This window comes from Pseudomonas sp. GW821-FHT02A08 (assembly GCF_059422045.1).
Map to the genome: position 1 here is coordinate 57672 of NZ_JBWKWD010000018.1, position 57671 is coordinate 115342.

The following is a 57671-nucleotide window of genomic DNA, read 5'->3' on the forward strand; positions in this document are numbered from 1 at the left end:
CGATGATCGCTTCACGCTGGCCGACCTGATCGTTCAACGCCTGCCAGCGCAGAGCCGACAGCTGGGCCTTGAGCTGGCGCTCCTCGCCCTTGAATTCCTGATACTTCTTGGCGGCCTCGGCCTGGCGGTGCAGGCGTTCCAGCTGACGCTCGAGCTCTTCGCGCAGGTCGGTCAGGCGCTCAAGGTTTTCGTGGGTGCGGCGGATGCGATTTTCCGTCTCGCGCCGGCGCTCCTTGTACTTGGAGATGCCCGCGGCTTCTTCGATGAAGTTACGCAGGTCTTCTGGCTTGGACTCGATCAGCTTGGAGATCATCCCCTGCTCGATGATCGAGTAGCTGCGCGGGCCAAGGCCGGTGCCAAGGAAGATGTCGGTGATGTCGCGGCGCCGGCACTTGGTGCCGTTGAGATAGTAGGTGGTCTGGCTGTCGCGGGTCACTTTGCGGCGAATGGAAATTTCCGCGTAGGCGGCGTACTCGCCGAGCAGTGTGCCGTCGGAGTTATCGAACACCAGTTCGATGCTGGCCTGGCTCACCGGCTTGCGGCTGGTCGAGCCATTGAAGATGACGTCGGTCATCGACTCGCCGCGCAGGTTCTTCGCCGAGCTCTCGCCCATCACCCAGCGCACGGCGTCGATGATGTTCGACTTGCCGCAGCCATTGGGCCCGACCACCGCCGCCATGTTACTGGGGAAGTTCACCGTGGTCGGATCGACGAAGGACTTGAACCCCGCCAGTTTGATGCACTTGAGCCGCAAGATCAGGCGTCCGTCAAGGCGGAGATCACCAGATCGCAACTGCGCTGGGCGTAAGCCGTCAGCACCACGCGAATCTGCGCAAAGTCACGGGCCAGCACGGCAGCGAGCAAGCGTTCGAACAGCTCGAGGAATTCACTCATCGACGCTTTGCGCTGGTCCAGCGCAAGGAAATACGCACGGCTCATGGCCGGCTGCAAATTCTCGACTGTCTCCTGCAAGTACGGGTTGTCGGCGAACGGGTACGCAGCACGCATCACATTGAAGCTGTCGTCGACGAAAGTGCGGATGTCCTGACGTTCGTAGCTGGCAGTCAGACGTTGCTGGATCTGCACGAACGGCGCCATGTCGGCCTGGGTTTTCCAGCCGCTGGCCACCGAGTTACCGAGCAGAATATAGAGTTCGCTCATCAGCGTGCACAGGCTCTGCACCTTGTGCGGCGTGAGCTCGGTGACGTGGGCGCCCCGTCGCGGCAGGATCGCGATCAGGTGCCGACGCTCGAGGATCAGCAAGGCCTCGCGGACCGAACCGCGGCTGACATTGAGGGCCAGCGTGACCTTCTGTTCCTGGATGCGCTCCCCGGGCTTCATTTCGCCGCGAATGATGCGTTCGGCGAGGTGGTGAGCGATTTGCTCGGCGAGGCTGTCCGGCGCCTTGAACGTCATGGTTGTCCTTCAAACTCTTTGATCTGTACAAGCGGCGCAGTGTAGCGCAATTGCTGCGTCAGGGCGGAGTGCCCGCCCGGAGGTTTTTGGCACGATTCAAGCTAATTGAAGCAAAAAGGCAGGCTATCGAACCAACGACAATAATTAAGGAACAGGTGGTTAATCGACAAAACGCATTTTCCTGACCTTTAAGTCAGAAAATCATTGACCGAAAAGTCAGACCTGCTAAATTCGGTTCCTATCGGTTAACAACAATAATGAGTCTGCGAGGCCTTCCGTGATCCAGTTTTTACTAAACCAGGAACTCCGTAGCGAGCACGCCCTGGACCCGAACCTGACCGTGCTCAATTATCTGCGCGACCATGTAGGCAAACCCGGCACCAAAGAAGGCTGCGCCAGCGGTGACTGCGGCGCCTGCACCGTGGTGGTCGGCGAATTGCAGACCGATGATGACGGCCGCGAACACATTCGTTATCGCAGCCTCAACTCGTGCCTGACCTTCGTGTCGTCCCTGCACGGCAAACAACTGATCAGCGTCGAAGACCTCAAGCACAAGGGTGAACTGCACAGCGTGCAGAAAGCCATGGTCGAGTGCCACGGCTCGCAATGCGGCTTCTGCACCCCAGGCTTCGTGATGTCGCTGTTTGCCCTGCAAAAGAACAGCGAAGCACCGGATCACGCCAAGGCCCACGAAGCACTAGCCGGCAACCTCTGCCGTTGCACCGGCTACCGGCCGATCCTGGAAGCCGCCGAGCAGTCCTGCTGCGCCAGGCAACCGGATCAGTTCGACGCCCGCGAAGCCGACACCATCGCCCGCCTCAAAGCCATCGCCCCAACCGATATCGGCGAACTCAACAGCGGCGACAAACGCTGCCTGGTGCCGTTGACCGTGGCCGACCTGGCCGACCTCTACGACGCTTATCCACAGGCCCGCCTGTTGGCCGGCGGTACTGACCTGGCACTGGAAGTCACGCAGTTCCACCGCACCCTGCCGGTGATGATCTACGTTGGCAACGTCGCCGAGATGAAGCGCATCGAACGTTTTGACGATCGCCTGGAAATCGGTGCCGCCACCTCCCTTTCCGATTGCTACGAGGCCTTGAACGCCGAGTACCCGGACTTCGGTGAATTGCTGCACCGCTTTGCCTCCTTGCAGATCCGCAACCAGGGCACCCTGGGCGGCAACATCGGCAACGCCTCGCCGATTGGTGACTCGCCGCCCCTGCTGATCGCCCTCGGCGCGCAGATCGTGCTGTGCAAAGGCGAAACCCGTCGCACCATGGCCCTGGAAGATTACTTCATCGATTACCGCGTGACTGCGCGCCAGGAAAGCGAGTTCATCGAGAAGATCATCGTGCCCCGCGCCAGCGTCGAAAAACTGTTCCGCGCCTACAAGGTTTCCAAGCGCCTGGACGACGACATCTCGGCAGTCTGCGCCGCCTTCAACATTCGCCTGGAAAACGGTGTTGTGGCTGAAGCCCGCGTCGCCTTCGGCGGCATGGCCGCCATCCCGAAACGCGCCGCTGCATGCGAGGCCGCACTGCTCGGCTCCCGTTTTGACTCTTCATCCCAAGGGCATGCCACCGTTGAACGCGCCTGCGCTGCCCTGGCCGAAGACTTCACGCCGCTCTCCGACTTCCGCGCCAGCAAGGAATATCGCCTGCTCAGCGCGCAGAACCTGCTGCGCAAATACTTCATCGAACTGCAAACACCGCACATCGAGACCCGGGTGACCGCTTATGTCTAATCATCACGCCGTAGAGAAGACCCAAGCCGAATTGGCTGAACTGTTCGCCAAGGACCTGACCACCGGTGTCGGCCGCAGCGTCAAGCACGACAGCGCCGCCAAGCATGTGGCCGGTGAAGCGCAATACATCGACGACCGCCTGGAGTTTCCGAACCAGTTGCACGTTTATGCACGCATGTCGGACCGTGCCCACGCGCGGATCATCAGCATCGACACCTCGCCCTGCTATGCCTTCGAAGGCGTGCGCATCGCCATCACCCACGAAGACGTGCCGGGCCTCAAAGACATCGGTCCGTTGCTGCCGGGCGATCCGCTGCTGGCCATCGATACCGTGCAATTCGTCGGTCAACCGGTGGTCGCCGTGGCGGCGAAAGACCTGGAAACCGCGCGCAAGGCGGCGATGGCCGCGATCATCGAATACGAAGATCTGGAACCCGTGCTGGACGTGGTCGAAGCCCTGCGCAAGCGCCACTTCGTACTCGACAGCCACACTCACAAACGCGGCGATTCGGCCACGGCGCTGGCCACTGCCGAGCACCGCATCCAGGGCACCCTGCACATCGGCGGCCAGGAACACTTCTACCTGGAAACCCAGATCTCTTCGGTGATGCCGACCGAAGACGGCGGCATGATCGTCTACTGCTCCACGCAGAACCCCACCGAAGTGCAGAAGCTGGTGGCCGAAGTGCTGGACGTGTCGATGAACAAGATCGTCGTCGACATGCGTCGCATGGGCGGCGGTTTTGGCGGCAAGGAAACCCAGGCAGCCAGCCCGGCGTGCCTGTGCGCGGTGATCGCGCACCTCACCGGCCAGCCGACCAAGATGCGCCTGCCACGGGTCGAAGACATGCTGATGACCGGCAAGCGTCACCCGTTCTATGTCGAGTACGACGTGGGCTTCGACAGCACCGGCCGCCTGCACGGCATCAACCTGGAACTGGCCGGCAACTGCGGTTGCTCCCCTGACCTGTCGGCGTCGATCGTCGACCGCGCGATGTTCCACTCGGACAACTCGTACTACCTGGGCGATGCGACCATCAACGGTCACCGTTGCAAGACCAACACCGCATCGAACACCGCCTACCGTGGTTTCGGCGGCCCGCAAGGCATGGTCGCCATCGAAGAAGTGATGGACGCCATCTCTCGCCATCTGGCCCTGGATCCATTGGCCGTGCGCAAGGCCAACTACTACGGCAAGACCGAACGCAACGTCACCCACTACTACCAGACCGTCGAGCACAACATGCTCGAAGAGATGACCGCCGAACTGGAAGAAAGCAGCCAGTACGCCGAGCGTCGCGAAGCGATCCGTCGCTACAACGCCAACAGCCCGATCCTGAAAAAAGGTCTGGCGCTGACCCCGGTGAAATTCGGTATTTCCTTCACCGCCAGCTTCCTCAACCAGGCAGGCGCCCTGGTGCACGTCTACACCGACGGCAGCATCCACCTCAACCACGGCGGCACCGAAATGGGCCAGGGCCTGAACACCAAGGTCGCGCAGGTCGTGGCCGAAGTGTTCCAGGTGGAAATGGACCGCGTACAGATCACCGCGACCAACACCGACAAAGTACCGAACACCTCGCCGACCGCTGCGTCCAGCGGTGCCGACCTGAACGGCAAGGCTGCGCAGAACGCCGCAGAAACCATCAAGAAGCGCCTGGTGGAATTCGCCGCGCGCCAGTACAAGGTCAGCGAAGAAGACGTGGAGTTCCACAACGGCCACGTGCGGGTCCGCGATCACATCCTGACTTTCGAAGCGTTGATCCAGCAGGCGTATTTCGCCCAGGTCTCGCTGTCGAGCACCGGCTTCTACAAGACCCCGAAAATCTACTACGACCGCAGCCAGGCGCGCGGCCGTCCGTTCTACTACTTCGCCTTTGGCGCGGCGTGCTGCGAAGTGCTGGTCGACACCCTGACCGGCGAATACAAGATGCTGCGCACCGACATCCTCCACGACGTCGGCGCCTCGTTGAACCCGGCCATCGACATCGGTCAGGTCGAGGGCGGTTTCATCCAGGGCATGGGTTGGCTGACCATGGAAGAGCTGGTGTGGAACAACAAGGGCAAGCTGATGACCAACGGCCCGGCCAGCTACAAGATCCCGGCCGTGGCGGACATGCCGCTGGACCTGCGGGTCAAGCTGGTGGAGAACCGCAAGAACCCGGAAGACACGGTGTTCCATTCCAAGGCCGTGGGCGAGCCGCCGTTCATGCTCGGCATTGCCTCGTGGTGTGCGATCAAGGACGCCGTGGCGAGCCTTGGTGACTACAAGCATCAACCGAAAATCGACGCACCGGCGACCCCGGAGCGAGTGTTGTGGGGCTGTGAGCAGATGCGTCAGCTGAAGGCGGCGAAAGCTGTCGGGGCTGAGACCGAGTTGGCTTCGCTCTAAGACCGAGGTGCGGCCTTCGCGAGCAAGCCCGCTCCCACAATGGATCTCCAGTGGGCACAAATTTTGTGAATGACAGAGATCAAAATGTGGGAGCGGGCTTGCTCGCGAAGAGGCCGGTACAGACAACAGAGATGTTGAGGTGAAACATGTACAACTGGATCGACGCCCTCGCCGACCTGCAAAACCGCGGTGAGCCCTGCGTGCTGATCACCATCATCGAAGAGCTCGGCTCGACGCCGCGCAACGCTGGCTCGAAGATGGTCATCAGCGCAAACCAGAGCTTCGACACCATCGGTGGCGGGCACCTGGAATACAAGGCCATGAAGATCGCCCGCGAGATGCTAGCCAGCGGCAAGCAGGACACCCATCTGGAGCGCTTCAGCCTCGGCGCCAGCCTCGGCCAGTGCTGCGGTGGCGCCACGGTGTTGCTGTTCGAACCGATGGGCCAGGTTCAAGCGCAGATCGCCGTGTTCGGTGCCGGCCACGTCGGCCGTGCCCTGGTGCCGCTGCTGGCCAGCCTGCCCTGCCGGGTGCGCTGGATCGACTCGCGCGAAGATGAATTCCCCGAGCAGATCCCCCATGGCGTGCGCAAGATCGTCAGCGAAGAACCGGTGGATGAAATCGATGATCTGCCGGCCGGCAGCTATTGCATCGTGATGACCCACAACCATCAACTCGACCTCGAACTGACCGCTGCGATCCTCAAGCGCAACGACTTTGCCTACTTCGGCCTGATCGGTTCGAAGACCAAACGGGTGAAGTTCGAACATCGCCTGCGCGACCGTGGTTTCGACAACAGCGTCGTGCAACGCATGCGCTGCCCGATGGGCATCGGCGAAGTCAAAGGCAAGCTGCCTGTGGAAATCGCCATCTCCATCGCTGGCGAAATCATCGCCACCTATAACGCGAACTTCGGCCAGCACACCGCCAGCGCCGGATCGATTGCCAAACTGCTGCCCGCGTCACGCCGCAGCCAAACCGCAAACTTGAAAGCCTCGAATTGAGAATCTCATGCCTTTGACTCGCAAAGCTTACCGCGCCGCCATCCTGCACAGCATCGCCGACCCTGCCGTCGTGGGCATCGAAGCCTCCTACGAGTATTTCGAAGACGGCTTGCTGGTTGTGGATAACGGCCAGATCAGCGCCCTGGGCCACGCCAGCGAACTGCTGCCGACCCTGCCGGCTGACGTCGAAATCACTCACTACCAGGATGCATTGATCACCCCCGGCTTCATCGACACCCACATCCACCTGCCGCAAACCGGCATGGTCGGCGCCTATGGCGAGCAACTGCTGGACTGGCTCAACACCTACACCTTCCCATGCGAAAGCCAGTTCGCCGACAAGGCCCACGCCGACCAGGTCGCGGACATTTTCATCAAGGAACTGTTGCGCAACGGCACCACCACTGCGCTGGTATTCGGCAGCGTGCATCCGCAATCGGTGAACTCGTTCTTCGAAGCCGCCGAGCAGCTCGACCTGCGGATGATCGCCGGCAAGGTGATGATGGACCGCAACGCCCCGGACTACCTGACCGACACCGCCGAATCCAGCTACGTCGAAAGCAAGGCACTGATCGAGCGCTGGCACGGCAAGGGTCGCCTGCACTACGCGGTCACCCCACGCTTCGCACCGACCAGCACCCCGGAACAGCTGACCCTGGCCGGCCAGTTGCTGACCGAATACCCGGATCTGTACATGCAGACCCACATCAGCGAAAACCTCAAGGAAATCGAGTGGGTCAAGGAGCTGTTCCCCGAGCGCAAAGGCTACCTGGACGTCTACGATCACTACCAGTTGCTCGGCGAGCGCTCGGTGTTCGCCCATGGTGTGCACCTGTGCGATGACGAGTGCGCGCGCCTGGCAGAAACCGGTTCGGCCATCTCGTTCTGCCCGACCTCGAACTTCTTCCTCGGCAGCGGCCTGTTCAACCTGCCGATGGCCGAGAAGCACAAGCTCAATGTCGGCATCGGCACCGATGTGGGCGGCGGCACCAGTTTCTCGCTACTGCAAACCCTCAACGAAGCCTACAAGGTCATGCAGCTGCAAGGTGCACGCCTGAGCCCGTTCAAGTCGCTGTACCTGGCCACCCTCGGCGGCGCCCGCGCATTACGCCTGGAGGACAAGATCGGCAACCTGCAACCGGGCACCGACGCCGACTTCCTGGTGCTGGACTACAACGCCACGCCGCTGCTGGGCTATCGCTTGAAGCAGGCCAACAACATCGCCGAGACGTTGTTTGTGTTGATGACCCTGGGGGATGACCGGACGGTGCTGCAGACCTATGCGGCGGGGAACCTGGTGCATCAGCGCTAAGGTTTTCCGGGCATAAAAAATCCCCCGCCGCTTTTCAGCCCGGGGGATTTTTTGTGTCTTCAAGGCCGCCTTCGCGAGCAAGCCCGCTCCCACAGGGGATTTGTGAACGGCACAGATCAAATGTGGGAGCGGGCTTGCTCGCGAATCAGGCGACGCGGTATTTCAGAGTTTCGCAGTCGATCGACCCGGCTTCTTGGTTTGCAACAAATGCGAGAACACCGCATGCAGATCGTCCGAAGCACTTTCCTCGTCGAGGTTGAGCTTGCTGTCGATGTGATCCATGTGATGCATCATCAGGTTCACCGCCAGTTCAGCGTCGCGCTTTTCGATGGCGTCAATCAACTGGGTGTGCTCGTCGTAGGAGCAATGGGAACGGTTGCCGCTTTCATACTGGGCGATGATCAGCGACGTCTGGGACACCAGGCTGCGCTGGAAACTGATCAGCGGCGCGTTTTTTGCGGCTTCGGCCAGTTTCAGGTGGAATTCACCCGACAGGCGGATGCCGGCACCACGATCGCCACGGGAGAAACTGTCGCGTTCGTCGTTGACCATCTGGCGCAATTCGGCAATCTGCTCGGCGGTCGCGTGCTGAACGGCCAGCTCGGTGATCGCTCGCTCCACCAGACGGCGGGCCATGAACACCTGGCGGGCTTCTTCGACGCTCGGGCTGGCGACCACGGCGCCACGATTCGGACGCAGCAATACCACGCCTTCATGGGCCAGGCGCGACAAGGCGCGGCGAATGATGGTGCGGCTGACCCCGAAAATTTCCCCCAGCGCTTCTTCGCTCAACTTGGTGCCGGGCGCCAGACGCTGTTCGAGGATGGCCTCGAAGATATGCGCGTAGACAATATCGTCCTGGGTACCGCTGCGGCCGGCTTTGCCTGCTCGCGGTTGTTTCTTTAGGGGTTGCAACTGTTCGTTCATGGGCACTCGAGTCGGAAGAACTGCGGCGAATTGACCGCGACTGTAATACGGCACAGTGGGTCGCTGGCAAGTATCGCGTAAAAAACACTGCGATTGTACACAATGGTAGGTGGCAACACGACTGTACGGCTGAATGTTGCCTCGGCTGTATCGCAACACCTGATTACTTTTGAGTTTAGGCTTGTTCGCAGAATCCGCCTTTTTTGGCACGCTCCCTGTGGGAGCGGGCTTGCTCGCGAATGCGGTCTGTCTGCCATATCAATGTCGACTGACACGTCCCCTTCGCGAGCAAGCCCGCTCCCACAAGGTTCAGCGTTGCTGCGGACATCTTCATTTGTATAAGGAACACCACCGTCATGAATGACGCCACCCACACGCAAATCCGCCCGCTGGCCGACACCTCACCCTCGGCCATCGTCGCCGGTTTCATCGCCATGATGACCGGCTACACCAGCTCCCTGGTGCTGATGTTCCAGGCCGGGCAAGCGGCAGGCCTGAGCAGCGGGCAGATTTCCTCGTGGATCTGGGCCATCTCGATCGGCATGGCGGTGTGCTCCATCGGCCTGTCCTTGCGCTATCGCACGCCGATCACCATTGCCTGGTCGACCCCCGGCGCTGCCCTGCTGATCACCAGCCTGGGCGGCGTGAGCTACGGCGAAGCCATTGGTGCCTATATCACCTGCGCGGTGCTGGTGACGATTTGCGGGCTGACCGGCAGCTTCGAACGGCTGGTGAAAAAGATCCCGGCATCCCTGGCCGCCGCCCTGCTGGCGGGAATCCTGTTCAAGATCGGCAGTGAGATTTTCGTCGCGGCGCAACACCGCACCGCCCTGGTACTGGGGATGTTTGTCAGTTATCTGGTGGTCAAGCGCCTGTCGCCGCGCTATGCGGTGCTGGCAGCCTTGCTGATCGGCACGGCATTGTCAGGCTTCATGGGGCTGCTGGACTTCAGCAGCTTCCACCTGGAGGTGGCCACGCCGGTCTGGACCACGCCGCACTTCTCCCTGGCCGCGACCATCAGCATCGGCATCCCGCTGTTTGTTGTCGCCATGACCTCACAAAACATGCCCGGCATCGCCGTATTGCGCGCCGATGGTTACACGGTGCCCGCCTCGCCACTGATCACCACCACCGGCATCGCCAGTTTACTGCTGGCACCGTTCGGCTCCCACGGGATCAACCTGGCGGCGATCAGCGCAGCGATCTGCACCGGACCGCACGCCCATGAGGATCGCAACAAACGCTACACCGCAGCGGTCTGGTGCGGGATTTTCTACGGGGTTGCCGGTGTGTTCGGCGCGACGCTCGCGGCATTGTTTGCCGCGCTGCCCAAGGAACTGGTGCTGTCGATTGCGGCGCTGGCGCTGTTCGGCTCGATCATCAACGGCTTGAGCATCGCCATGAGCGAAGTGAAGGAACGTGAAGCAGCGCTGATCACCTTCATGGTCACGGCGTCGGGGCTGACGTTGTTTTCCATTGGTTCGGCGTTTTGGGGGATTGTTGCCGGGGTGGTGACGCTGGTGATTTTGAATTGGCGTAATGCGTGAAAGCAAAAGATCGCAGCCTCGTTGCACTCGACAGCTCCTACATTGAAATGAAATCCCCTGTAGGAGCTGTCGAGTGCAACGAGGCTGCGATCCTTTGATCTTAAAAAAAACGGCGACCCCTGGGTCGCCGTTTTTTTCTATGCGCTACTCACATGGCATTAATGCAGATACATCACTGTAATTTCAGATGACCGAAGCACATTCTCGGAGGCGTTTTAAAAACAATAAGAAAAAGCCCTGAGGCCTCCAATGAAGAAACGTCCATTGTTGGGACTGTTTGTATTTTCGATGTCCGCAAGTTCTCTGCTTGCGCAAGCCGACGAAGCCCCGGAAGGTTTTATCGAACGCAGTACCGCCAAATTGATTGCGCGCAATATGTATTTCAATCGCAACTCACTGTCGCACTACCCCGATGCAATCGGCTGGGGACAGGGTTTCCTGATGGACTACCAATCCGGTTTTACCCAAGGGGAAATCGGATTCGGTGTCGATGCAAGTGCCTACACCGCCTACAAGCTCGATGGTGGTCGCGGTACGGTGGGGACGGGAATGTTTCCCGCCGAGGGGGATGGAGAAAGGACCGAGTCATCGACACTCAACGGCGCGGTAAAAATGAAATGGTCGAATACGGTTCTGAAGTTTGGTGACTTGCGCCCCTACAACCCTGTGTTCGCCACGCCCGACTTGCGATTGATGCCGATGACAACTAGAGGCATTCAATTGTTAAGCGACGATATCGATAAAGTCAGTATCGATATCGGGCACTTCTACTCTTCCCGCGGCTACACGACCACCAATCATGACGAGGGCTTCAAGGCCGGCTACGCGGGAGTCGATGCCGGCAACGTTGACTACGCCGGGTTGACTTACACACCTGTCGACGCAGGCAGCGTCGGCTTCTATGCCTCCCGCGCCGAAGACCTTTGGCGTCAGTACTACGTCAATGCCAACTACAGCCTGGCCCTGGATGCGGATCAGTCACTGAGTTTCGACTTCAACCTCTACCGCACCCTCGATGAAGGCAAGGCCAATGCCGGCGATATAAACAACACCGCCTGGTCGTTTTCCACCGCTTACGCCAATGGTCCGCATACTTACACCCTGTCCTATCAAAAAGTTCACGGCAGTACGCCGTTCGACTATTTGATGTCCTCGGACGGCACGTACATGGACTCCATCTATCTGGCCAACTCTTCGCAATATGGCGATTTCAACGGCCCCGGCGAACAGTCTATCGGACTCGGTTATGCCTATGACTTTGGCAGCACCGGTTATTTGCACACGACCCTCGGGTTTCGCTACGTCTACGGCTTCGATATCGATGACGAGAAAGTTGATCCGGGTAGCCTGTACGCCTATTACGCCCATTCGGACAAACAGATCGAACGCGATATCGATCTGAAGACCGTCGTGGAAAGTGGCCCCCTGAAAGACCTGTCGGTGCGCATACGTTATGCCGACTTTGCCTTTACCGGCGACAGCGTCAAGCAACTTCGGATCATCACTGAATACCCGTTCGATCTTTTTTGATGTGCGCGCTTCAGCAAAATAAAAACAAGAGGTTTCACATGAAAAACTTCCCGATCAAGTGCATCGCACTGGCTGTAACGCTCTCCTCGATGGCGATGTCCGCCTACGCCGATACTGTGTATGTCCATGCGGGGAAACTGGTGGATGTCGAAAAAGGCAAGGTACTGAACGATCAACGCATCAAGATCGAGGATGAACGCATCGTCGCCGTGGAGCCGTGGAGTGCCCCGCCGGCCAATAGCACAGTGATTGACTGGTCAACCAGGACCGTGTTGCCGGGGCTGATCGATATGCACACGCACATCTCCGACTGGGACATGACCAACAACGTCGCCGAACCGCTCCTGCATTCCCCACAGGACGTAGCCCTGATGGGCGCAAAACACGCCTATCAAACCTTGCGCGCGGGTTTTACCACCGTGCATGACCTGGGCACCTATCGTGCGTTCACCGATGTCGCGCTGCGCGACGCGATCAACGCCAACCGCGTGCTGGGGCCAAGAATGAATGTGGTGGGCGCGTACATCACCGTGGCGGGCGGTGGTGGCGAAGTGACGGGCTTCGCGCCGGGTGTTGAGATCCCGGCGGACATGCGGGTCGGGGTCTATCGCGATGCCAATGATGCGAAATTGAAGACCCGTTACCTGTTCCAGCACGGTGTGGACACCATCAAGATGATGGGAACCGGCTCGGTACTGGCCGAAGGGACCGAACCGGGCCAGATGGAAATGACCGAAGAGGAAATGCGCGCGGTGGTCCAGGAAGCCAGGGTTCACAAAAGCTATGCCACCGTGCATGCCCACGGTGCCGAAGGGATCAAGGCCGCCATCCGCGCCGGCGTCAGGTCGGTTGAACATGCCTCGCTGCTGGATGACGAAGGAATCAAACTGGCGAAAGACAATGGCACCTACCTTGTGATGGATATCTACAACGGCGATTACATCGATGAAGTCGGGCGCAAGGAAAACTGGCCGGAGAGTTACTTGCGTAAAAATACCGAAACCACTGACGTACAACGTCAGGCTTTCCGCAAAGCGGTCAAGGCCGGGGTGAAAATTGCCTATGGCACCGACGCGGGCGTCTATCCAATCGGCACCAATGCCAAACAATTCGCCTACATGGTCAAGTTCGGCATGACGCCGATGCAGGCGATCCAGTCCGCCACGGTGGTTGCCGCGGACTTGCTCAACTGGCAGCAGGATGTAGGCGCCGTCAGTGCGGGTCGTTTTGCCGACATGATCGCCGTTGAAGGCGATCCGATCGCTGATATCACGATTCTGGAGAAAACCCCGGTGGTGATGAAGGGCGGGGCGATTGTGCCGCCCGATGTGTTGCCCGGTTTGTGAAAGCAGCAAAAAGCCCCGGGATCTGGAGCAGTGACGCCGCTTAGCTGGTAAGATGCGCGGCGTTATTACTTTTGAGGATTGTTTCATGGCCACTAACCGCTCCCAGCGTCTGCGCAAAAAGCTCTGTGTAGACGAGTTCCAGGAATTGGGTTTCGAATTGAACCTGGACTTCAAGGAAGATCTGGCTGACGAGGCAATCGACGCATTCCTCGACGCATTCCTGAAAGAAGCCATGGAAGCCAACGGTCTGGGCTATGTCGGCGGCGACGACTTCGGTCTGGTTTGCCTGCAGAAGCGTGGCTCGGTGTCCGAAGAGCAGCGTGCTGCCGTTGAAGCCTGGCTCAAGGGCCGCAGCGAACTGACCGAAGCAACCGTCAGCCCGCTGATCGACGTCTGGTACCCGGAAAAGCCGATCAATCCGGTAGCTTGATGTTAAACAGGGCCATCCATCGTGATGGCCCTGTTTGTTTATGGCACGACAAAATCTGTCCCCCTCCTGGCGCCCCCCGCCTTGCAGAAGGCTGAATCAGCCGCTGCGTCCTGGCTGCAAAAGTACCGTCGGTAAAAAAATAGCGGATTGGAAGGCCAAGGCACGGCACAAGCCACGACACCTTGGGGCATAATGCCGACACTTTCATGACCGCTGAGGGCTTTCATGTTCATGCCCTCGTCTTTTCCCCCCTCGGCTGTAGGGTTTTATTTCACATGATCAAATCGTTGCGTCCATTGCTGCTGGCCGGTCTTCTCCTTCCTCTGGCCCTCCCCGTTTCCGCTGACCCGATCAATACCGCCTTGTCGCCCAACGTTGAAAAAGCCCTCAAGGCCAGCAAATTGCAGGACAACGCCCTGTCGCTGGTGATGATCCCGCTCACCGGCCCTGGCACCCCCACCGTTTTCAACGCCGACGTGTCGGTCAACCCGGCGTCGACCATGAAACTGGTCACCACCTACGCGGCCCTGGAAATGCTCGGCCCGAACCACCAGTGGAAAACCGAGTTCTACACCGACGGCACCCTCAGTGGCGGCATCCTCAATGGCAACCTCTACCTCAAGGGTGGCGGCGATCCGAAGCTGAACATGGAAAAACTCTGGCTGCTGATGCGCGACCTGCGTGCCAACGGTGTCACCCAGGTCACCGGCGACCTGGTGCTGGACAAAACCTTCTTCGTGCAACCGCAACTGCCGGAGTTCAATGACGACGGCAACGACGAGAACAAGCCGTTCCTGGTCAAACCCGATTCGCTGCTGGTCAACCTCAAGGCGCTGCGCTTCGTTGCGCGCAATGACTCGGGCAAGGTACTGGTCTCGGTGGAACCGCCGATTGCGAGCATCCGCATCGACAACCAGGTCAAGGCCCTCAATTCCAAACAATGCACCGGTGGCGTGCGCTACAACCCGGTGGCGCAAGCCGATGGCACCGTGACCGTTACCGTCGGCGGTCAGCTGGGCGAAGGCTGCAGCTCGCAGACCTACCTGTCGCTGCTCGACCACGCGACCTACACCGCCGGCGCCGTCCGCGCGATATGGAAGGAACTGGGTGGCAGCATTCAGGGCAGGGATGTGCTGGCGCCTACACCGAAAGACGCCAAGGTCCTGGCCCGGGCGTTCTCGCCGGACCTGGCGGAAATCATCCGCGACATCAACAAGTACAGTAACAACACCATGGCCCAGCAGTTGTTCCTGAGCCTTGGCCAACGCTTCCGTACCGATGCCGATGGTGACGACGCCAAGGCTGCCCAGCGTGTGGTGCGTCAGTGGCTGGCGAAAAAGGGCATCACCGCGCCGCACCTGGTGATGGAGAACGGCTCCGGCCTGTCTCGCGCCGAGCGTGTCAGCGCCCGGGAAATGGCCTCGATGCTCGAAGCGGCCTGGCACAGCCCGTATTCCGCCGAGTACATCAGTTCGATGCCCATTGCCGGCACCGACGGCACCATGCGAAAACGCCTGAAGACCACCGCCATGCGCGGTGAAGCCCACGTCAAGACCGGCACCCTGAACACCGTGCGGGCGATTGCCGGTTTCAGTCGCGACGTCAACGGCAACACCTGGGCGGTGGTGGCGATCCTCAATGACAAGGCCCCGTTCGGCGCCTCGTCGGTGCTCGATCAGGTGCTGCTGGACCTGTACCGCCAACCGAAAGTGCCGCAGACGGCTTCGGTGTTGTAACCCGGATCCAGAGAACACAGTAGATCCCTTGTGGGAGCGGGCTTGCTCGCGAAGACGGCGGCACATCCAACATCGATGTGACAGACAAGCCGCTTTCGCGAGCAAGCCCGCTCCCACAGGGATTGCATGCCCCCCTAGTTCATTTCCGCCTCAACCCGATCCCTTCCTGCCTGTTTCGCCGCGTAAACCCCTGAATCCGCGCGCAACAGCAAGGCATCGGCACCCTCCCCGGCCCGCCAACTGGCAATCCCGAAACTGGCGGTGACCGTACCGACTCCTTCAATGGGTGAGCTGCGCAGGCCTTGCCACAACTGCCGGGCCAACATATAGGCATGTTCGCCGTTGATATCCGGGCACAGCACCATGAACTCCTCTCCGCCCAAGCGGCAGAACACATCGGTGCGGCGCAGCCGGTGGCCGATCCGTTGGCACACGGCCTGCAACACCCGATCACCGATGGCATGGCCATGCAGGTCATTGATGCGCTTGAAATGATCGATATCGAGCATGATTACCGACAAACTCCCGCCACCGCGCTCCACCCGGGTCATTTCGATGGTCAGGCGTTCCTGGAAATAACGCCGGTTGTGGATACCGGTCAGGGAATCGGTGACCGACAGCGCACGCAACTCTTCTTCCACCCGCTTCATATCGGAAATGTCCGAGATGTAGCCGTGCCACAGCACACCGCCACCGGGCAGTTCCTCCGGCGTGGCCTCGCCACGCACCCAACGCAGACCCCGCTGTGGCAGTTGCACGCGGTATTCCTCGCGCCAGGGGCTGAGGGTGTCGGCCGAGGCCCGGATCGAGGCGCGGACACGGGTGGTGTCCTGGGGGTGAATCCGGGTGAAGATCGCTTCGGCATTGAGCAGCAACACGTCGGGTTCGAGCTCGTAGATCTCGCGAATGCCGTCGCTGGCATAGATCACGCTGAAGCGTCCGTCGAATTCCATCTTGAACTGATAGATACCACCAGGCACGTGGGCGCTGAGCTTCTTCAACAACAGGTCCCGCGCCGCGAGTGCCTCGTGGACCCGCTTGCGTTCGGTGATGTCGATGCAAACCGCCAGGTGCCCGACCCACAGGCCTTGCTCGTCCAGCACCGGCGTGGCGAGCATGTTGACCATCAAGTGGCTGCCATCGCCGCGCACCAGCGTCCACTCCCGCGCCTCGTGGTCGCCCTCCGCGTCGCCTTCGACCAGCATCGCCTGGCAGGTCGGCACCGGTTTGCCATAGCGCGCGCTCAACTCTGCCGAGCGAGCGACCAGTTCCCGGGGCAGGTGCAGACTCTCCAGGGTCATGTGCCCCACCACCTCGGTGCTGGAATAGCCAAGCATCTGCTCGGCACCGGCATTGAAGGTGCTGATGACGCCGCGCAGGTCGGTGGCGATGATCGCGACCTGGGTGGCGGCATTCAACACGCCACGCAACTGGCCATGGGTGCCGCGCAACTCCTGCTCTCGATCGCGCAGTTCCCGGGTGCGTTGCTCGACCAGTTTCAACGCCCGCCGACGTTGACTGACCAACACATACAGCAAGGCACTGAGCATCACGCTGAGCAATCCACCCAACACCACCACACTGGTCACAGAGGAATGGTTGGCCTTCACGAATGCGTCGCTGGGCTGGATATCGACTTGATAGTCATGGTCGGCCATGCGCAACAGGCGCGTGGCGGACAGCTCGCTGATAGCCGGCGGGTTAGGTGACTCGAACAGCACCTCGTGCTGTTCATCGATCGACAAATCGAGGATGCGCACCGAGAGATAGTCATGGCTGGCGTCCGGCAGTCCGTCCGCCAGCAACTGGCGCATGCTGATCACGGCCATGACATAACCGTAGGGCTTCGCGGCTTTGTGGTCCTGACTGTTGCGCTGGACCGGTGCGACCAGCAGCACACCACGCGCATAAGCCGGCTCGATACTCACCAGATGCATCGGTTGCGACACCGCCATGCCGCCACGCTGATCGGCCCGATCGAGCGTGGCACGCCGCAGGGGCTGAGCCAGCAAGTCGTAACCGAGGGGAGCACCGAGTCTGCTTAGCGTCTGGCTATACAGCACCGCCACGTACTCATCTCGCTCGCCCGCCAGTTGTAATAGGCCGTCGGCGTTGAGCTCTCTGAGGGTGAAATTGCTCAAGCCCTCGTCTCGCACCCGACGCTCGAACGCCACTCGCTCGTCATGGGTGACCCGCTGGGCGTAGGAATACGCCTGGGTTCGCAGCAGCAAAGGCCGGGTGTAACCATCGAATTCCGCTCGGGAAACCGAATCGGAATTGGCGAAAAACCGGCGCAGGCCATCGAGGCGCTGTTCCTGATCTTCGAAACGCTCTTCGATACGGCTGTAACGTTCACTGGCCAGCAGTTGGAAACGTTGCCGCAATTGATGGTGGAACAGATTCAGCGTCGACCACGCCAGCAATCCGGTGAGCACCCCGCCGATCAGCAATACCAGCAGCGCGACCAGCCAGGCCGAGGCATCTTCGCTGATAAACCCCAGAATCTTTGGGCGCATGGCGTGCAACGACATAAAACGCAACTCAAAACGCCAGGTGCGGGAAAGCCCTTTGGCCCTGAGTTGAGTTATAGCTATTAGCCACTAATTTGACCAGCACTGTAGGAGCGAGCCTGCTCGCGATGGACTCAAGAACACCGCGTGCTTTCAGAAAGCTCGCGTTATCTTTATCGACCATCGCGAGCAGGCTCGCTCCTACAAAGGGGCAATCATCAACGTGCCGTGATTTTCCAGGCGCGATGGATCTTGGCGTTGCGGGCAAAATCCGGATCGATGGTCTGGGCAGTGATCTCCTCGACCGCATAACGCTCGCCGAGATTGGCTTCCAGTTCGAACTTGCGGAAGTTGTTGGAGAAGTACAACACGCCGCCGGATGCCAGTCGCGCCATGGCCAGGTCGATCAGTTGCACCTGGTCGCGCTGCACGTCGAAGACACCTTCCATGCGCTTGGAGTTGGAGAACGTTGGCGGGTCGATGAAGATCAGGTCGTACTCGTCACGACTGGCTTCGAGCCACGCCATCACATCGCCCTGCTCCAGGCGGTTCTTGTCGGAAAAACCGTTCAGCGACAGGTTGCGACGCGCCCAGTCCAGATAGGTTTTCGACAGGTCGACACTGGTGGTGCTGCGCGCGCCGCCCTTGGCCGCATGCACACTGGCCGTTGCGGTGTAGCAGAACAGATTGAGGAAGCGTTTGCCGGCCGCCTCTTTCTGGATACGCATGCGCATCGGCCGGTGGTCGAGGAACAGACCGGTGTCGAGGTAGTCGGTGAGATTGACCAGCAGCTTCACGCCGCCTTCATTGACCTCGACGAACTTGCCCTGCGCGGCCTGGCGCTCGTACTGTTTGGTCCCGCTCTGACGCTCGCGGCGCTTGACCACCACACGGCTCTTGTCGATGTTCAACGCCTGCGGGATGGCTGCCAGGGCATCGAACATACGGCCCGAGGCCTTTTCCGGATCGATGGATTTCGGCGCGGCGTATTCCTGGACGTGGACCCAATCGTGATACAGGTCGATGGCCATGGAATATTCCGGCATGTCGGCATCGTACACGCGGTAGCAGTCGATGCCTTCACGCTTGACCCACTTGCCCAGGGCCTTGAGGTTCTTTTGCAGGCGGTTGGCGAACATCTGCCCGCCTTCGCTCAGGCGTGGCTGCTCGATCACCGGAGCCGGTGCCGGCGTCGGTTTGATCGGGTTACCGTTTTTGTTGAACTTGCGTTCCTGCGGTTCGTTCGGCGTCTGATCGTAGGCGGCTTGCTCGCGCTCGACCTGGCGCTGTTCCGGAGTACGGCGCTCGCCAGTGACGAACTGGTCCGGTAGCACCTTGATCAGCAACAGCTTGCACGGCAAGGCGCCGTTCCAGAACGAATATTGCTTGTGGCTGCGGATGCCCATGCGCTTGCCCAGGTCCGGCGCGCCGGTGAACACCGCCGCTTCCCAGTTCAGGCAGGCCTGACGCAGGCGCTCGCCGAGGTTCTGGTAGAGGTAGAGCAGGCTCGCCTCATCGCCCAGACGCTCGCCGTACGGAGGGTTACAGATGACCAGGCCTTTCTGGTTCTGGTCCGGGCGCGGCTCGAACGTCGCGACTTCGCCCTGGTAGATCTTGATCCACTCGCTCAGGCCGGCCCGCTCGACGTTGTTGCGGCCGGGTTGAATCAGCCGTGGATCGGCTTCGTAGCCGCGGATCCACAACGGTGTCTTGGCCAGACCGGCAGCGGCGCGCTCGGAGGCTTCTTCGTGCAGTTTTTTCCACAGCGCAGGGACATGACCGAGCCAGGCGGTGAAGCCCCACTGCTCGCGACGCAGGTTCGGCGCGATGTCGGCGGCGATCATCGCCGCTTCCACCAGGAATGTGCCGACACCGCACATCGGGTCGGCCAGAGCGCCGCCTTCGGCCGCGATACGTGGCCAGCCGGAACGGATCAGGATCGCGGCCGCGAGGTTTTCCTTGAGCGGTGCCGCACCTTGCTGCAGGCGATAGCCGCGCTGGTGCAGGCTGTGACCCGACAGGTCGAGGGACAGAATGGCTTCGCCACGGTCCAGGCGCAGGTGAATGCGCAGATCCGGGTTGAGCTTGTCGATGGACGGACGGTCGCCTTGCGGGGTGCGCAGTTTGTCGACGATGGCGTCCTTGACCTTCAGCGCGCCGAAGTGGGTGTTATCGATACCCGAGCCATGACCGCTGAATTCGACGGCCAGGGTGCCGTCATTGAGCATGTGGTCTTGCCACTCGATGTCCAGCACGCCGTGGTACAGGTCTTCGGCGTCCTTCATCGGGAAACGCTTGAGCACCAACAGCACGCGGTTGGCCAGGCGCGACCACAGGCACAGGCGATAAGCGGTTTCCATGGTGGCCATGCCGCGTACGGCAGAGGTGTGCTCCCGCGCTTCTTCAAGGCCAAGCCCGACGGCTTCCTCGATGAGCAGGCCTTCAAGGCCTTTTGGGCAAGTGAGGAAGAGTTCGAAACGATCGGACATGGGAATTCCAGAACCTTTAGCTGAGTGACCGGGCAACGCATTGCCGGTCCGGTTTTCAATCAGGCGCTTTTCTCGAAGAACGCCCGCGTGGCACGAAGGTGTGCCGTTCCACCCCTGCTGCCCGGGTTAAATGAGCTTAGATGCAAGGACAGATAAAAAAGTTGATGCAACAAAATGTCATAAGTCGACCCTTCGTCGAATAGTGCTTCCCGGCAACGGGAGCCATTCTCAGTAAAGGATTAAGCCCATCATCAAGCGCAGGGCCGATCATACCGGGGTTTGGCCAATAAATACGCTACAAACGCTCTGTTACTTATGGCCTTAGCACATGAACAGTTACGTCCTTATGACAAAACGATCATTCCCTCGATGTGACGCATTGGTTAGAACTCAATACAGGTTGGCGCCGCAATGACGCCAACACCTTGGCTCGTCACGCCGGCAACGAGCCCCCAACGGCAGAGTTTTTCTGCCAGACCTCAATAGAGGTCGACGCGATAAATACAGTCAACAAGTGAGGGCAACACCCTATGAGAAGACTTAAGCGTGATCCGTTGGAAAGAGCATTTTTGCGCGGATACCAATATGGCGTTGGTGGCAAATCCCGTGAGCTTTGCCCATTTACTCTACCGTCGGTACGTCAAGCCTGGATCAACGGCTGGCGAGAAGGACGCGGCGACAACTGGGACGGTATGACCGGCACTGCGGGAATCCACAGACTCAACGAACTTCACGCCGTCGGCTAATTACAGGGCACAACACTCCGACACGACAATCTGATTTTGTACTGAATTAACCACGCACGTCCCATCCGGACGGCGGGCTCCGGCCCAGGGGCTCCTTTATGGAGCCCTTTTTTATGCCTGCAAAAAATCCTGATGATCCGGTGTAGCAGCTGCCGAGCCTGCGAGGCTGCTGCTACAACTCAGCGCAAGGCGGCGATGGCGTCTACGGATTCACGAATCAGCGCCGGGCCTTTGTAGATGAAGCCCGAATAGATCTGCACCAGGCTCGCGCCTGCGGCGATTTTCTCCGCCGCGTGCTTGCCTTCGGTAATGCCGCCCGCCGCAATGATCGGCAAACGCCCGCCCAGCTCCGACGCCAGCACTTGCACGGTGTGGGTGCTCTTGTCGCGAACCGGTGCGCCGGACAGACCGCCGGCTTCTTCGCCATGCTCCATGCCTTCGACGCCTACGCGGCTCAGGGTGGTGTTGGTGGCGATGACGGCATCCATCCCGGTTTCGATCAGCGCTTGTGCAACTTGTGCGGTTTCTTCGTCGCTCATGTCCGGCGCGATCTTGATCGCCAGCGGTACATGCTTGCCATGACGCAATGCCAGTTCCGCGCGGCGCTCGGCCAGATCGGCCAGCAACTGCTTGAGCGAGTCACCGAATTGCAGGCTGCGCAGGCCCGGCGTGTTCGGCGAACTGACGTTGACCGTCACATAGCTGGCGTGGGCGTAAACCTTGTCCAGGCAGATCAGGTAGTCGTCCACGGCACGCTCGACCGGCGTATCGAAGTTCTTGCCGATGTTGATGCCCAGCACGCCTTTGTACTTGGCCGCCGCCACGCGGGCCAGCAGGTTATCGACGCCGAGGTTGTTGAAACCCATGCGGTTGATGATCGCCTCGGCTTCCGGCAAGCGGAACAAACGTGGCTTCGGGTTGCCCGGCTGCGGACGCGGCGTGATGGTGCCGATTTCGACAAAACCGAAACCCAGTTGGGCGAAACCGTCGATGGCCGCGCCATTCTTGTCCAGTCCGGCGGCCAGCCCCACCGGATTCGGGAAGTCCAGGCCCATGACATTCACCGGCAGCTTCGCCGGGGCCTTGCACAGCAAGCCGTTGAGTCCAAGACGCCCGCCCGCGCCGATCAGGTCCAGGGACAGATCGTGGGAGGTTTCCGGGGAGAGTTTGAACAACAGCTGACGGGCCAGGGTGTACATGGGCGGATTTGACTCGATTGGCGGCGAATTGAGGGGGCGATTATAGCCGGGCAACGGGGCGGCAAGCGAGGCGCCTGATCAAATCGACGGTTAATGGCATATGCCTTGCACCATTGCGGGCAACAGCACCCACGCCAGCGTCGGAATGGGTGCAAAGACAATGGCGTCGTCCCCGGCCTGCCCATGCACGGACCCGGGACGACGTTTTTTTTGCAAGGTGAACGCGCGATGAACGAACCGTCAGCCGGCCCACTGGCCTGGGTCAATGGCAGCGATGCCCCGGAAAAAACCGAAATCAATCTCGGCTTCATGGCCCTGAGCGACTGCGCCTCGGTGGTTGTCGCCGCCACTCAGGGCTTCGCCCAGCCCCACGGCTTGACCCTTAATCTCAAGCGTCAATCATCCTGGGCCAACCTGCGGGACAAACTGGTCAGCGGCGAACTCGATGCCGCCCACAGCCTCTACGGCCTGGTTTACGCCGTTCACCTGGGCATCGGCGGCGTGGCCGCGACCGACATGGCCGTGTTGATGGGTCTGAATCAGAACGGCCAGAGCATCAATCTGTCCCGCGGTTTGCAAGCGCTTGGAGTGACCAGTCCTGAAGCACTGGATCGGCACGTGCACCAAACTCGCTCAAAACTCACTTTCGCCCAGACGTTTCCAACCGGCACCCACGCCATGTGGTTGTATTACTGGCTCGCCAGCCAGGGCATTCACCCGCTGCTGGATGTCGACAGCGTGGTGGTGCCGCCACCGCAGATGGTCGCGCACCTGCGGGCCGGTCGTATCGACGGGTTCTGCGTCGGCGAACCCTGGTCCGCCAGCGCCGTGCAACAGGACCTCGGTTTCACCCTGGCCACGACCCAGACCATCTGGCCCGATCATCCGGAAAAGGTCCTCGGCTGCACCCGTGCGTTCGTCGAGCAATACCCCAATACCGCCCGGGTGCTGGTGATGGCGGTTCTGGAAGCCAGCCGCTTCATCGAACAAAGCACCGAGAATCGCCGCAGTACCGCACAATTGCTCAGTGCCACGCAGTACCTCGACGCGCCACTGGACTGCATCGAACCGCGCCTGCTGGGCGAATACGCCGACGGCCTTGGCCACCGCTGGCAAGACCCGCACGCGCTGCGTTTGCACGGGGACGGCGAGGTCAACCTGCCGTACCTGTCGGACGGCATGTGGTTCATGACCCAGTTCCGTCGCTGGGGCTTGTTGCGCGATGACCCGGACTATCTCGCGGTGGCTCGGCAGGTCCAGCAACTGGACCTCTACCGTGAAGCCGCCCGTGCCATCGGCGTCGCTTCATCAGCCGAGCAGATGCGCAGCAGTCAATTGATCGACGGCAAGATCTGGGACGGCTCGGACCCGGCCGGTTATGCCCGCAGTTTCAAACTGCACGCCATGAGCGACAGCTCGCACCGATCCGCCAGCCGCTGACAGGAGACCACGAACATGCTGCGTATCCTGCTGATCAACGACACCGCCAAGAAAGTCGGACGCCTGAAGGCCGCCCTGACCGAGGCCGGATTCGAAGTGATCGATGAATCGGGCCTGACCATCGACTTGCCCGAACGCGTCGAAACGGTGCGTCCGGACGTGATTCTGATCGATACCGAGTCACCGGGCCGCGATGTCATGGAACAAGTGGTGCTGGTGACGCGCGACCAGCCACGGCCGATTGTGATGTTCACGGACGAACACGACCCCGATGTGATGCGACAAGCGATCAAGTCCGGGGTCAGTGCCTACATCGTCGAAGGCATTCACGCACAACGCCTGCAGCCGATTCTCGATGTGGCCATGGCACGCTTCGAAAGCGACCAGGCCTTGCGTGCCCAGTTGCATGCCCGCGACCAGCAATTGGCCGAGCGCAAGCGCATCGAACTGGCCAAGGGGCTGCTGATGAAAATGAAGGACTGCAACGAGGAAGAGGCCTACACGCTGATGCGCCGCCAGGCGATGAGCCGCCAGCAGAAGCTGATTCAAGTGGCGGAACAGATTATTGCCATGAGCGAGTTGCTCGGCTGAAACCCTGTGGTGAATGTTCTATCGCCTTCGCGAGCAAGCCCGCTCCCACAGGGGATGTGGGTGTACACAAAACCTGTGCTCGACACAAAAACCTGTGGGAGCGGGCTTGCTCGCGAAAGCGGTGGATCAGTCGACGCATGCATTGACTGACACTACGCATTCGTCGGAGCGCCGCCCGGAGCAAGCCCGCCCCCACAATGGATGTTCGTCATCCGCAGGATTTGTGTTCGACATCAATCAACTGTGTGGAGCCTGCTCGCAAATGGCGGCGACCCGGTTTCGGTTGTTGGCACAGATCTCGCTAAGTAATCACCACAGGTAACCAACGGCGGTTGCCCCACCTACGACAAAGACGTCGCTCACCTTCATTTGCCCTTGGCGGATTCGGGTGGCGGCGTTTTTTCGTTTTGGCCCCACAGCACGGGGCCGGTGGTGCGGCCGTATCGGCGCCCCACCTGCAAGCTCATGACTCCTTTCGAGACTCTTCACAGCTGAGGTGCGCAATGAATTCAAGCTTCTGGAAATCCGGCCATACACCCACATTGTTCGCAGCGTTCCTCTATTTCGACCTGAGCTTCATGGTCTGGTACCTGCTCGGCCCTCTGGCGGTGCAGATCGCCGCCGACCTGCACCTGACGACGCAGCAGCGGGGGCTGGTGGTCGCCACGCCGATTCTGGCCGGGGCGGTGTTGCGCTTCGTGATGGGAATGCTGGCTGATCGCCTGTCGCCCAAAACCGCCGGTCTGATCGGCCAGGTCATCGTGATCTGCGCCCTGTTCGGCGCCTGGAAACTCGGGATCCACAGCTACGAGCAAGCCTTGCTGCTGGGCCTGTTCCTCGGCATGGCCGGTGCTTCGTTCGCCGTCGCCCTGCCCCTGGCCTCGCAGTGGTATCCGCCGCAGCATCAAGGCAAGGCCATGGGCATCGCCGGCGCGGGTAACTCGGGCACGGTGCTCGCCGCATTGATCGCCCCGGTACTGGCGGCGGCGTTTGGCTGGAGCAACGTGTTCGGGTTCGCCCTGATTCCGCTGATCCTGACCCTGATTGTCTTCGCCTGGCTGGCCCGCAATGCCCCCGAGCGGCCAAAAGCCAAATCCATGGCCGACTACTTCAAGGCCCTGGGTGATCGTGACAGCTGGTGGTTCATGTTTTTCTACAGCGTGACGTTCGGCGGCTTCATCGGCCTGGCCAGCGCCCTGCCCGGTTATTTCAACGACCAGTACGGCTTGAGCCCGGTGACTGCCGGCTACTACACCGCTGCCTGCGTGTTCGGCGGCAGTCTGATGCGCCCCTTGGGTGGTGCTCTGGCTGACCGGTTCGGCGGCATTCGGACCCTGTTGGCGATGTACACCGTCGCGGCGACCTGCATTGCCGTGGTCGGCTTCAATCTGCCAAGTTCCTACGCCGCACTGGCACTTTTCGTCTGCACCATGCTCGGTCTGGGTGCAGGCAATGGCGCGGTATTCCAGTTGGTACCCCAGCGTTTTCGCCGGGAAATCGGCGTGATGACCGGCCTGATCGGCATGGCTGGTGGTATCGGCGGGTTTGCCCTCGCAGCCGGCATGGGCGCGATCAAGCAAAGCACCGGCAGCTATCAAATGGCCTTGTGGTTGTTCGCCAGCCTCGGCGTACTCGCCTGGTTCGGTCTGCACGGCGTGAAACGTCGCTGGAGAACCACCTGGGGCTCGGCCGCCGTGACGGCTGCGCGGGTCTGAGGCCTCGATGAGCCTGCAACTGAGCTTCGCCGAAGCCAGCGCCATCGGTCCCCGCGAGGAAAACCAGGACGCCCTGCGCCTGGTCACGCCGGCTCCAGCGCTGGCCGTGAGCAAGGGTTACCTGTTCGCGATCGCCGACGGTGTCAGCCAGTGCGTCGATGGCGGTCTGGCTGCCCGTTCGACGCTGCAGGCCCTGGCGCTGGATTACTACGCCACGCCGGAAACCTGGAGCGTCGCACAGGCGCTCGATCGTCTGCTGCTGGCGCAAAACCGCTGGTTGCAGGCCAATGGCGGCGGGCAACCGCTGCTGACCACCCTCAGTGCGCTGGTCCTGCGTGGGCGGCGCTTTACCCTGGCCCATGTCGGCGATTGTCGGGTGTATCGCTGGCACGCCGATCAATTGCAGCGAATCAGCGAGGATCACGTCTGGGATCAGCCGGGCATGCAACATGTGCTGAAACGGGCGCTGGGGCTCGATCAACACCTGGTGCTGGACTTTCTCGACGGTGAGTTGCGCCCCGATGAAAGCTTCATCCTGCTCAGCGACGGCGTCTGGGCCGTCCTGGGCGATACCGCCATTGCCGCGATCCTGCGGGATCAACCGGACTTGCACAGCGCTGCGCAAACCCTGGTCAATGCCGCACATCTGGCGGGCAGCCAGGACAACGCCAGCGCCTTGCTGGTGCGGGTCGATGCCCTCGGCGAAGCGAGCATTGGCGATGCGTTGATGCACTTACAGCAATGGCCACTGCCGCCCGCCCTGAAACCCGGTCAGGGGTTCGAGGGCTGGCAGGTCGAGGGGATCGTCGCACAGAGCCAGCAATCGCTGCTTTATCGCGTTCGCGACAGCCAGCAACAACCCTGGCTGCTGAAAACCCTGCCGGGGCGTCTGCACGACGATCACCAGGCCGGGCAAGCGTTACTGTCGGAAGAATGGTTTCTCAAACGCGTGGCCGGTCGACACTTTCCTGAAGTCCATGCCGCCAGCCAGCGTCAGCATTTGTACTACGTGATGCGTGAATACTCGGGCGCTACCCTGGCCCAACGGCATGAACAAAGCGGCCCCTTGCCGCTGCCCCAGTGGCAAGACATTGCCGAACGCTTGCTGCGAGCGGTCGGCCTGTTGCATCGACGGCAGATTCTGCATCGCGATATCAAACCGGAAAACCTGTTGCTGGGGGACGATGGCGAGTTGCGCCTGCTGGATTTCGGCCTCGCCTACTGTCCCGGGCTTTCGCAGGATCTGCCCTGGGCGCTGCCGGGCACACCCAGTTACATCGCGCCCGAAGCCTTTCGCGGCGATGTGCCGACGCCACAGCAGGACTTGTACGCCGTCGGTGTGACCTTGTATTTCCTGCTCACCGGGCACTATCCCTATGGCGAAATCGAAGCGTTCCAGCGCCCGCGGTTTGGCCTCCCGGTCAACGCCAGCCGCTACCGGCCCGACCTGCCGGACTGGATCGCCCATAACCTGGAGCGCGCCGTGGCGGCGGCCCCCGACCAGCGTTTCGAAACGGCGGAAGAATGGCTGCTGCTGATGGAACAGGGCGAGCGCCGCAGCTTGAGCGTACGCCCCAAGCCCTTGCTGGAGCGCGAACCGCTGAAGGTCTGGCGGACATTGGCGCTGGTGTCCTTGCTGCTGAACCTGGTGCTGCTGGTGGTTGCGCTCCATTAGCGGGCAAAGCGCCTTGAATCGGTGCACTCCCTCACGTTTGTGCCCTTGCGAACGGGGGAAAAGCCAACAAACACGAGATTCGAGCGACTTGGCATAACCACTGCATTACCTCTTGCAACAGACATACAGCGCAGGCTTCAACGACGAAGGTTGCACTTCCCGAGAGAACGGGACCAGGACAAAGGCGTCCTCGCTAGGCAACTAGCGGGACGCCTTTTTTTGTTTGCGCAAAATTTGTCGAGCATGGCCTGAACCCTGATGAGGCAGGCCTGAGCTCCCCGGAGAACCTGATGAAAAAACTAAAACTGGTGATGATCGGCAACGGCATGGCCGGGGTCCGGACCCTGGAAGAGCTGCTCAAACTGAGCACCGGGCTTTACGACATCACGGTCTTCGGCGCCGAACCGCATACCAACTACAACCGCATCCTGTTGTCGCCGGTGCTGGCGGGCGAACAAACCTTCGAAGAGATCGTGCTCAACGACCTGGACTGGTACCTGGAAAACAACATCAAGCTGCTGCTCAACCGCAAGGTGGTGGAGATCGACCGGGTCAAGCGCCGGGTCATTGCCGAAGACGGCAGCGAAGCCGAATACGATCGCCTGCTGATCGCCACCGGCTCGACGCCTTTCATCCTGCCCATTCCCGGCAACACCCTTGAAGGCGTGATCGGCTACCGCGACATCGCCGACACCCAGGCCATGATCGACACCGCGAAAACCCATCGGCACGCCGTGGTGATCGGTGGCGGCCTGCTCGGTCTGGAAGCCGCCAACGGCCTGATGCTGCGGGGCATGCATGTGACCGTGGTGCATATCGGCGAGTGGTTGCTGGAGCGGCAACTGGACAAGACCAGCGGCCAGCTACTGCAAAGCGCGCTGGAATCTCGCGGCCTGCACTTTCGCCTGTGCGAGCAGACCCAGGCCTTGCACGACGCGGGCAACGGCCGGGTCGGCTCGGTGCAATTCAAGAACGGCGACATCATCCCCGCCGACCTGGTCGTGATGGCCGCCGGCATTCGCCCCAATACCGAACTGGCGGAGAAGTCCGGCATTCCGTGCAGCCGCGGGATTCTGGTCAACGACACACTGCAAACCTACGACCCACGGATCTATGCCATCGGCGAGTGTGCCAGTCACCGAGGCATCGCCTATGGTTTGGTGGCGCCGCTGTTCGAACAGGCCAAGGTCTGCGCCAACCACCTCGCGCAACTCGGTTTTGCCACCTACAAGGGGTCAGTGACCTCGACCAAATTGAAGGTTACCGGCATCGACCTGTTCTCCGCCGGCGACTTCATGGGCGGAGAAGGCACCGAGACCATTACCCTCTCGGACCCGATTGGCGGGGTCTACAAGAAACTGGTGATCAAGGATGACGTGCTGGTCGGCGCCTGCCTGTACGGCGATACGGCAGATGGCGGCTGGTATTTCCGGCAAATCCGTGAGAATCACGACATTCGGCAGATCCGCGATCACCTGATGTTCGGCGGCTCTTCATCTATGGAGCAGGCTTTGGGCGACGTAGGACATCAGGGCCAGGACAAAGCCATGAGCATGGCTGACACCGCTGAAGTCTGCGGCTGCAACGGCGTGTGCAAGGGCACCATCGTCAAGGCCATTCAGGAACACGGGCTGTTCAGTGTCGACGACGTCAAGAAACACACCAAGGCTGCCAGCTCCTGCGGCTCCTGCGCCGGGCTCGTCGAACAGATCCTGATCAACACCGTGGGCGGCGCAGCGGATGTCAAACCGAAAAGCGAAAAGGCCATCTGCGGCTGCAGCGACCTCAACCACGGGCAAATCCGCCAGGCCATCCGCGAGCAGCACCTGCTGACCATCGCCGGCACCATGAGCTACCTGAACTGGCGCACACCCAACGGCTGCGCCACCTGCCGGCCGGCGCTCAACTACTACCTGATCTCCACCTGGCCAGGGGAAGCCAGGGACGATCCGCAATCGCGCCTGATCAACGAACGCTCCCACGCCAACATTCAGAAAGACGGCACCTACTCTGTAGTCCCACGGATGTGGGGCGGTGTGACCAATCCTTCAGAGCTGCGGCGCATTGCCGACGTTGCCGACAAGTACAACGTGCCGATGGTCAAGGTCACCGGTGGCCAGCGCATCGACTTGCTTGGCATTCGCAAGCAAGACCTGCCGGGGGTGTGGAAAGACCTGGACATGCCGTCCGGCCACGCCTACGGCAAATCCATTCGCACGGTGAAAACCTGCGTCGGCAGCGAGTTCTGCCGCTTTGGCACCCAGAACTCCACACAGCTGGGCATTGAGCTGGAACATGAGCTGTTCAATATGTGGTCGCCGCACAAGGTGAAGCTGGCTGTCTCCGGTTGCCCGCGCAACTGCTCGGAAGCCGGTATCAAGGATGTAGGAATTATTGGCGTGGACTCCGGTTGGGAGATGTACATCGGCGGCAACGGCGGGATCAAGACGGAAGTCGCGGAATTCTTCGTCAAACTGAAAACCGCCGAGGAAGTGCGCGAATACAACGGTGCATTCCTGCAGCTCTATCGCGAAGAAGCCTTCTACCTCGAACGCACCGTGCACTACCTGCAACGGGTCGGCATGGAACACATCAAGAAAGCCGTGCTTGAAGATCCGGAGCGTCGCAAGGCGCTCAACGATCGCCTGCAATTCTCCCTGTCGTTCGAACAGGACCCGTGGAAGGAACGCCTGGAACAGCCCCGGCTGAAAAAAGAATTCGACGTCATCCCCGTGAAAAACCTGGAGGTGCTGGCATGAACTGGCTGGATATCTGCGCACTGGAAGAGATCAATGCCCTGGGCTCACGGATCATCGCCGGGCCAAAGGGAGACATCGCGATTTTTCGTACCAGCGACGACGAAGTGTTCGCCCTCGACGACCGTTGCCCGCACAAGGGCGAGCCGCTATCCCAGGGTCTGGTCTACGGCAAGCGGGTGGCCTGCCCGTTGCACAACTGGCAAATCGACCTTGAAAGCGGCGAAGCCCAGGCCCCGGACGTCGGCTGCGCCCACCACCATCTCGCCCGGGTGGAAAATGGCCGGGTGATGCTGGCCCTGCGGGATGCAGGCTGATGGACCGCCAGATCACAGCGTCCACCTGCTGTTACTGCGGGGTCGGCTGCGGCGTGCTGATCGAGCACGACGGCGAGCACATCCTCGGCGTCAGCGGCGACCCGGCGCACCCGGCCAATTTCGGCAAACTGTGCAGCAAGGGCTCGACCCTGCACCTGACCGGCGACTTGACGGCACGGGCGCTGTACCCCGAACTGCGCCTAGGTAAAGGCCTGGCCCGTCACCGCACCGATTGGGATACCGCCCTCGATCATGCCGCCAGTGTATTCGCCGCGACCATTGCCGAGCATGGCCCGGACAGCGTGGCGTTCTACATTTCCGGGCAACTGTTGACCGAGGACTACTACGCCTTCAACAAGCTGGCACGTGCCCTGGTCGGTACCAACAACATCGACAGCAATTCGCGCCTGTGCATGTCCTCGGCAGTGGTCGGCTACAAGCGCAGCCTGGGTGCCGACGCCCCGCCCTGCAGCTACGAAGACCTGGAGCTGAGCGATTGCGTGATGATCGTCGGCAGCAATATGGCCTACGCCCACCCGGTACTGTTTCGCCGGCTGGAAGCCGCCAAATCCCGCCGGCCGCGGATGAAGGTCATCGTCATTGATCCACGTCGCACAGATACCTGCGATCTGGCTGACCTGCACCTGGCGATTTTACCTGGCACCGATGTCGCCCTGTTCCATGGGATTTTGCATTTGCTGCTGTGGGAAGACTGGATCGATCGTGACTTCATCCGGGACCACACCGAAGGTCTGGCTGAGCTGAAAAGCCTGGTGCGTGACTACACGCCGCAAATGGTTTCGCAGCTCTGCGGAATCAGCCTCGGGCAATTGCAGCAATGTGCCGAGTGGATCGGCACATCACCGAGCTTTCTGTCGCTGTGGTGCATGGGGCTTAACCAGTCCACCGCCGGCAGCGCGAAAAACAGTGCACTGATCAATCTGCACCTGGCCACCGGACAGATCGGTCGTCCCGGCGCCGGACCTTTCTCCCTCACCGGTCAGCCAAATGCCATGGGCGGGCGGGAAACCGGCAGTTTGTCCAACCTGCTGCCCGGCCACCGTGACGCCGCCAATCCGCAACACCGTGCGCAAGTGGCGTCCTACTGGGGCGTCGAGCAACTGCCGGAAAATCCCGGGCTCACCGCGATCGAGCTGTTCGAACAAGTGCGCAACGGCAAGATCAAGGCGCTGTGGATCGCCTGTACCAACCCCGCGCAATCCATGCCGGACCAGACGGCCGTGCGCGCAGCCTTGCAAGGCTGCCCGTTCGTGGTGTTGCAGGAAGCCTTCAGCACCACTGAAACCGCGAAGTTCGCTGACCTGCTGCTGCCCGCCGCCAGTTGGGGGGAAAAGGAAGGTTGTGTGACTAACTCCGAGCGACGCATTTCCCACGTACGCCAGGCAATCGTCGCACCGGGTGAGGCGCGGCCGGACTGGGCAATCACTGTAGATTTCGCACAACGTCTGGAAAAACACCTGCGTCCCGGCCAAACCAGTCTGTTTGAGTTTGACAATCCAGCTCAGGTCTTTGACGAATACAAACAACTGACTCAAGGTCGCGATCTGGACCTGTCCGGTATCAGCCATGCACTGATCGATCGTCTCGGCCCGCAGCAATGGCCCTTCCCTGAGGGTGCCGCTGAAGGCACGCCACGGCTGTACGTCGATGGGGTATTTGCCACTGCCAATGGGCGCGCACAATTCGTGGCCGACCCCTACCGCGCCGCCAAAGAGCAACGCGATGCTCGCTTCCCGCTGACGCTGATCACCGGTCGCCTGCGCGATCAATGGCACGGCATGAGCCGCACCGGCACCGCCGCGCAGTTGTTCGGACATGTCAGCGAAGCGGAGTTGAGCCTGCACCCGGACGAACTGCGCCGCCATCGCCTGCAGCCAGGGGATCTGGTCAGCCTGAAAAGCCGGCGCGGCGCAGTCATCGTCGCGGTTGCCAGCGATGACAGCGTGCGCCCGGGCCAAGCCTTTTTGCCGATGCATTGGGGTGACCGTTTTCTCAAGGGCGGGGTGAACAGCCTCACCCTGCCCGCATTCGATCCTTTGTCGAAACAGCCCGAACTTAAACACAGCGGCGTTCGTCTGGATCCGCTGGATTTGCCCTGGAAACTTTTCGCACTGATCGAGGGCGATATTCAACGGCATTTTGAGACGCTACGACCGCTCTGCGAGGCGTTTTCCTACGTCAGCCTCAGTCTGGTTGGTCGCGAGCGCCCTGCCCTGCTTGTACGGGCTGCCAATACTTCAGCACCTTCGGCAGAGCTGCTGAGGGAAATCGATAAAAACCTGGCACTCGATGACGGCCCGGTACTGGCTTACGACGACCCTCGACGGGCCATTGGCAAGCGCGTGCGAATCGAAAACGGCCGGATCACCGCCATTCGACTGGCCGGTGAAACCCTTGCCCAACACTGGTTGCAGGGGCTATGGCTCGAAGGTCGCGCAGACCAGCAACTGCGGCGCTGGTTGCTTGCGCCGCTGAGCGCACCACCGGGCAATCTCGACGCGCCCGTCCACTCGAACAAGATCCTGTGCAATTGCAAGAACGTCGGCCAGAACGCGATCTGCGCCGGTATCAGCCGTGGCCTGGACTTGCAGGGACTCAAGCAAGAACTGGGTTGCGGCACGCAATGCGGGTCCTGCGTTCCGGAAATCAAACGCCTGCTGGCTGCCACTGCGCGGCCAATCACCGTCATCTCGTGAGGAAAACACTATGAGTGCAAAAGTCTGGCTGGTAGGTGCGGGCCCGGGTGATCCGGAGTTGCTCACGTTGAAAGCGGTACGCGCCTTGCGCGAGGCAGATGTGGTGCTGATCGATGATCTGGTCAATGTCGCGGTACTCGAGCATTGCCCCGGGGCGCGGATCATCCCGGTGGGCAAGCGTGGCGGCTGCCGCTCCACCCCGCAAGCGTTCATCCATCGCCTGATGCTTCGTTATGCCCGGCAGGGTAAATGCGTGGCCCGGCTCAAGGGCGGCGATCCGTGCATTTTCGGTCGTGGCGGTGAAGAGGCGCAGTGGCTGCGTGAGCGCGGGGTCGAAGCCGAGTTGGTCAACGGCATCACTGCCGGGCTGGCAGGGGCAACCCAATGCGATATTCCGCTGACTTTGCGCGGTGTTGCCCGCGGTGTCACGCTGGTCACCGCACACACCCAGGACGACAGCCAATTGAATTGGCAGGCACTGGCCCAAGGCGCAACGACGTTGGTGATTTACATGGGAGTGGCCAAGCTCGGTGAAATCCGTGAACAGCTATTGGCCGGCGGGATGGCGACAGATACGCCCGTGGCCATGATTGAAAACGCCTCCTTGCCCCATCAACGGGAATGTCGGAGCACGCTCACAGACATGAATGAAGCTGCCTGCAGATTCCAATTGAAAAGCCCAGCCATACTGGTGATCGGTGCAGTAGCAGCCTGTGTAACTCAATCCCAGTGGGAACATGATATGCCTGTGATGGCGGCAGATCAGTCAGCATAGTTTCACCTGTTTCACCAAATCGCAGGCAAAGAAAAGCCCGGCCTGAGCCGGGCTTTTCAGAGCTGCGAGCTAATTACTTAGCTTGAGCTTCAACCTGCGCTTCTACGCGACGGTTAACAGCGCGACCAGCTTCAGTTTTGTTGTCAGCAACTGGGCGGGATTCGCCGTAGCCAACGGACTGAACGCGGGACGACTCAACACCGTACTGGTTGGTCAGAACTTGCTTAACGGCGTTTGCACGACGCTCGGACAGTTTCTGGTTGTAAGCGTCAGGACCGACGTTGTCAGTGTGACCTTCAACAGTAGTGGTGGTGGATGGGTACTGCTTCATGAAGTCAGCCAGGTTCTTGATGTCGCCGTAGCTGTTTGGCTTGACTGCAGCCTTGTCGAAGTCGAACTTCACGTCCAGCTCTACACGAACGACTTCAGCAACAGCTGGGCAGCCATCAGCGTCAACAGTTACGTTGGCCGGGGTGTCCGGGCACTTGTCAACGTTGTCGCAAACGCCGTCGTTGTCGCTATCGGAGCAAACTTCTGGAGCTGGAGCAGGAGCAACAGGCTTGTTGCCGCCACCGAAGTTAACACCCAGACCTACGGACGGGATGTAGTCCCAACGGCCGTTGTCCAGCTTGTAGTCAGCTTCTACGCCAGCACGAGCGTAGACGTTTTCCAGGAAGTAGTACTTCAGACCAGCGCCAGCAGTCAGGAAAGTCGACTGGTCACGACCGGTGTGGCCGTCAGCGGCTACGTTGGTCATGCTGCCGTGCTTGACACCACCTTGAACGTAAGGACGCAGAGCGTCGCCAGCGTTGTTGAAGTGGTACTGAGCGTTCAGACCGAACTGGTCGCCCTCGATTTTCTGGTTGCCGGTGTTGTTGTTCGAACGGGTGTGGTCATCGTTGTTGTAGGTGAAGTTCAACGATACGTCGTCGGTCAAGAAGTAACCGATGGAGGCGCCAGGAGTGTAGCCGTCTTCAACATTGTTAATGCTGTCGTTGTACTTTTTCCCGTAGTTGAGCTCGCCTTCAACTGCGCCTTGGCCTTGTGCCAGTGCGCCGAACGAAGTAGCGGCAATAAGAGTACCAATGGCCAAGCCCAAGGTGTTTTTCAGTTTCATCCGTTAAATCCCCATCTGGTGATTGTGAAGCAGTCCCGCAAACCGGGGGACAACTCGGCGGCAAGTCTAACAGAACTTGCCTACACGTAAGAGATATTTGCGCTGAACTAAGTTTCAGCAATGCCTGCAAATTTCTCACGCAATTTATCTAGAGCGCGTTTGTACCGCATTTTTGTTGCACTCAAACCCATATGCATGATGTCTGCGATCTCCTGAAACTCCAGCTCTGCGACAAATCGTAGCACCAGAATTTCCCGGTCAATCGGGTTCACATACACCAACCAGCGATCAAGTCCACCCTTTTCCTCAGGTTTCGGCGTCTTTTCTTCGGACGCTTCCTCGAGGGGGTCAAGACTCAATGCGTCCATCAAGCGACGCTTTCGCCGTTCCTTCCGATACTGTGTGATGCACTCGTTGTACGTGATGCTATATAGCCATGTCTTGAACTTCGATTTACCTTCGAAGTTCTTCAGGCCATACAGCACCTTCAACATGACCTCCTGACAGACATCGTCTGCATCGCGATCGTTCCCGAGATAACGCGCACACACGTTAAATAATGTTCGCTGGTAACGCCGCATCAGTTCTTCATAAGCACGTGTTACGTGAAACAGCTCGGTATGCGCGCGCGCGACCAACTCCTCATCAGAGAGCTCGCGGGGGTCGTAACGCATGGATAACGATTGGGCTTTATTCAAAACAAGTCGGGCCGACAGTCAGGTCAATGTCCGCCGCAGCCAGCGTGAGCAGGCAATTTGCGGCGGCATACATTAGCAGGGTTTGCCGGGTTAGCGGCTACTCACATGCTGCTCAAGGAGGATCCGATTGGAAAGAGAGACTAGCTCACCCTCATCGGTCAGCAATGTGGTTTTAACCGTGCCGATCTCTTCGATCTGGCCTTCGACCTCGCCAACACGCACTTGTTGCCCAACCTGGTACAGCTCACGCACGTAGATTCCCGCGAGAATCTGGCCGGCAATTTCCCGGCTTCCCAACCCCATGGCCAGCGCTACCGCCAGACCAACGGTTATCAACACAATCACGATCACATGGTTCAGCAGGTCAGTCTTGACCTCCAACTGGCTGATCGCGACCGAAATACTGATGATGATCACCAGGCCCTGGGCAATCCGACCAAGCCCTGAAGCATAGTCCAGACCCACGCCTTCTGCTGCTCCGCGCACCAGACCGTTGGCCAGTTGCGCCAGCAAGACACCTACCAGCAACACCAGCGCCGCGCCGAATACCTTCGGCAAATACAACGCAAGCATGTCCAGCGTAGCTGAAACTCGCTCAAGACCAAGAGATTCTGCGGCAGAAACCAGAAATATCAGCAGAACGAACCAATAGACGATCTTGCCGATCAGGGTCGAAATAGGCACCTGCAACCCGGCGCGCGACAGCAATTTGGTCAGTCCGGTGCCCCCCATCAAGCGGTCAAGGCCCAATTTGGCGAGCAGTTTGGACAGCAGGGTGTCGAGCAGCTTGGCCACGACAAAACCCAACAGCAGCACGACCAGTGCGCCGAACAGGTTCGGAATGAAGTTCGCAACCTTGGTCCACAACGCAGTCATTGCAGTGACGAGGCTCTGAGTCCAGAGATCAAGTTCCATATTCAATCAGCCTTATCAGCAGTGCGAGCAGCAGGTTTACGAAGACGGGATACCGGCGCGACATGGGCCGATCCGTTATTCAGGGCGATCATCAGTGCGGGCAACCAGCGCCCCAGCAGGCTGAACAAATCACCGGCGCCGACCTGGCGGTTGGCGGTTTTCAGCACACGCCCCAGGCACGCATCGTCGTCCCGGGTGGACGGTGAGGCGTTGAGCATGTCGCGTAAAGACTGTTCAAACGGATCGTGCATACGCACCTCTCGTGATGTCTGTGGGAGACGCGGTCAGTTTTGGTCGGGTCACATGGTTTTCCTCAGACCCAGCGCAAACGTCGGAACAACCACCACTGCCCCAGCGCCACCGAGACCATCATCAGGCAGGCGATCAGAAAGCCGTAAGGGCTGGCAGAGAATGGAATTCCACCGACGTTGATCCCCAAAAGCCCGGCCAGAAAACTCATCGGCAAAAAGATCCCGGTGATGATCCCGAAGCGATACATCGTGCGGTTCATGCGCACGCTCAAGCGACGGTCTTCTGCCTCCAGGACCAGCCCCACCCGCTCCCGGGTCAGCTCCAGCTCTTCGAGGTAGCGGGTCAGGCTGTTGTTCAATTCGTTCCAGTAGTCGCCATCGTCCTCGACGAACCAGGGCAACTTGATCCGCGTCAACTGCCCGAAAATGTCCCGCTGCGGAGCAAGAAAGCGCTTCAACGCAGCCGCCCGGCGACGAATCTGCAAAACCGATCCGTGCTCAGGAGTATACCGTTCGTCGGCATCCAGCTTTTCTTCTTCTTCATCGACCACTTCCGAGAGACAGCTGACCAGATCCTGCACCTTGTTGGTGAGGTACTGCGCCATGCAAAGGATGAGTTCGGACGCGGTTTTCGGCCCCTTGCCCTCGGACAGTTGCACCAGCAACTCGTCAGTGGCACGCAACGGACGCAAACGCAGGGAAATGACACGCTGGGCAGAGCCGAAGATCCGCACCGACACCATGTCTTCCGGCTCGGCACCGGGATTCAGATTGACCCCGCGCAAAAATAGCAGCAATTCGCTGTCGGAAAGCTGTAAAAGTCGCGGACGGGTGTTTTCTTCGAGTAACAGATCACAGCTGAATTCGCTCAGACCACTGGATTTGCGTAACCAGGTCCGGGTTTGCGGATGACTGCGATCCCAGTGCAGCCACAGGCTTTCATGGGCCTGCAGCTGCAAGTCATCGAGTTCAGTCCGGGCAATCGAACGCGCGCCGCCTTTACCGTCCAGCACCAGGGCATGCACCAGCCCCCATTGCGCGTTTTCTTCCTCGAACATCCGCACTCCTTTGGTCGACCCGCGCTTTATTCAGGCATTTTCAGCGGGCTGGGCGAGATGATCACGCCGTTGTTGTCCGCATAGATGTAATGGCCTGGGTAGAAAGTCACGCCTGCGAAGGTCACGGCAACGTTGAGATCGCCGAGCCCGCGCCTGTCGGATTTCCTCGGGTGGCTGGCGAGGGCCTGAACGCCCAGATCGGTCTGCGCGATGATATCGACGTCACGGATGCAACCGTAGATCACCAGCCCTTCCCAACCGTTTTTCGCAGCTTTCTCGGCCAGCATGTCCCCCAGCAACGCATGACGCAGGGAACCGCCACCGTCTACCACCAGCACTTTGCCATTCCCCTTGAGCTCGACTTGCTCCTTGACCCGCGAGTTGTCTTCGAAGCACTTGATGGTCACGATTTCGCCGCCGAAGGAATCACGGCCGCCGAAATTGCTGAACATCGGTTCCAGCACCTGCACCAGTTCCGGATAGGTATCGCAAAGGTCAGGCGTGAGGTAATGGATCATCGAGAAACTCCTGTGAAGAGGAAGACAGCACGAACATCAGTGATGGCTCAGTCACTGAAAGTGACCAGAACAGCTCAATGCGTCATATCTTAGCCGCAAGCCGACCAGAGCGAAATGCCCTTGTTAGAGCGTCAGGCTCAGATTGCCGCGGCAAAATCCTGTTGCGCGCCCGGCAAAGGCGTCTGCTGATCGGCCAGCCAGCGAGTCACCAAAGGCCAGACTTCAGCCTGGGCTGCCTTGCTGACGAGCATTTCCACGTGACCGAAATTGTCGCCGAAGCCCTGCTCGCGCCCCAGGTTGATAAATTGCTTGTGCCCGGAACCGAACTGCTCGAACAGTTTGCGACACGCCCAGGCCGGGTCCTGATGATCACCCGCGGCACTGACCGCCAATACGGGCAACTTGACCTCGGCCAGGCCTGCCCACCAGTCCTTGTCGGCATCACCGAAGCGCCCGAACAAACCAAACCAGCGCATGCTTTCCAGGGCCAGGCCGATGGGCTCATCCTCCGGACCGCGCTTGAGCCTTGAGCCGGACAATTGGGCAAAACGCTTGAGAATGAAACGACCGCTCCACTCCACCGGTGGAATCTTCAATGGCCAGTAGGTACGACTGACTTGCGTACCGAAAAACGCCGCCGAGGCCACGACCGGCTCACCGATGTACTCGCCACCCAATGCAGCGGCCAGTGTAGTACCGCCCAACGAGTGACCGATCCAGTGCGGCACCTGCCCACTCTGTTCGCGCACGAACGCGCCAATGGCCGGCAGGTCATAGCGTGCGTAGTCGGCGACACGGTTCTTGCGGTAGTCATGGTTACGCTGGGACAGGCCGTGACCGCGCATTTCCGGAATCCAGACGTCGAACCCCTGGCGGGCCAGGTAAGCCCCCAATCCCAGACCCTTGGGAGAAAACCAGAACCGGCGATTGGAAAAGCTGCCGTGCAGCAGGATCACCGGCACGCCACGGGAGGACGACTCATCGGCCATGCCAAGGCGTGTCACAGCCAGTTCGACGGTGAAGTCGGGGCTGTTACCGGGTTTCAAACGATAGACATCTTCGCTCAGATCACCGCGCCGTTCGGCGCTGATCAGGGCGACAGGAAATAGGTTGCTGCTGCTTTGCATAATCTCTTGCACAAAAAAGGGCGGCATCCAGATGGAGCCCGCCCTGCTTGAATCTCAAAAAGACCGCTCCCTGTAGGAGCGAGCCCTGCTCGCGAAGAACTTCAGGACACCACGTTTATCCAGGATAAACGCGTTATCGTTGGCGTCCATCGCGAGCAAGCTCGCTCCTACAAAGGCATGTGAGCGGTACGTTCACACAGGATCAAGCCGAAGCCTGACCCTCAGCCAGGAAGAACCAGGTTTCCAGTACGGAGTCCGGGTTCAACGAAACGCTTTCAATGCCCTGCTCCATCAGCCACTTGGCCAGGTCCGGGTGGTCCGAAGGACCCTGGCCGCAGATGCCGATGTATTTGCCGGCCTTGTTGCACGCGGCAATGGCGTTGGCCAACAGCTTCTTGACCGCCGGATTACGCTCGTCGAACAGGTGGGCGATGATGCCGGAGTCACGATCCAGGCCCAGGGTCAGCTGGGTCAGGTCGTTGGAACCTATGGAGAAACCGTCGAAGAACTCAAGGAACTCTTCAGCCAGGATGGCGTTGGACGGCAGTTCGCACATCATGATCACGCGCAGGCCATTCTGGCCACGGGCCAGGCCGTTTTCCGCCAGCAGATCCACCACCTGGCTCGCTTCGCCCAGGGTACGGACGAAAGGCACCATGATTTCGACGTTTGTCAGGCCCATCTCGTTGCGCACGCGCTTGAGGGCACGGCACTCGAGTTCGAAGCAGTCACGGAACGATTCGCTGATGTAACGCGAAGCGCCGCGGAAGCCCAGCATCGGGTTCTCTTCTTCCGGCTCGTACAGCTTGCCGCCGATCAGGTTGGCGTATTCGTTGGACTTGAAGTCCGACAGGCGCACGATGACCTTCTTCGGCCAGAACGCAGCCGCCAGGGTGCTGATGCCTTCGACCAGTTTCTCGACGTAGAAGCCGACCGGGTCGTTGTAACCGGCGATGCGCTTGTCGACGCTTTCCTTGATGTCCAGCGGCAGACCGTCGTAGTTCAGCAGTGCCTTGGGGTGCACGCCGATCATGCGGTTGATGATGAACTCCAGACGGGCCAGGCCCACACCGGCGTTCGGCAGCTGCGCGAAGTCGAAGGCGCGGTCCGGGTTGCCGACGTTCATCATGATCTTGAACGGCAGCTCCGGCATGGCATCTACGGAGTTCTTCTTGATGTCGAAGCCCAGTTCGCCTTCGAAGATGAAACCGGTGTCGCCTTCAGCGCAGGAAACGGTCACGCCCTGGCCGTCTTTCAACAGTTGGGTGGCGTTGCCGCAACCGACTACCGCAGGAATTCCCAGCTCACGGGCGATGATCGCCGCGTGACAAGTACGGCCACCACGGTTGGTGACGATGGCGCTGGCGCGCTTCATGACCGGTTCCCAGTCCGGGTCGGTCATGTCGGAAACCAGTACGTCGCCTGGCTGGACCTTGTCCATCTCGGACACGTCCTTGATGATGCGGACCTTGCCGGCACCGATGCGCTGGCCAATGGCACGGCCTTCCACCAGTACGGTGCCGGTCTCTTTCAGCAGGTAACGTTCCATGACGTTGGCCTGGGTGCGGCTCTTCACGGTTTCCGGACGGGCCTGCACGATGTACAGCTTGCCGTCGTCACCGTCCTTGGCCCACTCGATGTCCATCGGGCACTTGTAGTGCTTCTCGATGATCATCGCCTGCTTGGCCAGTTCGCTGACTTCAGCGTCGGTCAGGCAGAAACGCGCGCGCTCGGCCTTGTCCACGTCGACAGTCTTCACCGAACGACCGGCCTTGGCTTCGTCGCCGTAGATCATCTTGATGGCCTTGCTGCCCAGGTTGCGACGCAGGATGGCCGGACGACCGGCAGCCAGCGTGCCCTTGTGGACATAGAACTCATCCGGGTTCACCGCGCCTTGCACAACGGTTTCACCCAGGCCGTAGGCGCCGGTGATGAACACCACGTCACGGAAGCCCGATTCGGTATCGAGGGTGAACATCACGCCGGCGGTGCCGGTTTCCGAACGGACCATGCGCTGCACGCCAGCGGACAGGGCGACCAGCTTGTGATCGAAGCCCTGGTGCACGCGATAGGAGATGGCGCGGTCGTTGAACAGCGAGGCGAACACCTCTTTGGCGGCGCGAATGACGTTTTCGACACCACGGATGTTCAGGAAGGTTTCCTGCTGGCCGGCAAAGGATGCGTCCGGCAAGTCTTCGGCAGTGGCCGAAGAACGCACGGCCACGGCCATGTCAGGGTTGCCGGCGGACAGCGTGGCGAACGCGGTACGGATTTCGGCATTCAGTTTTTCAGGGAACTCGGCTTCCATGATCCATTGGCGGATCTGGGCACCGGTCTTGGCCAGGGCATTCACGTCATCGACGTCCAGGGCATCGAGCGCATCGTGAATCTGCTGATTCAGGCCGCTCAGCTCCAGGAAATCACGATAAGCCTGAGCGGTCGTGGCGAAGCCGCCGGGCACCGATACACCGGCACCTGCAAGGTTGCTGATCATCTCGCCCAGGGATGCGTTCTTGCCCCCCACATGCTCAACATCGTGTTTGCCGAGCTTATCGAGGGAAACTACGTACTCTACCAAGGTGATCTCTCCACTAACTGTGTTGGAAAAGCTCAGAAACCGGCTGCTTAAGTGTGCATTTACCGGCTATATGGCCTGGACCTGGAAAATAAGTGAGAATGCGGGCCAATGGTGGCCGGCAAATCGCGCCTATCATATCCAAGATTCGTCACTAGCTTAAGGCCCAAGGTGCAAATGAAACGATCTGCTTTCTTTATCTCCGATGGTACCGGCATTACCGCCGAAACCCTGGGTCAAAGCCTTCTGGCGCAGTTCGAAAACATTACCTTCAGCAAAGTCACGCGGCCGTACATCGACAACGTGGACAAAGCGCGGGCCATGGTACAACAAATCAACAAAGCCGCCGAAACCGACGGCTTCCGTCCGATTATCTTCGACACCATCGTCAATCAGGACATTCGTGAGATTCTCGCAACCTCGAATGGTTTCATGATCGACATTTTCTCGACGTTCCTGGCACCGCTTGAACAGGAACTGACCGAACATTCTTCCTACACCGTGGGCAAGTCCCACTCCATCGGCGCCAACACCAATTACATGGAGCGCATCGAGGCCGTTAACTTCGCCCTCGACAACGACGACGGCGCCCGCACGCACTATTACGACAAGGCCGACCTGATACTAGTGGGCGTGTCGCGATGTGGTAAGACGCCGACGTGCCTGTACATGGCGATGCAATTCGGTATCCGCGCAGCCAACTACCCGCTGACCGAAGACGACATGGAACGCCTGCAACTGCCCTCCGCCCTGCGCGCCCACCAGCACAAGCTGTTCGGCCTGACCATCGACCCGGACCGCCTTACCGCGATCCGCAACGAGCGCAAACCCAACAGCCGCTATTCGAGCTACGCCCAGTGCGAGTTCGAGGTGCGCGAGGTGGAAAACCTGTTCCGCCGCGAGAGCATTCCGAACATCAACTCCACGCATTTTTCCGTGGAAGAAATCTCCGCGAAAATCCTTGTGGAGAAAGGCGTCGAGCGGCGCTTCAAGTAGTTCTCCGGCGCCTGATCTACCGCTTTCGCGAGCAAGCCCGCTCCCACATTGGATTTCTGTCATACACAAATTTTGTGTTCACAGCAGATCCCCTGTGGGAGCGGGCTTGCTCGCGATGAACGATAACTCGATCTCCTAGATAACAAACAAATCCACAAACCGGTTCACCGGTGTCGCCTCGAGTTTCTGTTGATCCTTGCACAGCGCAAAAATCTCCTCGCTACGCTGTCCGGTGAATCGTGTCAGCAAATTCGCTTTGAACTTGTCCTCCAGCAACGCAATACCTTCAGCCCGACGCCGACGATGTCCAATCGGGTATTCCACGACGACATTTTCCGTGCTCGAACCATCCTTGAAGAACACCTGCACCGCATTGGCGATGGAACGCTTGTCTGCCTCCAGATACTCACGGGTGTAGCGCGGTTCCTCAACAATCACCATCTTGTCGCGAAGCACATCGATAATCGGATGTGCCTTGTGAAAATCATCTTCGTAGTACTCGGCAACCAGATTGCCGAAAGCCAGCGGTACAGCCGTCATGTACTGGATGCAGTGATCGCGATCAGCGGCATTGGCCAGTGGGCCGACCTTGGAAATGATGCGAATCGCCGACTCGTGCGTAGTAATCACGATCCTGTCGATTTCATGCAGGCGATTGCGCACCTGCGGGTGCAGGGTCACCGCCGCCTCACAGGCCGTTTGCGCGTGGAACTCGGCCGGGAAACTGATTTTGAACAACACGTTTTCCATCACATAACTGCCGTACGGCCGCGAAAAACTGAACACACGCTTGTCTTCAGGCTTGAGCGCCAGATCATTGTTGGTGTGGCTGAACAATACGTCGTAAAACCCCCACTGCCTGGCACTCAATACACCGGGAATGCCCATCTCGCCGCGCATCGCCATGTCCGCCAAACGCACGCCACGACTGGACGCATCCCCCGCCGCCCAGGATTTGCGCGAACCGGCATTCGGTGCGTGCCGATACGTGCGCAATGCCTGACCGTCAGCAAAGGCATGAGACAACGCCGACAACAACTGCTCGCGATTGGCCCCCATCAGCTTGGCGGTGACCGCGGTGGAGGCGACTTTCACCAGAATGACGTGATCGAGGCCAACGCGGTTGAACGAGTTTTCCAGGGCAATCACGCCTTGAATCTCGTGAGCCATGATCATCGCTTCCAGCACTGTACCCATGATCAGCGGTACCTCGCCATTGGCCAGGCGCTTTTGTGAAAAATGGTCAGCCACCGCGAGAATGCCGCCAAGGTTGTCCGACGGATGCCCCCACTCCGCCGCGAGCCAGGTGTCGTTGTAGTCGAGCCAGCGCACGATGCAACCGATGTCCCACGCCGCCTTCACCGGATCGAGTCGGTAACTGGTCCCCGGCACCCGGGCGCCGAACGGCACGACGGTGCCTTCCACCACGGGCCCCAAATGCTTGGTGCACTCCGGAAAACGCAGGGCCAGCAGGCCGCAACCCAAGGTATCGATCAGACAGTTGCGCGCGGTATCCAGCGCCTCTGCGGACTCGACCTTGTAGTTGAGTACGTAATCGGCAATGTCCTGCAGGACCTTGTCGTAGTCGGGGCGGTTGTTCAGGTCGACGTTGGCACTCATGTTCGATTCACTCTTGCAGGAGCGAGCTTTGCTCGCGATGGTCGTCAACGATAACGCTGGGTGCCTGACACCCAGTGGTGCTCTCAGGTCCATCGCGAGCAGGCTCGCTCCCACAGGGTTTTGGGTGATCTTAGAAAGAATCACCCGGTACACGAACAAACCCTTCCATCAACACCCGCGCACTGCGGCTCATGATCGCCTTGTTCACGGTCCACTCGCCGTTGACCTGGCTGGCCTCGGCACCGACGCGCAAAGTACCGGACGGATGGCCGAAACGCACCGCGTTGCGTTCGATACCGCCTGCCGCGAGGTTCACCAAAGTGCCGGTGATTGCTGCCGCCGTACCGATTGCCACCGCAGCAGTACCCATCATTGCGTGGTGCAGCTTGCCCATGGACAGCGCACGCACCAGCAGATCGACATCGCCCGCCGCAATGGCTTTGCCACTGGACGAAACGTAGTCCGCCGGTTTGGCGACGAAAGCCAATTTCGGCGTGTGCTGCCGCTTGGCCGCTTCGTCGACGTTCGAGATCAGGCCCATGCGCAATGCGCCGTAAGCGCGGATGGTTTCGAACATCAGCAAGGCTTTCGGGTCGCCATTGATCGCGCCCTGCAACTCGGTGCCCTTGTAGCCGATGTCTTCGGCATTGACGAAAATCGTCGGAATGCCGGCATTGATCATGGTCGCCTTGAAGGTGCCGACGCCGGGTACTTCCAGGTCATCCACAAGATTGCCGGTCGGGAACATCGAACCGCCGCCGCCCTCTTCATCCGCTGCCGGGTCGAGGAACTCGATCTGCACTTCGGCCGCCGGGAAGGTCACGCCGTCGAGTTCGAAATCGCCGGTCTCCTGTACTTCACCATTGGTGATCGGCACGTGGGCGATGATGGTCTTGCCGATGTTGGACTGCCACACGCGAACCACCGCCACGCCGTTGTGCGGGATGCGGCTGGCCTCCACCAGGCCATTGCTGACGGCAAACGAACCGACTGCCGCGGTCAGGTTGCCGCAGTTGCCGCTCCAGTCCACGAAAGGTTTGTCGATCGAAACCTGACCGAACAGGTAATCGACGTCGTGATCGGCCTGGGTGCTTTTCGACAGGATCACGGTTTTGCTGGTGCTTGAGGTCGCGCCGCCCATGCCGTCGATTTGCTTGTCGTACGGATCGGGGCTGCCGATCACGCGCAGCAGCAAGGCATCGCGGGCCGGGCCTGGAACCTGTGCCGCTTCCGGCAAATCCGTCAGGCTGAAGAATACGCCTTTGCTAGTGCCGCCGCGCATGTAGGTAGCGGGAATTTTGATCTGCGGTGCATGAGCCATGGTGCTCGTTACTCCTTGAAATGAGACACGGGACCCAAGGTCCCGTGTCTGTTAAGCGTGTGTTAAACAGCAACCGCCGACTCTTCGAGGAAGTCCTGGGCAAAGCGTTGCAATACGCCGCCGGCCTCGTAGATCGACACTTCTTCGGCGGTGTCGAGGCGGCAGGTCACCGGCACATCGACGCGCTCGCCATTCTTGCGATGGATCACCAGCGTCAGCTCGGCACGCGGGGTGCGGTCGCCAATCACGTCATAGGTTTCGCTGCCGTCGATGGCCAGGGTGTGGCGGTTGGTGCCTGGTTTGAACTCCAGCGGCAACACGCCCATGCCCACCAGGTTGGTGCGGTGAATGCGTTCGAAACCTTCGGCGGCAATCGCCTCCACACCCGCCAGGCGCACGCCCTTGGCCGCCCAGTCGCGGGACGATCCCTGACCGTAGTCAGCGCCGGCGATGATGATCAGCGGTTGCTTGCGCTCCATGTAGGTTTCAATCGCTTCCCACATGCGCATCACTTGGCCTTCCGGCTCGACGCGAGCCAGCGAACCCTGCTTGACCTTGCCGTTTTCCTGAACCATTTCGTTGAACAGTTTCGGGTTGGCGAAGGTCGCGCGCTGCGCGGTCAGGTGGTCACCACGGTGAGTCGCGTAAGAGTTGAAGTCCTCTTCCGGCAGGCCCATTTTCGCCAGGTATTCGCCGGCGGCGCTGTCCATCATGATGGCGTTGGATGGCGACAGGTGATCGGTGGTGATGTTGTCCGGCAGTACCGCCAGCGGGCGCATGCCCTTAAGCGGACGGGCCCCGGCCAACGCGCCTTCCCAGTACGGCGGACGGCGGATGTAGGTGCTCATCTCACGCCACTCGTACAGCGGCGCGACTTTCGGACCGGTGTCTTCGTGGATGGCGAACATCGGAATGTAGACCTGACGGAACTGCTCCGGCTTGACCGACGCCTTGACCACTGCGTCGATTTCTTCGTCGCTCGGCCAGATGTCTTTCAGGCGGATTTCCTTGCCATCCACCACGCCCAGCACATCCTTTTCGATGTCGAAACGGATGGTACCGGCGATGGCGTAAGCAACGACCAATGGCGGCGAAGCGAGGAACGCCTGCTTGGCGTACGGGTGGATCCGGCCGTCGAAGTTGCGGTTACCGGACAACACGGCAGTGGCGTACAGGTCGCGGTCGATGATCTCTTGCTGGATCACCGGGTCCAGTGCGCCGGACATGCCGTTGCAGGTGGTGCAGGCGAAGGCCACGACGCCGAAGCCAAGTTTGTCCAGCTCATCGGTCAGGCCGGCTTCGTCGAGGTACAGCGCGACGGTTTTCGAACCCGGTGCCAGGGACGACTTGACCCATGGTTTGCGGGTCAGGCCGAGCTTGTTGGCGTTGCGCGCCAGCAGGCCGGCGGCGATCACGTTGCGCGGGTTGCTGGTGTTGGTGCAACTGGTGATCGCGGCGATGATCACCGCGCCATCCGGCATTTGACCTGGCACATCATCCCATTGGCCGGAGATGCCTTTGGCCGCCAGATCAGAAACCGCTACACGAGCGTGCGGGTTGCTTGGGCCAGCCATGTTGCGCACGACCGAAGACAGGTCAAAGGTCAGGCCGCGCTCGTACTGTGCGCCTTTGAGGCTGTCAGCCCACAGGCCGACCTGCCTGGCGTAGTTCTCCACCAACTGCACCTGCTCGTCTTCACGGCCGGTGAGCCTGAGGTAGTCGATGGTCTGCTGGTCGATGTAGAACATCGCCGCGGTGGCGCCGTATTCCGGGGCCATGTTGGAGATGGTCGCGCGGTCGCCGAGGGTCAGCGCCGATGCACCTTCACCGAAGAACTCCAGCCACGCGCCAACGACTTTTTGCTTGCGCAGGAATTCGGTCAGCGCCAGCACCATGTCGGTGGCGGTGATGCCCGGTTGCAGCTTGCCGGTCAGTTCGACGCCAACGCTTTCCGGCAGACGCATCCACGATGCGCGGCCAAGCATCACGCTTTCGGCTTCGAGACCACCGACACCGATGGCGATCACGCCCAACGCATCGACGTGCGGGGTGTGGCTGTCGGTGCCGACGCAGGTATCAGGGAAGGCCACGCCGTCACGCACCTGGATCACCGGAGACATTTTCTCCAGGTTGATCTGGTGCATGATGCCGTTGCCCGGAGGGATCACGTCGACGTTCTTGAACGCCTTCTTGGTCCAGTTGATGAAGTGGAAACGGTCTTCGTTGCGACGGTCTTCGATGGCGCGGTTCTTCTCGAACGCCTCTGGATCGAAACCACCGCGCTCGACGGCCAGGGAGTGGTCGACGATCAGTTGGGTCGGCACCACCGGGTTGACTTGCGCCGGGTCACCGCCTTGCAGGGCGATGGCATCACGCAGACCGGCGAGGTCGACCAGCGCGGTCTGGCCGAGAATGTCGTGGCACACCACGCGGGCAGGGAACCACGGGAAGTCGAGGTCGCGCTTGCGTTCGATGAATTGTTTCAGGGATTCGGTGAGCGTGGCCGGATCGCAGCGACGCACAAGGTTTTCCGCCAGCACGCGAGAGGTGTAAGGCAGGGTGTCGTAGGCGCCGGGCTGAATGGCCTCGACTGCCGCACGGACGTCGAAGTAATCCAGTTTGCTGCCGGGCAGCGATTTGCGAAATTGAGTGTTCATCGTCAGGACTCGGTCACGGTAGTTACAAAAGGCGGGGCCTGGCACCGGTACTGATCTGGACTCGGTCAAATGTGGGAGCGGGCTTGCTCGCGAAAGCGGTGTATCAGTCAACATCAATGTTGGATGTCAGTCCGTCTTCGCGAGCAAGCCCGCTCCCACAGTGGTTCCCGGTTCATTCAGTAACCAGCGCGGCAGCCCTCCACCATTCAGCGTTGTTCGATTGGTACGAACTTGCGCTGTTCAACGCCGGTGTACTCGGCGCTTGGACGGATGATGCGGTTGTTGGCACGTTGTTCGTACACGTGGGCGGCCCAGCCGGTCAGGCGCGAGCAGACGAAGATCGGTGTGAACAACTTGGTCGGGATGCCCATGAAGTGGTACGCCGAGGCATGATAGAAGTCGGCGTTCGGGAACAGTTTCTTCTGCTCCCACATGGTCTTGTCGATGGCTTCGGACACCGGGAACAACACCTTGTCGCCCACCTCGTCAGCAAGTTTTTTCGACCAGCCCTTGATCACTTCGTTGCGCGGATCGTTGTCCTTATAGATCGCGTGGCCGAAGCCCATGATCTTGTCCTTGCGCTCGAGCATGCCGAGGGTGCCCTTGATCGCGTCTTCCGGCGACGAGAAGCGCTCGATCATTTCCATCGCCGCTTCGTTGGCGCCGCCATGCAGCGGGCCGCGCAGCGAACCGATGGCCGCGGTGATGCACGAATACAGGTCCGACAGGGTCGATGCGCAAACACGCGCGGTGAAGGTCGACGCGTTGAACTCGTGCTCTGCGTAGAGGATCAGCGAAACGTTCATCACCTTGACGTGCAACTCGCTCGGCTTCTTGCCGTGCAGCAGGTGCAGGAAGTGGCCACCGATGGACTGCTCGTCGGTCACGCAATCGATGCGCTTGCCTTCGTGGCTGAAGCGATACCAGTAGGTCATGATCGCCGGGAACGCGGCCAGCAGGCGGTCGGTCTTGTCGTGTTGCTCGGAGAAGTTGTTCTCCGGCTCCAGGTTGCCCAGGAACGAGCAGCCGGTGCGCATCACGTCCATCGGGTGGGCGTCGGCGGGGATGCGTTCCAGCACTTCTTTGAGCGCTTGCGGCAGGTCGCGCAGCTTGCTCAGCTTAGCAACGTAGGCTGCCAGTTGCGCCTTGCTCGGCAGCTCGCCGTACAACAGCAGGTAAGCGACTTCTTCAAACTGTGCGTCCGCCGCCAGTTCACGAACGTCGTAACCACGATATGTCAGACCGGCACCGGACTGGCCCACGGTGGACAGTGCAGTTTGCCCGGCTACCTGGCCACGGAGCCCGGCGCCACTGAGTACTTTTGCTTCGGCCATTTCTGCCTCCAATCTTGAATTTGTTAGGGAATCGGCAAATTTATTAAATTTACACCGCTCTCTGTAGCAGCTGGCGAAGCCTGCGTCCGGCTGCGCAGCAGTCGTAAAACCTGCCTGCACGGATATCCGGTTTTGCGAGTCCTTCGGCCTCGAACGCAGCCTCGCAGGCTCGGCAGCTGCTACAGGGCTTTCATTATTTCTTTGACGCGAACAACGCATCGAGCTTCTGCTCGAAGGTGTGGTAGTCGATGCGATCGTAAAGCTCCATGCGGGTCTGCATGGTGTCGATGACGTTCTGTTGAGTGCCATCGCGGCGGATCGCGGTGTAGACGTTTTCCGCGGCCTTGTTCATGGCGCGGAACGCCGACAACGGGTACAGCACCAGGGATACGTCGGCCGCGGCCAGTTGCTCGGTGGTGTACAGCGGCGTCGCGCCGAACTCGGTGATGTTGGCCAGGATCGGCGCTTTCACGCGGCTGGCGAACAGCTTGTACATTTCAAGTTCAGTGATGGCTTCCGGGAACACCATGTCGGCGCCGGCCTCGATGCACGCGGCTGCGCGATCCAGGGCAGATTCCAGGCCTTCCACCGCCAGGGCGTCGGTACGGGCCATGATCACGAAGCTGTCATCGGTACGGGCATCGACGGCCGCCTTGATGCGGTCGACCATTTCCTGTTGGGTCACGATTTCCTTGTTAGGACGGTGGCCGCAGCGCTTGGCGCCGACCTGGTCTTCGATATGAATCGCCGCCGCGCCAAACTTGATCATCGACTTGACGGTACGAGCGACGTTGAACGCCGAGGAACCGAAACCGGTGTCCACGTCCACCAGCAGCGGCAGGTCGCAAACATCGGTGATACGGCGCACGTCGGTCAGCACGTCATCCAGGCCGGTGATGCCCAGGTCAGGCACGCCGAGGGAGCCGGCAGCCACCCCGCCACCCGACAGGTAGATCGCCTTGAAACCGGCGCGTTTGGCCAGCAGCGCGTGGTTGGCGTTGATCGCGCCGACCACTTGCAGTGGATGTTCGCTGGCGACCGCATCGCGGAAACGCTGGCCTGGAGTGCTCTTGTTCAAACTCATGACTCACCTCGTTTGGCTGTCGGGTTAGCGCCGTCCTGGTAATGACGGGCGATGTTGCGTTTGGAGGCGCCGATGTGACGGCGCATCAACAACTCGGCCAGCTCACCGTCACGGTCGGCGATGGCATCGAGAATGCGGTGGTGCTCGGCAAACGCCTGGTGCGGGCGATTGGGCGTGGTGGAAAACTGGATGCGGTACATGCGCACCAGTTGATACAACTCGCCGCAGAGCATTTGGGTCAGCGTACGGTTGCCGCTGCCCTGGATGATTCGGTAATGGAAGTCGAAATCGCCTTCCTGCTGGTAGTAGCCTCTCCCGGCCTGAAACGCCTCATCGCGCTCGTGGGTTTCCAGGACCCGACGCAGTTCGTCGATTTCTTCGAGGCTCATGCGTTCGGCGGCCAGGCGACAGGCCATGCCTTCCAGGGATTCGCGGATTTCGTATAGCTCGATCAGTTCGGCGTGGTTAAGCGACACCACCCGTGCGCCGACATGCGGCACGCGAACCAGCAGGCGCTGGCCTTCCAGACGGTGGATGGCCTCGCGCAACGGGCCACGGCTGATGCCGTAGGTGCGCGCCAGTTCCGGTTCGGAGATTTTGCTGCCCGGCGCGATATCGCCTTTGACGATAGCCGCCTGAATGCGTCGGAAGACGTTCTCGGAAAGTGTCTCCGTATCGTCCTGCGTAGAAACCGGGGGATCGAGTTGATCCAGCATATTGTCGACACCTTGTAAGCCAATGCCGCAAAAACTAACGAATACAGGCGGCACAGTCAAAGGCTAAATCGATATTGTCGACAATCTTCTGATAACCGGTTGCACCATTACGAAGCAACCCCTCTATTTATAGCCACCGGCCAGCGCTGGCGCCAACAGACCACCGTGCTAGAATGCCGCCCGCATTTGGTTGTCACATCTGCACTGCCTGTCATAAAACCCTGCCAGGCATACGAGGGAGCTTGCGCAGCGATGCCAGGGCCTTGAATCAAGTCGGACCGCTGCGCATCAGGATTTATGAGACTCAAGCCCTTCGTTACCTTCCTTTATTTGCTTTGTCTGCCTGGTTTCGCAATGGCCGGGGAAAAGACCGTGTATGGCCTCAATGAGTACGCATCGCTCAATGGCATTAACCTGGAAGTGGCAGCCAAACTCGACACCGGGGCGAAAACCGCGTCCCTGAGTGCCCGGGATATCAAACGCTTCAAACGCAACGGCGAGTCGTGGGTACGCTTTTACCTGGCCATCGACGCCGCCCATTCGCACCCGATCGAACGCCCGCTGGCCCGTGTCAGCAAGATCAAGCGCCGGGCCGGCGACTACGACCCGGAGGAAGGCAAGAAGTACACCGCCCGCCCGGTGATCGAACTGGACATCTGCATGGGCTCGGCCCTGCGCAGCATCGAAGTGAACCTGACCGACCGCAGCGCTTTCCAATACCCGCTACTGATTGGCTCCGAAGCGCTCAAGCGCTTCGATGCACTGGTTGACCCCAGCCTTAAATATGCTGCCGGCAAACCTGCCTGCACCACCGACGCTCATACCGCCGAGTAATTCAAATGCGCTCTCTTACCCTTCACCTGAAACTGCTGATCGCCATCCTGGTGGTGCTGGGCATTTCAGTTACGGCCTACCAGATCTTCGTACTGGGCATCCCGGTGACCGAAGACGCCACCGACGACCTGTGGAACATCGACGCCAAGGTCGAGTTCGTCGCCAGTGCCAAGGACCCGGTCAAGATCCAGATGTTCGTGCCGCCGCTGAGCCGCGACTTCGTCAGCCTCAACGAGAGCTTCATCTCCAACAACTACGGCGTGGCCGTGAACCGGGTCGACGGAAACCGCAAGGTCACCTGGTCGGCACGCCGGGCCAAAGGCAATCAGACGCTGTATTACCGCCTGGTGCTGACCAAGCGTTATTCCGGCGAGAAAGCCAAGATCAAAGGCCCGACCTTTCGCGACAGCATGACCATCGAAGGCCCGGAAAAAATCGCCGCCGAAGCCCTGCTCGCACCGATTCGCCAACACTCGGCCGACGTCGAAACCTTTGTCGGAGAAGCCATCAAGCGGGTCAACAACCTCAACGACGACAACGTGAAACTGCTGCTGGCCGGTGATCCTTCCGCCGCGCACAAGGCGAAAATCGTCGAGTTGCTGCTGTCCATCGCCCACGTACCGATCGAAAAGGTCCACACCATCCGCCTGGTGGCCGACCAGCCGCAAATGCCGGAACTGTGGCTGCGCAGTTTCAATGGCACGGACTGGCTGTACTTCAACCCGGAAACCGGTGAACAAGGCCTGCCAAGCGACCGCCTGCTGTGGTGGACCGGCGACGAAAACCTGATCACCGTCGATGGCGGCAAGAAAGCCAACGTGACCTTCAGCCTGAACAACAGCGAAATGAACGCCATTCGCCTGGCCAAGCTGACCGACGAAAACACCGACGCCAACTTCCTCGAGTACTCGCTGTACGGCCTGCCGCTGCAAACCCAGCAGACCTTCATGATCATGGTGATGATCCCGATCGGCGTGCTGGTGATCCTCATCCTGCGCAACCTGATCGGCATCCAGACCCTGGGCACCTTCACCCCGGTGCTGATCGCCCTGGCCTTCCGCGAAACCCAACTCGGCTTCGGTATCATGCTGTTTACCATCATCACGGCGCTGGGCCTGTCGCTGCGCTCCTACCTTGAACACCTGAAACTGCAAATGCTGCCGAGGCTGTCGGTGGTGCTGACGTTCGTGGTGGTGCTGATTGCGGCCATCAGCCTGTTCAGCCATAAACTCGGCCTGGAGCGCGGCTTGTCGGTCGCGCTGTTCCCGATGGTGATCCTGACCATGACCATCGAACGCCTGTCGATCACCTGGGAAGAGCGCGGCGGTGGCCATGCCATGAAAGTGGCCATCGGTACGCTGTTCGCCGCGTCCCTGGCGCACCTGATCATGACCGTGCCGGAACTGGTGTACTTCGTGTTCACTTTCCCGGCGATCCTGCTGATCCTGGTGGGTTTCATGCTGGCCATGGGTCGTTATCGCGGTTATCGCCTGACTGAACTGGTACGTTTCAAGGCCTTCATGAAAAAGGCTGACGCCTGATGTTCGGCTTCTGGAAGACCTGGAAGGCCCTGGAAGCCCGGGGCATCATGGGGATCAATCGGCGCAACGCAGACTACGTGCTCAAGTACAACAAACGCAGCCTGTACCCGATCGTCGATGACAAGATCATCACCAAGGAACGCGCCATCGCCGCCGGCATCCATGTGCCCGAGCTGTATGGTGTGATCTCCACCGAGAAGGAAATCGACAATCTCGAAGAGATCATCGGCGGGCGCAGCGACTTCGTGATCAAACCGGCCCAGGGCGCCGGCGGTGATGGCATCCTGGTGATCGCCGACCGCTTTGAAGGGCGTTATCGCACGGTGTCCGGCCGGATCATCAGCCATGAGGAAATCGAGCATCAGATTTCCAGCATCCTGACCGGCCTGTACTCCCTGGGCGGTCACCGCGACCGGGCGCTGATCGAATACCGGGTGATTCCGGACCAGATCTTCAAGAGCATCAGTTACGAAGGCGTGCCGGACATTCGCATCATTGTGTTGATGGGCTACCCGGTGATGGCCATGTTGCGCCTGCCGACGCGCCAGTCCAACGGCAAGGCCAACCTGCACCAGGGCGCCATTGGTGTCGGTGTGGACCTGGCCACCGGCCTGACCCTGCGCGGCACCTGGCTGAACAACATCATCAACAAACACCCGGACACCACCAACGCAGTGGATGGCGTGCAACTGCCCTACTGGGATGGTTTCATGAAACTCGCCGCCGGCTGTCATGAGTTGTGCGGGCTGGGCTACATCGGTGTCGACATGGTCCTGGACCAGGAAAAAGGCCCGCTGATTCTGGAGCTCAACGCCCGGCCGGGGCTGAACATCCAGATTGCCAATGACTGCGGCCTGACGTTGCGCGCTCACGCGGTCGAGGCGCGGCTGGAAGACTTGAAGGCCCGTGGCGTGACCGAAACGGTCGAAGAGCGCGTGGCATTTGTGCAGGAGATGTTTGGGCATATTCCTGCGCTTGAGGGTTGATCCAAACCCTCAATCCCACCCCCGATCTGCCAATCCCCGACATCCCCTCTAGGAGCAATTCCCCGAGGGGACTACAATCGCCACCCCGCCTCGATGGCTGACTTCCCCCGCCCATGTTGACCTGCTCCGTACACCCGCTGCCCTATCGCGCCAACCCCGCCCAATATTTCGCGGCGATTCGCCATGCCCCCGGTGCCGTGCTGCTCGACAGTGGCCGCCCCAGCGCCGACCGCGGCCGCTATGACCTGCTCAGCGCCTGGCCGCAGGAACAACTGACGGTATCGCCCGACGAAAGTGGCGACGCTTTCCTGCAACGCCTGCGCGACAACCTGACGCGCCTGGGCGAAGCCACTCTGCCGGCACCTTATGAGTTGCCGTTTGCCGGTGGATTGATCGGCTACCTCAGTTACGACTTCGGCCGGCACCTGGAGCGCCTGCCGAGCCAGGCCCGTGACGACCTGCATCTGCCGGACGCACGTTTCGGCTTGTACGGCTGGGCATTGATCAGCGATCACCTTTCGCAGACCAGTCAATTGGTGTTCCACCCGACCCTGCCCGACAGCGAGCGCCAGCGCCTGATCGAACTGTTCAGCCAACCGGCAGCGGAAGTGGTCACGCCCTTCAAACTGCTCAGCCCGATGACCGCCGACTTGAACGCTGACGAGTATCAACGGGCCATCGAGCGCATCCAGCAATACATTCAGGCCGGCGACTGTTATCAGGTCAATTTCGCCCAACGGTTTCGCGCGCCCTGCCAGGGTGATTCCTGGGCCGCTTACTGCGCGCTGCGCGCGGCGTGCCCTACGCCATTTTCCGGTTTCCAGAGCTTGCCCGACGGCGACGCTGTACTCAGCCTGTCGCCGGAACGCTTCGTCAAAGTCAGCCAGGGCCATGTGGAAACCCGTCCGATCAAGGGCACCCGCCCGCGGGGCCTGACGCCTGAGCAAGACGCCGCGAACGCCGCCGAATTGCTGGCCAGCCCCAAGGATCGCGCGGAAAACCTGATGATTGTCGACCTGCTGCGCAATGACCTCGGTCGCACCTGCCGCACCGGCTCGGTACGGGTGCCGGAATTGTTCAGCCTGGAAAGCTATCCGAACGTGCACCACCTGGTGAGCAGCGTCACCGGTGAACTGGCGGATGACCGCGACGCCCTGGACCTGATCGCCGGAAGCTTCCCCGGCGGCTCGATTACCGGCGCGCCAAAGATCCGCGCCATGCAGATCATCGACGAACTGGAGCCGACCCGGCGCGGGCTGTATTGCGGTTCGTTGCTGTACCTGGACGTGCGCGGCGAGATGGACAGCTCCATCGCCATCCGCAGTTTGCTGGTCAAGGACGGGCAGGTGTGTTGCTGGGGCGGTGGCGGGATTGTCGCGGACTCGGAATGGCAGGCTGAGTATCAGGAATCGATCACCAAGGTAAAGGTGCTGCTCGATACTTTGCAGAGTCTTTAAAAGCATCGTCGGATCGCCGCCCGGAGCAAGCCCGCTCCCACAGGGTTCGGTAATCACCTGTGGGAGCGGGCTTGCCCGCGAAGGCGTCAGACCAGGCGACTACAGGCTCAACGTCCGGTTCGAAGCCTTGATGAACTCCTGCTTCAGCTCTTCAAACGTGTGCACCGCCGGGAACTGCGGGAACTGCGCAATCACGTTATCCGGCGCATGGAACAGAATCCCGGCATCGGCCTCGCCCAGCATCGTGGTGTCGTTGTAGGAATCCCCCGCCGCGATCACCCGGTAGTAGAGGCTCTTGAAGGCCAGGACCGACTGACGCTTGGGATCTTTCTGACGCAGTTGATAGTCGGTGACTCGCCCAGCGTCGTCAGTAATCAGGCGATGGCAGAGCAAGGTCGGGAAGCCCAACTGGCGCATCAGCGGCTGGGAAAACTCATAGAAGGTGTCCGACAGGATCACCACCTGGAAGCGCTCGCGCAGCCAGTCGACGAAATCGATGGCGCCGTCCAGCGGCTTGAGGGTGGCGATTACTTCCTGAATGTCGGTGAG

The 57671-nt window shown here is 60.3% G+C and carries 44 protein-coding genes (2 of these 44 cut by a window edge); 23 read left to right on the forward strand and 21 right to left on the reverse strand.

The annotated features are described in order from the left end of the window. On the reverse strand, nucleotides 1-754 hold the 5' portion of the coding sequence (gene smc, locus AC07W4_RS14690) for a chromosome segregation protein SMC (protein ID WP_495032907.1). It extends 2735 nt beyond the left edge of the window; the window shows 754 of its 3489 coding nt (coding positions 1-754); its start codon is at nucleotides 752-754; its stop codon lies off the left edge, out of view. A 2-nt stretch (nucleotides 755-756) separates the two neighbouring features. Beyond that, nucleotides 757-1416: a GntR family transcriptional regulator gene (locus AC07W4_RS14695; protein WP_495032908.1), complete on the reverse strand. Its 660-nt coding sequence runs from the start codon at nucleotides 1414-1416 to the stop codon at nucleotides 757-759. A 277-nt stretch (nucleotides 1417-1693) separates the two neighbouring features. Between AC07W4_RS14695 and xdhA the strand changes: the two genes are divergently transcribed. The 4 genes from xdhA (at nucleotide 1694) to guaD (ending at nucleotide 7871) form a co-directional block, all read left to right on the forward strand. Next, nucleotides 1694-3163 carry a xanthine dehydrogenase small subunit gene (gene xdhA / locus AC07W4_RS14700; RefSeq protein ID WP_495032909.1) on the forward strand — a complete coding sequence of 490 codons (1470 nt, stop codon included), beginning with the start codon at nucleotides 1694-1696 and terminating at the stop codon, nucleotides 3161-3163. Then, nucleotides 3156-5555: a xanthine dehydrogenase molybdopterin binding subunit gene (gene xdhB / locus AC07W4_RS14705; RefSeq protein ID WP_495032910.1), complete on the forward strand. Its 2400-nt coding sequence runs from the start codon at nucleotides 3156-3158 to the stop codon at nucleotides 5553-5555. The genes xdhA and xdhB overlap by 8 nt, the downstream gene beginning before the upstream one ends. Before the next feature lie 146 nt (nucleotides 5556-5701). Continuing rightward, nucleotides 5702-6559, forward strand: a complete 858-nt coding sequence (gene xdhC / locus AC07W4_RS14710; RefSeq protein WP_008050190.1) for a xanthine dehydrogenase accessory protein XdhC — start codon at nucleotides 5702-5704, stop codon at nucleotides 6557-6559. 7 nt (nucleotides 6560-6566) lie between these two features. After that, complete coding sequence (gene guaD, locus AC07W4_RS14715) at nucleotides 6567-7871, forward strand: guanine deaminase (RefSeq protein ID WP_495032911.1); 1305 nt, start codon at nucleotides 6567-6569, stop codon at nucleotides 7869-7871. 162 nt (nucleotides 7872-8033) lie between these two features. Here the strand turns inward: guaD and AC07W4_RS14720 are convergent, their stop codons facing one another. Further along, nucleotides 8034-8798 (reverse strand): GntR family transcriptional regulator, encoded by a 765-nt coding sequence (locus AC07W4_RS14720; RefSeq protein ID WP_008050187.1) that lies wholly within the window; start codon nucleotides 8796-8798, stop codon nucleotides 8034-8036. Nucleotides 8799-9154: 356 nt separating this feature from the next. On the opposite strand from AC07W4_RS14720, the gene AC07W4_RS14725 reads away from it, so the two are divergent. The 5 genes from AC07W4_RS14725 (at nucleotide 9155) to dacB (ending at nucleotide 15387) form a co-directional block, all read left to right on the forward strand. Beyond that, entirely contained in the window at nucleotides 9155-10345 is a 1191-nt protein-coding gene (locus AC07W4_RS14725) for a benzoate/H(+) symporter BenE family transporter (RefSeq protein WP_495032912.1), read from the forward strand. A 288-nt stretch (nucleotides 10346-10633) separates the two neighbouring features. Continuing rightward, nucleotides 10634-11875: an OprD family outer membrane porin gene (locus tag AC07W4_RS14730; RefSeq protein WP_495032913.1), complete on the forward strand. Its 1242-nt coding sequence runs from the start codon at nucleotides 10634-10636 to the stop codon at nucleotides 11873-11875. Between the two features lie 38 nt (nucleotides 11876-11913). Then, complete coding sequence (locus AC07W4_RS14735; RefSeq protein WP_495032914.1) at nucleotides 11914-13221, forward strand: Xaa-Pro dipeptidase; 1308 nt, start codon at nucleotides 11914-11916, stop codon at nucleotides 13219-13221. 85 nt (nucleotides 13222-13306) lie between these two features. Next, the gene (locus AC07W4_RS14740; protein ID WP_007896965.1) at nucleotides 13307-13651 is read left to right on the forward strand and encodes a YggL family protein; all 345 of its coding nucleotides are present in this window, start codon (nucleotides 13307-13309) and stop codon (nucleotides 13649-13651) included. Nucleotides 13652-13926: 275 nt separating this feature from the next. Next, nucleotides 13927-15387 carry a D-alanyl-D-alanine carboxypeptidase/D-alanyl-D-alanine endopeptidase gene (gene dacB / locus AC07W4_RS14745; RefSeq protein ID WP_495032915.1) on the forward strand — a complete coding sequence of 487 codons (1461 nt, stop codon included), beginning with the start codon at nucleotides 13927-13929 and terminating at the stop codon, nucleotides 15385-15387. Nucleotides 15388-15521: 134 nt separating this feature from the next. Here dacB and AC07W4_RS14750 read toward each other — a convergent pair whose 3' ends face one another. Further along, on the reverse strand, nucleotides 15522-17918 hold the full coding sequence (locus AC07W4_RS14750; RefSeq protein ID WP_495032916.1) for a sensor domain-containing diguanylate cyclase: 2397 nt from the start codon (nucleotides 17916-17918) through the stop codon (nucleotides 15522-15524). Nucleotides 17919-18115: 197 nt separating this feature from the next. Beyond that, the gene (gene rlmKL, locus AC07W4_RS14755; RefSeq protein WP_495032917.1) at nucleotides 18116-20386 is read right to left on the reverse strand and encodes a bifunctional 23S rRNA (guanine(2069)-N(7))-methyltransferase RlmK/23S rRNA (guanine(2445)-N(2))-methyltransferase RlmL; all 2271 of its coding nucleotides are present in this window, start codon (nucleotides 20384-20386) and stop codon (nucleotides 18116-18118) included. Nucleotides 20387-20916: 530 nt separating this feature from the next. Here rlmKL and rmf point away from each other — a divergent pair. Then, nucleotides 20917-21132 carry a ribosome modulation factor gene (gene rmf, locus AC07W4_RS14760; RefSeq protein WP_003223300.1) on the forward strand — a complete coding sequence of 72 codons (216 nt, stop codon included), beginning with the start codon at nucleotides 20917-20919 and terminating at the stop codon, nucleotides 21130-21132. A gap of 179 nt (nucleotides 21133-21311) precedes the next feature. Here the strand turns inward: rmf and AC07W4_RS14765 are convergent, their stop codons facing one another. After that, entirely contained in the window at nucleotides 21312-22331 is a 1020-nt protein-coding gene (locus AC07W4_RS14765) for a quinone-dependent dihydroorotate dehydrogenase (protein ID WP_495032918.1), read from the reverse strand. Between the two features lie 228 nt (nucleotides 22332-22559). Between AC07W4_RS14765 and AC07W4_RS14770 the strand changes: the two genes are divergently transcribed. The 8 genes from AC07W4_RS14770 (at nucleotide 22560) to cobA (ending at nucleotide 34317) form a co-directional block, all read left to right on the forward strand. Beyond that, nucleotides 22560-23771 (forward strand): CmpA/NrtA family ABC transporter substrate-binding protein, encoded by a 1212-nt coding sequence (locus AC07W4_RS14770; RefSeq protein WP_495032919.1) that lies wholly within the window; start codon nucleotides 22560-22562, stop codon nucleotides 23769-23771. Between the two features lie 15 nt (nucleotides 23772-23786). After that, a complete protein-coding gene (locus AC07W4_RS14775; protein ID WP_008048624.1) occupies nucleotides 23787-24362 on the forward strand; it encodes an ANTAR domain-containing response regulator in 576 nt (191 codons plus the stop codon). Nucleotides 24363-24865: 503 nt separating this feature from the next. Further along, nucleotides 24866-26077 (forward strand): nitrate/nitrite transporter, encoded by a 1212-nt coding sequence (locus tag AC07W4_RS14780; protein WP_495032920.1) that lies wholly within the window; start codon nucleotides 24866-24868, stop codon nucleotides 26075-26077. A gap of 7 nt (nucleotides 26078-26084) precedes the next feature. Then, nucleotides 26085-27752, forward strand: coding sequence for a bifunctional protein-serine/threonine kinase/phosphatase (locus AC07W4_RS14785; RefSeq protein WP_495032921.1), 1668 nt, complete (start codon nucleotides 26085-26087; stop codon nucleotides 27750-27752). 290 nt (nucleotides 27753-28042) lie between these two features. After that, nucleotides 28043-30511, forward strand: a complete 2469-nt coding sequence (nirB, locus tag AC07W4_RS14790) for a nitrite reductase large subunit NirB (protein ID WP_495032922.1) — start codon at nucleotides 28043-28045, stop codon at nucleotides 30509-30511. Then, nucleotides 30508-30825: a nitrite reductase small subunit NirD gene (gene nirD, locus AC07W4_RS14795; RefSeq protein ID WP_495032923.1), complete on the forward strand. Its 318-nt coding sequence runs from the start codon at nucleotides 30508-30510 to the stop codon at nucleotides 30823-30825. The genes nirB and nirD overlap by 4 nt, the downstream gene beginning before the upstream one ends. After that, nucleotides 30825-33542: a nitrate reductase gene (locus AC07W4_RS14800; protein WP_495032924.1), complete on the forward strand. Its 2718-nt coding sequence runs from the start codon at nucleotides 30825-30827 to the stop codon at nucleotides 33540-33542. The genes nirD and AC07W4_RS14800 overlap by 1 nt, the downstream gene beginning before the upstream one ends. Before the next feature lie 10 nt (nucleotides 33543-33552). Next, nucleotides 33553-34317 (forward strand): uroporphyrinogen-III C-methyltransferase, encoded by a 765-nt coding sequence (gene cobA / locus AC07W4_RS14805; RefSeq protein ID WP_495032925.1) that lies wholly within the window; start codon nucleotides 33553-33555, stop codon nucleotides 34315-34317. A gap of 73 nt (nucleotides 34318-34390) precedes the next feature. On the opposite strand, the gene AC07W4_RS14810 is transcribed toward cobA, so the two are convergent. The 8 genes from AC07W4_RS14810 to ppsA form a co-directional block, all read right to left on the reverse strand. Further along, on the reverse strand, nucleotides 34391-35434 hold the full coding sequence (locus AC07W4_RS14810; protein WP_008048607.1) for an OmpA family protein: 1044 nt from the start codon (nucleotides 35432-35434) through the stop codon (nucleotides 34391-34393). Nucleotides 35435-35541: 107 nt separating this feature from the next. Further along, nucleotides 35542-36132: an RNA polymerase sigma factor SigX gene (gene sigX / locus AC07W4_RS14815; protein WP_081498059.1), complete on the reverse strand. Its 591-nt coding sequence runs from the start codon at nucleotides 36130-36132 to the stop codon at nucleotides 35542-35544. A 90-nt stretch (nucleotides 36133-36222) separates the two neighbouring features. After that, complete coding sequence (locus tag AC07W4_RS14820) at nucleotides 36223-37047, reverse strand: mechanosensitive ion channel family protein (RefSeq protein WP_008048604.1); 825 nt, start codon at nucleotides 37045-37047, stop codon at nucleotides 36223-36225. Nucleotides 37048-37049: 2 nt separating this feature from the next. Then, nucleotides 37050-37298, reverse strand: a complete 249-nt coding sequence (locus tag AC07W4_RS14825) for a hypothetical protein (protein ID WP_008048593.1) — start codon at nucleotides 37296-37298, stop codon at nucleotides 37050-37052. Nucleotides 37299-37360: 62 nt separating this feature from the next. After that, nucleotides 37361-38356, reverse strand: coding sequence for a zinc transporter ZntB (locus AC07W4_RS14830; RefSeq protein ID WP_008048591.1), 996 nt, complete (start codon nucleotides 38354-38356; stop codon nucleotides 37361-37363). Nucleotides 38357-38382: 26 nt separating this feature from the next. Then, nucleotides 38383-38871, reverse strand: coding sequence for a ribonuclease E activity regulator RraA (gene rraA, locus AC07W4_RS14835; RefSeq protein ID WP_495032941.1), 489 nt, complete (start codon nucleotides 38869-38871; stop codon nucleotides 38383-38385). A gap of 140 nt (nucleotides 38872-39011) precedes the next feature. Next, nucleotides 39012-40001, reverse strand: coding sequence for an alpha/beta fold hydrolase (locus AC07W4_RS14840; protein ID WP_032829521.1), 990 nt, complete (start codon nucleotides 39999-40001; stop codon nucleotides 39012-39014). Between the two features lie 202 nt (nucleotides 40002-40203). Beyond that, nucleotides 40204-42579 (reverse strand): phosphoenolpyruvate synthase, encoded by a 2376-nt coding sequence (ppsA, locus tag AC07W4_RS14845; RefSeq protein WP_495032926.1) that lies wholly within the window; start codon nucleotides 42577-42579, stop codon nucleotides 40204-40206. 174 nt (nucleotides 42580-42753) lie between these two features. On the opposite strand from ppsA, the gene ppsR reads away from it, so the two are divergent. Beyond that, entirely contained in the window at nucleotides 42754-43572 is an 819-nt protein-coding gene (gene ppsR / locus AC07W4_RS14850; RefSeq protein WP_495032927.1) for a posphoenolpyruvate synthetase regulatory kinase/phosphorylase PpsR, read from the forward strand. 135 nt (nucleotides 43573-43707) lie between these two features. Here ppsR and prpD read toward each other — a convergent pair whose 3' ends face one another. The 6 genes from prpD to AC07W4_RS14880 form a co-directional block, all read right to left on the reverse strand. Then, nucleotides 43708-45192, reverse strand: coding sequence for a 2-methylcitrate dehydratase (gene prpD / locus AC07W4_RS14855; protein ID WP_495032928.1), 1485 nt, complete (start codon nucleotides 45190-45192; stop codon nucleotides 43708-43710). A 130-nt stretch (nucleotides 45193-45322) separates the two neighbouring features. Then, nucleotides 45323-46513, reverse strand: coding sequence for a 2-methylaconitate cis-trans isomerase PrpF (gene prpF, locus AC07W4_RS14860; protein WP_495032929.1), 1191 nt, complete (start codon nucleotides 46511-46513; stop codon nucleotides 45323-45325). Nucleotides 46514-46575: 62 nt separating this feature from the next. After that, complete coding sequence (acnD, locus tag AC07W4_RS14865; protein ID WP_495032930.1) at nucleotides 46576-49170, reverse strand: Fe/S-dependent 2-methylisocitrate dehydratase AcnD; 2595 nt, start codon at nucleotides 49168-49170, stop codon at nucleotides 46576-46578. A 206-nt stretch (nucleotides 49171-49376) separates the two neighbouring features. Continuing rightward, the gene (gene prpC / locus AC07W4_RS14870; protein WP_495032931.1) at nucleotides 49377-50504 is read right to left on the reverse strand and encodes a bifunctional 2-methylcitrate synthase/citrate synthase; all 1128 of its coding nucleotides are present in this window, start codon (nucleotides 50502-50504) and stop codon (nucleotides 49377-49379) included. 193 nt (nucleotides 50505-50697) lie between these two features. After that, nucleotides 50698-51588, reverse strand: coding sequence for a methylisocitrate lyase (gene prpB, locus AC07W4_RS14875; protein ID WP_007988902.1), 891 nt, complete (start codon nucleotides 51586-51588; stop codon nucleotides 50698-50700). Then, nucleotides 51585-52304, reverse strand: coding sequence for a GntR family transcriptional regulator (locus AC07W4_RS14880; RefSeq protein ID WP_008048579.1), 720 nt, complete (start codon nucleotides 52302-52304; stop codon nucleotides 51585-51587). The genes prpB and AC07W4_RS14880 overlap by 4 nt, the downstream gene beginning before the upstream one ends. 297 nt (nucleotides 52305-52601) lie before the next feature. On the opposite strand from AC07W4_RS14880, the gene rloA reads away from it, so the two are divergent. The 4 genes from rloA to pabB all read left to right on the forward strand — a co-directional run bounded on the left by rloA (nucleotide 52602) and on the right by pabB (nucleotide 57122). Continuing rightward, the gene (gene rloA / locus AC07W4_RS14885; protein WP_495032932.1) at nucleotides 52602-53138 is read left to right on the forward strand and encodes a retropepsin-like aspartic peptidase RloA; all 537 of its coding nucleotides are present in this window, start codon (nucleotides 52602-52604) and stop codon (nucleotides 53136-53138) included. A gap of 5 nt (nucleotides 53139-53143) precedes the next feature. Further along, a complete protein-coding gene (rloB, locus tag AC07W4_RS14890; protein ID WP_495032933.1) occupies nucleotides 53144-54679 on the forward strand; it encodes an osmotic stress tolerance membrane protein RloB in 1536 nt (511 codons plus the stop codon). Continuing rightward, nucleotides 54679-55665: an alpha-L-glutamate ligase-like protein gene (locus AC07W4_RS14895; protein ID WP_495032934.1), complete on the forward strand. Its 987-nt coding sequence runs from the start codon at nucleotides 54679-54681 to the stop codon at nucleotides 55663-55665. The genes rloB and AC07W4_RS14895 overlap by 1 nt, the downstream gene beginning before the upstream one ends. Before the next feature lie 113 nt (nucleotides 55666-55778). Continuing rightward, a complete protein-coding gene (pabB, locus tag AC07W4_RS14900; protein WP_495032935.1) occupies nucleotides 55779-57122 on the forward strand; it encodes an aminodeoxychorismate synthase component I in 1344 nt (447 codons plus the stop codon). A 99-nt stretch (nucleotides 57123-57221) separates the two neighbouring features. Here pabB and thrH read toward each other — a convergent pair whose 3' ends face one another. Further along, nucleotides 57222-57671 carry the 3' portion of a bifunctional phosphoserine phosphatase/homoserine phosphotransferase ThrH gene (thrH, locus tag AC07W4_RS14905; RefSeq protein ID WP_495032936.1) on the reverse strand. 168 nt of this gene lie beyond the right edge of the window, so the window shows 450 of its 618 coding nt (coding positions 169-618); its start codon lies off the right edge, out of view; it ends in the stop codon at nucleotides 57222-57224.

Bases quoted from the DNA above. Each gene is read 5' to 3' on its own strand.
- AC07W4_RS14810 (WP_008048607.1), bottom strand. From the start codon at position 35,434: ATGAAACTGAAAAACACCTTGGGCTTGGCCATTGGTACTCTTATTGCC.
- AC07W4_RS14895 (WP_495032934.1), top strand. From the start codon at position 54,679: ATGTTCGGCTTCTGGAAGACCTGGAAGGCCCTGGAAGCCCGGGGCATC.
- AC07W4_RS14840 (WP_032829521.1), bottom strand. From the start codon at position 40,001: ATGCAAAGCAGCAGCAACCTATTTCCTGTCGCCCTGATCAGCGCCGAA.
- AC07W4_RS14725 (WP_495032912.1), top strand. From the start codon at position 9,155: ATGAATGACGCCACCCACACGCAAATCCGCCCGCTGGCCGACACCTCA.
- AC07W4_RS14880 (WP_008048579.1), bottom strand. From the start codon at position 52,304: ATGCTGGATCAACTCGATCCCCCGGTTTCTACGCAGGACGATACGGAG.
- AC07W4_RS14730 (WP_495032913.1), top strand. From the start codon at position 10,634: ATGTCCGCAAGTTCTCTGCTTGCGCAAGCCGACGAAGCCCCGGAAGGT.
- AC07W4_RS14765 (WP_495032918.1), bottom strand. From the start codon at position 22,331: ATGTACACCCTGGCCCGTCAGCTGTTGTTCAAACTCTCCCCGGAAACC.
- xdhC (WP_008050190.1), top strand. From the start codon at position 5,702: ATGTACAACTGGATCGACGCCCTCGCCGACCTGCAAAACCGCGGTGAG.
- dacB (WP_495032915.1), top strand. From the start codon at position 13,927: ATGATCAAATCGTTGCGTCCATTGCTGCTGGCCGGTCTTCTCCTTCCT.
- AC07W4_RS14780 (WP_495032920.1), top strand. From the start codon at position 24,866: ATGAATTCAAGCTTCTGGAAATCCGGCCATACACCCACATTGTTCGCA.
- guaD (WP_495032911.1), top strand. From the start codon at position 6,567: ATGCCTTTGACTCGCAAAGCTTACCGCGCCGCCATCCTGCACAGCATC.
- acnD (WP_495032930.1), bottom strand. From the start codon at position 49,170: ATGAACACTCAATTTCGCAAATCGCTGCCCGGCAGCAAACTGGATTAC.
- prpB (WP_007988902.1), bottom strand. From the start codon at position 51,588: ATGAGTTTGAACAAGAGCACTCCAGGCCAGCGTTTCCGCGATGCGGTC.
- AC07W4_RS14735 (WP_495032914.1), top strand. From the start codon at position 11,914: ATGAAAAACTTCCCGATCAAGTGCATCGCACTGGCTGTAACGCTCTCC.
- pabB (WP_495032935.1), top strand. From the start codon at position 55,779: ATGTTGACCTGCTCCGTACACCCGCTGCCCTATCGCGCCAACCCCGCC.
- nirB (WP_495032922.1), top strand. From the start codon at position 28,043: ATGAAAAAACTAAAACTGGTGATGATCGGCAACGGCATGGCCGGGGTC.
- prpF (WP_495032929.1), bottom strand. From the start codon at position 46,513: ATGGCTCATGCACCGCAGATCAAAATTCCCGCTACCTACATGCGCGGC.
- AC07W4_RS14695 (WP_495032908.1), bottom strand. From the start codon at position 1,416: ATGACGTTCAAGGCGCCGGACAGCCTCGCCGAGCAAATCGCTCACCAC.
- rloB (WP_495032933.1), top strand. From the start codon at position 53,144: ATGCGCTCTCTTACCCTTCACCTGAAACTGCTGATCGCCATCCTGGTG.
- prpD (WP_495032928.1), bottom strand. From the start codon at position 45,192: ATGAGTGCCAACGTCGACCTGAACAACCGCCCCGACTACGACAAGGTC.
- AC07W4_RS14720 (WP_008050187.1), bottom strand. From the start codon at position 8,798: ATGAACGAACAGTTGCAACCCCTAAAGAAACAACCGCGAGCAGGCAAA.
- rlmKL (WP_495032917.1), bottom strand. From the start codon at position 20,386: ATGTCCGATCGTTTCGAACTCTTCCTCACTTGCCCAAAAGGCCTTGAA.
- AC07W4_RS14800 (WP_495032924.1), top strand. From the start codon at position 30,825: ATGGACCGCCAGATCACAGCGTCCACCTGCTGTTACTGCGGGGTCGGC.
- prpC (WP_495032931.1), bottom strand. From the start codon at position 50,504: ATGGCCGAAGCAAAAGTACTCAGTGGCGCCGGGCTCCGTGGCCAGGTA.
- rloA (WP_495032932.1), top strand. From the start codon at position 52,602: ATGAGACTCAAGCCCTTCGTTACCTTCCTTTATTTGCTTTGTCTGCCT.
- ppsR (WP_495032927.1), top strand. From the start codon at position 42,754: ATGAAACGATCTGCTTTCTTTATCTCCGATGGTACCGGCATTACCGCC.
- AC07W4_RS14830 (WP_008048591.1), bottom strand. From the start codon at position 38,356: ATGTTCGAGGAAGAAAACGCGCAATGGGGGCTGGTGCATGCCCTGGTG.
- cobA (WP_495032925.1), top strand. From the start codon at position 33,553: ATGAGTGCAAAAGTCTGGCTGGTAGGTGCGGGCCCGGGTGATCCGGAG.
- AC07W4_RS14770 (WP_495032919.1), top strand. From the start codon at position 22,560: ATGAACGAACCGTCAGCCGGCCCACTGGCCTGGGTCAATGGCAGCGAT.
- nirD (WP_495032923.1), top strand. From the start codon at position 30,508: ATGAACTGGCTGGATATCTGCGCACTGGAAGAGATCAATGCCCTGGGC.
- rmf (WP_003223300.1), top strand. From the start codon at position 20,917: ATGAGAAGACTTAAGCGTGATCCGTTGGAAAGAGCATTTTTGCGCGGA.
- xdhB (WP_495032910.1), top strand. From the start codon at position 3,156: ATGTCTAATCATCACGCCGTAGAGAAGACCCAAGCCGAATTGGCTGAA.
- AC07W4_RS14775 (WP_008048624.1), top strand. From the start codon at position 23,787: ATGCTGCGTATCCTGCTGATCAACGACACCGCCAAGAAAGTCGGACGC.
- AC07W4_RS14740 (WP_007896965.1), top strand. From the start codon at position 13,307: ATGGCCACTAACCGCTCCCAGCGTCTGCGCAAAAAGCTCTGTGTAGAC.
- AC07W4_RS14750 (WP_495032916.1), bottom strand. From the start codon at position 17,918: ATGTCGTTGCACGCCATGCGCCCAAAGATTCTGGGGTTTATCAGCGAA.
- AC07W4_RS14825 (WP_008048593.1), bottom strand. From the start codon at position 37,298: ATGCACGATCCGTTTGAACAGTCTTTACGCGACATGCTCAACGCCTCA.
- AC07W4_RS14820 (WP_008048604.1), bottom strand. From the start codon at position 37,047: ATGGAACTTGATCTCTGGACTCAGAGCCTCGTCACTGCAATGACTGCG.
- AC07W4_RS14785 (WP_495032921.1), top strand. From the start codon at position 26,085: ATGAGCCTGCAACTGAGCTTCGCCGAAGCCAGCGCCATCGGTCCCCGC.